Below are 57671 nucleotides of genomic sequence, written 5' to 3' on the forward strand. Positions count from 1 at the left end.
CGTCGTTTCGGTCATCCTTCTGTCCTTTCGATTCGACGAGATCGTGTGCGCGGTACACCCGTCAGCAGCGGATCCCAATGGAAAACGTGTCACTGTCAAACGACTGGATCACGTGACTATGATGGTGAGGCACAGATCACTACTTGTCAACGACTTGCGAGGTTTCCCATTGAACGACGACGCTCCCACCTGGTGGAATCTGCTCGACGACCAGGCTCAGACCGTGGCCCAGATGATCACCCGCGTGCTGCAGAAACCCATTCGTGAGCTGGGACCGGAACAGACCCGAGCGCTCTTGAACACGGCATCACCCGCCGAGCCGATCACGCCGCTGGACCATGTCGAACAACTGACCGTGCCGACCCGTGCGGGTTCGATCCGGGCTCGCCTGTACCGCGCGGACAGTGCCGGTGCGAAGGGCAACAGTCCTGCTCTGGTCTACCTGCATGGCGGAGGTTTCGTCCTGGGGACCCTGGACGGGGCCGACGAGCTGTGCCGCGCGATCGCCGCCGGATCCGGATGGACGGTCGTGTCACTGGACTACCGCCTGGCTCCCGAAAACCCCTACCCGGCCGCGTTGGAAGACTGCGTCGACGCGTACGCGTGGCTGAGCCGGACAGCATCGGAGATCGGTATCGATCCGGGCTACATCGCCGTCGGGGGCGACTCCGCGGGCGGCAATCTCGCAGCCGCCCTGTGCCTGTACCGACGCGACGAGCACAGCACCCTCCCTGTGACGCAAGTACTCGCCTACCCCGCCGTCGACGAGACATTCACCGCGTCGTCGTGGTCGGAATTCGCCGACGCACCGATGCTGAGCGCCGCGGACGCCCGCTGGTTCTGGGAGCAATACGTCGGCGAGCACCACTCGGGCGGCGACCATCTCGCCGCACCGATGCGCGCCGAGTCGCTGCGCGGTCTGCCGCCTGCCCTGATCCTGACCGCGGAGGTCGACCCGATCAGGGACGACGCCGAGGCCTACGCGGCACAGTTGGGGCGCGACGGCGTACCCGTCTCGCTGACCAGGTATGCCGGCGTCTTCCACGGCTTTGTCACCGAGATCGGCGCGTTCGCTCAGGCCAAGCAAGCGATCGACGAGGTGTGCCTGCACCTGCGCGCGGTCCGAGACGGGGGTTAGTCGTCGACGACTGGGGCCGCGGTCACCCGACCGACAGCCAGCGGCACAACGCCAAGCGCCGCCGACGGCTGATATTCAAGTCTCGCAGCGCGCCGAACACCACGCATGGACCCAGTCGCGACCTCTGGACCAGCCGGTTCGGTTTGTCGCGAGCTCGGGGGCCCGCCCCGCGACGACCATCCACTAACGGCCCGCGCGGCGGTCGCCGATCCGGTCCGCCAGCCACGCCGCCCGCAGCACCGGGTTGTGCAGGTACAGCGAACGGGGGAAGTGGTTCTCCGACTCCCACCACGGCATTATGTCCGGGTGGATTTCGTCGGTGGTGAGGCGATCGGCGAGGAGGCTACCGAGGTAGGGTGCCTGGCCGAGCCCGTGACCGTTGCAACCGATCGCGTAGTAGACGTTCTTCGACGCCTTACCGGCCACGGGCGCCCGCGAGGACGTCATGGCGATCCAGCCACCCCAGGTCTTGGTCACGGGCACATCACGCAGCGACGGGAACCGCGCACGGAAGGCATCGGTGAGGTCGGCCACCACTACGGGATCGGAGATGCGGTCGGAAATCGGGTTCTTCCCGATCTGCAGCCGACGTACCCCGACGGCGATCGTGTTGGTCGGGGTGACGTGATAGCTCTCCATTACGTTGTGCTTGGTCGCCAAGCCCGAACGGCTCGTCCAGCCCGTCGCCTCGATACGCTCGCGCTCGACCGGTGCGGTCTCGATCATGTTGACCCACACCGGCCGCGACAGCCGCTGCGGCGTGATCGCGAGTTCGGGCGCCCACGCATTGTTGGCCAGCACCACCTTCTTCGCGCGCACCCGGCCGAGCGGGGTAGTCACCGTTGCGCCGGAACCGATGTCGTCCACCGACTGTGCGGGCGATTGCTCGAATACCCGCACCCCCGATTCCAGCAGGGCCGCCCGGAGACCGAGGGTGAACATGCCGGGGTTCATCGTGCCGCCGGCGGGGGTCAGCAGGCCGCCGAGGAAGGTGTCGGGCAGGCCGAGTTCGTGCTGGTCCCCGAATTGCAGTGTCGCACCGGCGTCGGACAGCGCTTGCGCGTCGCGTAGCGCCTTGCGCATCTGCCCCTTGGTGACTGCCGCCCCGACATTGCCGACCGCTTCGTAGTCGCACTCGATACCGAGCTGTTTGATCAGGTCCTCCGCGAACTGCACCGACGACCCGGCGAATCGGACCAGGTCACGCAGCAGCTGCGGGTTTACCTTCGCCAGGATCTGGGGCTCACCGGTCGGTTTGGCCGAGATCTGTCCGGCATTGCGCGAACTCGCCCCATAGCCGCAAAAATCCGATTCGAGCAGGACGACATCGACGCCGCGCTCGGCCAGTCGCAGCGCGGTCGCCATGCCGCCGAGACCGCCGCCGATTACGGCGACGTCACAGCTGATCGTGGCGTCCAGTGGTGCGGTGAGGTCGGTGGGCCGGTCGACCCAGCCGGTGAAAGTGGTGTATCTGGTGTCGGCGTCTTCGGCCGGTAGCGAACTCCCGTTCATGATGCACTCCTTGTGTTTCGGATGGAACCTAGAGACCCATGCCTTTGGCGATGATCGAGCGCATGACTTCGCTGGTGCCGCCGCGATTGTCGGCGTAGAGCGGGCAATCGTGGTTTGTGCCGTCGGCCGGGCGTGTTCGGTGATGTACGGCAGGCACAGATGTGCACTGGCGATCCACCGAACGTGACTCCGGCCCTGGCCAACTCCTTGGCTACTCTGCGATAGAAGTCCCTCGGCACGATGCCTGCGACGAGCCACTCGCCGAAGACCGGCACGACCTCGGCGTCGATGAAGGCGCGGGCGGTCTTTCGAAGGCTTCGTGGTCGTCGTAGTTCGCGCGGCGCACAGCGCCCACGCCTTACCTTGTTGGTTCAGATACCGAGTTGCATGGGGGTGTGCTGGCCGCCCGGCAGCGCCCCGAGCGCGCCGACGGCGTGCACGATGCGTGCGGCGGTACCCGGGTAGGGATCGAGTGCCGGGGTGATGCTCAGGGTGCACTCGGAGCCGTCGCCGCCGATCGCGGTGACCGTCAACGAGCGCTCGTAGCCCTCGAAAGACCCCTTGGGCAGTCCCTTCCATGCGATGCGGACGCGTTCGCGACCGTCGTGGACCACCATCGCGGCCTCGTCGAAACCCACCCTGTCGCCCGGGCTGATCTGGATGCCCGCCACCTCGGTGGCGGCGTCGGCTGTGACGTATCCGCCGTACACCTTCGACTCGTACCCGGTGAGGCCGAGGACATCGTCGATCATCTCCGCGGATTCGTGCAGTACCCCGCCCACAGGACCGGGTTGACCGTCTGCGAGTGTGCCGAGGCCCATTTCGTCGGCAAGGACGCCTCGGCCCCACGCGGCGATGTCGGAGCAGGACTCGCCGATGATCGAGACCGGCGCGGGCAGCGCGCTGCTCAGCAGCGCAGGCAGCACGTCGAGCCAGAATCCAGGCAGCATGCCGGTGCCGACGATGCGCGCGCCGGTTCCCTCGGCGCGCGTCTGCAACCGCGAGTACATCTCGGGATCGAGCTTGACCCGGGGATGGACGAAGCAGGCGTGTACGAGGTCGACACCGGCATCGGCGCACAGTTCCATCGCCCGGTGCAGGACTTTGCCTTTCAGGCCGGCGTAGGCCAGGACGTCGAAGTCGCCGGAGCGGATCGCGCCCTCGAGGTCGGTGGTCGCCGTGATCCCGGTGGCTCGACCCCCGGTGAGTGTGCCGATGTCCTGGCCGGCCTGCTCGTCGAAGAAGACGATGGCGGTGGTCAGCGTGTGCGGGCTCGCCTCGATGGCGCCGACGAGCTGGGCGGCGGCGCGTCCGGTTCCGTAGAGTCCGACCCGGCGTGACTGCGTCGAATTCATTACCGCTCCTCAGTCGTTGGCATAGGCGACGACGCGGACTTCACACAGCAGCTCCGGGCGGGCGAGGTGTGTGACTCCGATGCCGGTCCAGCAGGGATACGGTTCCTTGATGTATTCGTCCTTGACCCGGCCGAAAGTTTCACCGTCACGGGCCATATCGGTGTGATAGGTGAGCAGTTCGAGAATGTTGTCCATCGAGGACCCGGCCGCTTCGAGGGCCTGCTTGACGCCGTCGAACGCGAACCGGGCCTGGGCCTCGATGCCGTCGGCGGGCGCCGAGGTGGCCGGGTCGATCCCGACCTGACCGGACACCCAGATCAGGTCACCGACGCGGGTGGCCGTCGAGAAATGCAGGTCATTGTGGTAACGCTCTGCACGCGGTCCGGGATTGAAGTTCTGACGCTTCGACATCGGGAAAGGTCTCCTGTTCTGGGATGGATTAGACGAGCTGCTGGAACACCGGCGAGCGGAACGCGTCGCCGGCGTTCAGCTTCGCCATCTCGTCGGTGAACAGCACGCCGTTGCGCGCGTAGCGCGGGTTCGACTTCGGCAGTTCGCGGAACGTCGCGTCGTCACCGAAGAATCGCAGCACCAGGGTGTGGCGATGGGGGCACTCGGCGTCGACGGCGGCGCCGCCGTGCAGCGAGCGGGGGTGCAGGAACACCACGTCGCCGGGGTTGACTTCGAACGAGACGAGATCCCAGGAGTTCGGGTCCTTTTCCAGGTCCTTGTCGATCCACGGCAGCCGCGGCAGCGATCCGTCGCCGTACAGCGGTTCGGTGGGATCGTCGGCGTTGGCGAAGCTGGCACCGTCGTACTCGATGCCCTTCCAGCTGCCACGCACGATTTCCAGCGAGTTCTTCTTGGGGACATGCTGGAACGAGATCCAGGCGTTGCCCCAGTCCGGGCCCGCCCACGGCAGGTTCGAGGTGTCCTGGTGAAATGGGCCGCGACCGCTCGCGCCGTTCTCCTTCACGAACACCTCTTCGGCGTAGTACCAGACGTGCTCGGAGTCCCACAGCTCGGCGAAGAATTCGCCGAACGGAAGCCTGGTCATCAGTTCGTCGAGCCGTTCCTTGGCGGCCGGGTTGGCGTTGTCGATGTGGGTTTGCAGGCTCGTGCCGTCGAGACGACGGAAGACGAACGGGCCCGGGTTGGCCACATTCCACTTGAAGACCTCGTACAGCTCCGCGAGCTGTTCCGGGTTGAGGAAGTTGCGGACAACGGTAGCGCCGTCTTCCCAGAAGGCCTTCTTGACGGATTCGTCGATCATGGGGGTCTCCTAATTTCCTAGTGGGTGACGCAGACCACGCTAACCGCTAGGCAATATTTGCACAACAGTCGTTTTGTAAATGGCCTACGGGGTAAAAATCGTCCCGGCCCGCCCACTGCCAAAGGCGCTGACATCTCGAGCGGATACAGCGCGTGCTCCACGCAGACGACCTCCGTGGGCGGGCGCGATCACCTCAACCAGATCGGCGCGGGGCCCGCCAGGCCATCTCGGCGTCGTCGGCCACCAGACACCTTGCAGCCCAGGGCGCGCCACGGCCGACATCGCGCACAATCTACGCAGCCGAGCCTGAACGAGTGATCGGCCGGGACCGAAGCGACGGCTCACAGCTGGCATCGGCTCCGGTGCCTGCGAGTTCGACCTCGCCCGAACCCGACACCCACACATTTACGGTGTTACGGCGCCGAACTGAGAGAAGGGCTGAGGTCGCCGATTCCTCGGTGAGTCGCACGATCACCGCCGAGCCCTCGGACAAGATTTCGGTGAACCCCCCCAGACAGCAGAAAGAACGGGTCGGCGATGGCAGTCATTGTTCGGCCCCACATCGTGGCGACCGAATCGGAATCCCTGGTGCGCAGATCACTGCGGTAAACCAGGACGGTTTGCACAACTATGTTGTCAGAAATTTCGGGGCCCCGTGAGCTGGCGCTATTTCGCGAGTGAGCGCCGCCCTCTCCTCACCGGTCAGTGGGCGGCCGACCGCCTGGTCCTGATCCCAGGCGACGATCACGCTGACAGCTTCGACCACCACCGTGCCCGAATTGGTCGTCAGTCGCTCGTGCAGCCGGATGCTCGACGAGCCGACATGCTCCACCGCGAACGAGCCGCAGAGCACCCGTTCGCCAAGTGAGGCGGGGGCCCGGAAGTCCAGCTCGAGCCGGGCGACGACATACCCCCAGTCTGGAACCAGGGAGCCGACGACGCTGTCGAGCCAGCGGCCGCGGCCATCGTCGAGGATTGCCACCAGGGCCATGTGCGAGACGTGCCGATAGGCATCGACGTCGTTCCAACGCAACGGAATTCCGATGGCCTGCGATGTGTCCATCCACCTCACCTGCTCACTTTCTCAGGGTCCGCCCGCCGACCAGCTCATGACGGGCCGGCCTCCGCGGCCGGCAACTCGGAGTTTACATAACCACTGTTGCGTTAATCATGGTGAGTCGATAATGTGGCGTGCGTCACCCTAAGAGCAGAGGGCCGGAGCCCCGGCGAGGGAGACCGTTCCGCTCGCAGGCGTCCCCCACGTGTCGACGCCTCCATCCCCATCACACCGCGACGGTGTGATCGACATCAGTGAGCACACCTTGACACAGCAGCCCACCACTTCCGACCGTGTCAGCCCACCCCTGTACGGGCCCGAAATCGTCGCCCGACTGGACCGGCTCCCGGTATTGAAACCACACATCCTGTGGATTGCCCTGATCGCGATCAATCTGATGATCGAGTATTACGACAACGGGCTTTTCATCTACATCGCACCGGCACTGCAATCCGACGCGGATCTCACCACCGGCCAGATCGGCACCATCGGCAGCGCTTTCTTCGTCGGCATGCTCGTCGGCGCGCTCATCGGCGGGCGACTGGCCGACCGGTTCGGACGCCGCACGGTGCTGGTGTGGGCGACAGTGGTCTACTCCCTCGCCTCACTGATGTCGGCGGCAATGCCCGAATACTCCTGGCTCCTGGTCTCCCGGATCATCACCGGCATAGGTGTGCAGGCGGCGACCTCGGTCTTGCTCGTGTACATCGCCGAGATGTTCCCGTCGAAATCGCGGGGACGCTTCGTCGCCATCGCCACGATCGCCTTCACTCTCACTGCCCCTATCCTCGGCGCCCTGTCGCTGTACATGCTGCCCAACAGCGCGCCGGGAACCTGGCGCTACCTGTTCCTCTTCGGCACAATCGGCTTGCTCATCGCCCCCGCCGTCCGTCTGTTGCTCCCGGAATCGGTGCGCTGGCAGGTCGAACAAGGAGATCTCGACGCCGCCGACAAGCAGGTCGCCGACCTCGAAGGCAGGGCCCGGCACGCCGGTAAACCGCTGCCGGAGCCCGTCGTACGCATCGAAACCGGCACCCAATACACCCTGCGCGAACTGGTGCGAAACAAGAAAATGCTCCGGCTGGTCGCCGTCGTCGGCTTCGGTTGGTTCGGCGCCACGCTCGGGCTCTACATGTATCAGAATTGGTCGGTCTATGTGCTAATCGATTCGCTGCAATACTCCGAGACCGACGCCTACACACTCCAATTCGTCTGGTCGCTCGTGTATGCGCTCACTCCACTAGTCACCGTATTGCTGATCGACCGGATGGAGCGTAAAACGCTCATTCTCTGGTCGTCGGCGGCTTCGGCGCTCCCGATCCTGGCGCTCGGCCTCGCTACCAGCAATGTCGTGGTCGCCATCGCGGGCGGCGCCGCGGGCATTCTCACCGGTGTCGTGTTTTCCGTCTATTACGCCTACATTCCCGAAACAATGCCCACCGAGGCCCGAGGTCTGGGCACCGGCGTCATTTTCAGTCTCGGCCGACTGGGTGGCGTTCTCTCGGGCGTGCTCGGCGCCGCCATCTACAGCGCAGACGAATGGGGTCTCGACCGGTCGGGCCTGATGATCAGCGCAGCCGCGGTGTACATCGTGTCCGCGATCACGGTGTTCGGGTTCGGCCCGAAGACGGCCAACAAGTCGTTGGAAGAAGTCTCGGCGTGCGAGTTGCGACCTGCCGACTGACCACAGTCGCGTACGAGCGGGCCGCCCGGTCTGGAAAGGCCCGGCGGCCCGTTGTCGCCAGGAACCGAAACCACGTTGGAAGGCTGCTCGGCACCGTGCAGATGCCTGCGGGTCGATCCAGGGCGGCGTCGATGTGATGATGGGACCATGCTGACGCAGACGAACGACCCGGATGGTGCCGAACACACGGCACGCCCGATGCGAGGACCCGGGCGCCCGGTAGGCGATCACGAGGAGAAGAGGGCGGAGCTGCTCAGAGCGGCAACCAGCGTCATCGCCGAGCAGGGGTTCGCCAGAGCGTCGCTTCGAAAAGTCGCCGAACGCGCTGGATATACGACGGGGGCGGTGACCTACTATTTCGCCAACAAGAGCGACCTCGTCCACGCGCTCGCGGAAAGCCGCTTCGACCGGTACGACACACTGCTCGACGCCGTCGCACCGGAGGCAGACATTCGTGGACTGCTGCAGCAATGGCTGGAAATGTCGGTCGGGGAACCGGAATTCTCCCATGTGATGTCGCAACTGCTGGCCAATACGCAATTCGACGCGAAATTGCGGGAGACCATCGCTCGGCGATACGCGAGTTATCGTGCGCGCTTCGCCGACGTTGTCCGGGAAGGCCAGCGGCGCGGCACGATCCGCGATGACGTATCCGCGGTGATCCTCGTCGATCAAATCGGGGCGATGGGTGACGGGTTGGCGATCATCGCCCCCCTCGAGCCCCACAACTTCGGCGCAGACAAGATCGAGCAGATACTCGATGGGGTGATCCGGCTCATCTCTCCGCCGTAGCGGCGATGAGCCGGATCGAATTCAGCCGCGGCGCAGTTCGTGCTCGAGGACCTTGCCGGTGGCGCCCCTCGGGAGCTCGGCAACCAGTGGAACGTACAGGGAGACTTGTAGCGGCCGGTACTGATTGGCGTACTCGGTCAGCGCCTGCCCGTCGGACGGCGCTGCCGGACTTCAGCATCACGAAGGGCTCGACCCTCCTCGCCGAGTATCCTGCGCCAACGAATCGTTGAAAGCCGAGGCTTGGACCTGGGGTGAGAATTTCAAGTGGCGCCCTGGTCTTGGTCAACTCTGCTCTGCCGGAATCGGAATGGCCCGAACCGCGGATTCTCACGGTCGGGTTATCAGAGGATCCCGCGATCTCGTCAATATTCTCGACCTCCAGGTCGACCGTGGCGTTTGTCGACAACCAGAGAAACGCTCGGACCTGAGCCAACTTGCAGGATTAGACATCCTTGCTGACACCAATTTGAGAAACTGCCACGCTGCTGACACGAAATCGAGACGACTGACATCGAACTCGAGAACCTACACCACCTCCAACAAACCTTCGTCCTGGTCTCGAGTGCTCCGTGTCACTCATGGTGTGCGCACTAGGCACGATAATTTCACGCCGTTCAGTGCCGAGAGCGGGACTGCTCGTCGGTCTGCATCGCCAGCACTACAGCGAACGCGGTGATCAGCAAACCCAGCAGAAGCAGCACATTCATTTTTGTCGCCCTTAATGTGTCAGCGTGGACCCGTCTGGTGGACCGGTCGTCGGTCGTCGGCATACATGGCCTCGATCCTCGCTTTGATCTCCGCGGTGCTCATGCCGCCGCTGCGCCGCACCGGCGGCGGCGAGGTGATCGAAGACGCCGGAATCATCGAGGCTGTGGTCATGCGCGCCCTGCCTTTCATCGTGTCTGCGGACTCGGCACACCCTGTTGGTGTGCACCTCCGTCACAGTGATGTGACTCGCTTCACATTTTCTGCTGTCAAGGTTGTACCTCACCGACCCTGTCGGCGCCAACCCTTCCCTGCCGCAGCACAGTTGACGCCTTCTGCGCCGCCGAGTCGCGACGCGGCCGGAGGCCGTCTCGGCCACGGGACCACGGCAACTCTCCGGCTACCGCGATGCGCTAGAAATAGGACGTGAACTCAGAGCAGGTATTCGGTGGGGAACCGCAGCGGGTGGGCAGTTTTCGATTCTTCCTGGACGGGCAGCGGTGGGAATGGTCCGATGCCGTCGCCCGGATGCACGGGTACCAGCCAGGTGAGATCGTCCCGACCACCGAACTGCTGCTCTCCCACAAACACCCCGAGGACCACCCGAATGTCGCGCGGCTACTGGACCGGATGATCAGCGCCGCCGAACCCTTCAGCAGCACACACCGCATCCTCGACACCACCGGCAACGTCCACCAGGTCGTCGTCGTCGGCGACCGGTTGCGCGACGACACCGGTGCCGTGGTCGGCACAACCGGGTTCTACATCGACCTCACCGACTCCTACCGCGACGAAGTGAAGGAGTCGGTCGACGAAGCTGTCGCCGAACTCGAACAGTCACGGGCGGTGATCGAGCAGGCCAAGGGAGCGCTGATGCTGGTCTACGGTATCTCCGCCGACCGGGCGTTCGACATCCTCATCTGGCGCTCCCAGCAGACTAACACCCGGCTACGCATCCTCGCCGAACAGATCGTCGCCGGATTCGGCCAGTGCGAATCCGGCGCGAGTCTGCGCACCCAGTTCGACCACCTATTGCTCACCGCCCACGAAGGAGCCCCGCGCCCGGTGTAGACGGCGGCCCCGGGGCGGGGGTCGTCACCCCGCAGAACCGGGACCGGAATGTCCGGATCAAGCACACGGACGTCAGGCGCCGTGTCGTATCAGCCGCCAGCCGCGGTGGGCGGCTGCGTAACCGGCGGCCGCGCCGAGGCACGCACTGATAATCAGGCCGGCCACCAGGAACGGGATGGGGTCCACCGATTCCATGCGCCCGGCGCCAGACCCGACGTACCCCGTGGTGAAGCGCACCGGGTACGACAACCACCAGGCGAACAAGCTGGTACACACCAGGCCCGCGCCGAGTCCGAGGGCCGTTCCGATCAGTATCAATGTCCGCACAAGATCAACTTCGCGATCACCAGCTGTGCTGTTACCGCGGCGCCGGCCCGAGTGCCGTGGTAACACCCTCGGCACGGCATATTCCGTCCCACCTGCCCGGAATCGCCGGTCGAGGTGCTCCGAAAGCGATCTGCAGAGCAAAAATTGTCCTCAGCTGGCGTTTTGCCGAGACGCTGCGGACACTGACGGTGAGGAACTCACTCCACTCCCCCGCCGGCACTGCGCCCACCAGAACGATCTGCAGCAACCACCCGTTCGCATGGAGTGCGCGTGCCCGCAGCAGCGGAATCAGGTGTGATTAGTAGCCCCTCTTACGCGTGATTACCGCCAAGTCAGTTCGTGGAGGTACCCAGGCCCGCACCGTTGCTCGCCATAGGTGAACACCCCTCCATTCCCTCCCTCCACTCCATCCCTCCCTCCCCGGTGGCTGACGCCGAGAAATCGCGTGCTGTCGCCGCGGGCGATGGACGGACGGGCCCGGCCCAGGATGGTCGTTGACCTCGACGATTCGTCTTGGAATAGCCTGCACTCATGGCCGCACGGAAGACCACCCAGCGACGCTCCAAGCCCAGACGAGCCAGCGCCGCGCCGCTCATACCCACCCCGGGGCACGGGGAGCGGATCTGGATCCTCGACGTCCCGTACCGGGCGCCCGCGCCCGGTGCCAAGTACTACAAAGCGCTCAAAGCACATGCCTACATCGGCACTCAATTGCCCGACGAACTCACCGTCTACGCGTCGAAACCGTACTCGTACGCTCGCTGGGTCGAAGAGGACCTCAACGGCGTGCGGCAACCGGGCGCTACTGGTTTCCACAAGATCCCGCGGCCCGAACAGGCGGACGCCGCGAAGGCGATCGCGACGGCCTTTCACCACGGCAAGCGCGGATTCCTGTTGGCCGACGAGCCCGGTGTAGGCAAGACCGGCAGCGCAATCCTCGGCGCGAAAGCTGCGCTGAAATTAGGGGGCGGCGACACCGTACTCATCACCGTGGACCGGCCGGCCCAGATCACCATCGCCGCATGGCGCGACGCCCTCGCTGCGTTCGGCGACGGAGGCTATCGGTGGCTGATCATCTCCCCGGACCAGCTCAAGAAGTTACTCGGACGCAACGGCCAACCGAAGTACTCCTTCTCCCTCATCATCAATGACGAGGCACAGCAATTCAGGCACCTCAACGCCCAGCGCACCCAATACCAGCGGCGCATCAACCGCCTCTCCGCATCACCAGAGAAGGCGCCGTTCGTGATCACCGTGACAGCGACGCCGGGTCATCACCCAGGCGAATACACCTACTTGTCTTCGCTTTTCGCGCAACTGCACGATGACCCGCCGGGCGAGTGGGCCGATCTCGGTAAGAAACTGGTCGAGCATGGACTTCCCCTGGCTCCCGGGTGGGACAAGGGCAAATGGGACTGGAACGACCACGCAAAAGGTTCTCAGCGGCTGCAGCATCAGGCCGTCACCCGCGTCCGGACGTGGATGACCGAATCCGACCCGCCCGTCATGATGCATCGCGATGCGCCCTGGGGGCCGCCACCTATCGACGGCCTGCCACTCGACTTCACCGCCACACAATGGGCTGCGTACCACCAGGACTGGAGTGAGTTCCGCAGCGCGATGAGGATCGCCCGCCAGGGGAACGACACCGCCCGCGGCCGTGCCGCTCTGATGCGGTTCCGGCAGAAGGCAGGCATGCTGCGAGCCCCGCAGACCGCCGAGCTGGTAGCCGCACACGTCGAACGCGGCTACCAGGTACTCGTCGCCGTCGAATTGGTCACCACGGCCGCCGACCCGGTAGCCAACCTCCTGGAGGAGCACGGCATTGGCGTCTCACGCATCTTCGGCGGCGGCGATCTCGAGACGGAGCGCATGAGATTTCAACGCGGCCACAACGAGGTCGTGGTGTTCAACACCGCATCTGCGATCAATCTGCAGGCTTCCGAGTTGATGGTCGACGGCTCCCGCGCCTCATCGGCACGTCGCATCGGGTTCTTCCACCAGCCTCGCTACTCCGGAATTGCCGCACGCCAAACGATGGGTCGTGCGCATCGCGACGGGCAGGTTTGCTCGTGGTCACTCCTGTTCGCCGCCGGAACGGTGGAGGAGCAGGCGGCTCGGATCATGATCAATCGGCTCATGGTGACATCAGCCAGTGTCGATGGCGATCTCGGGGCGTTCGGAAAGCTCGCGCGGCTGTTCGACGCAGACTGGCTTCCCGAAAGCATCTTCGAGTAGGAATGATGCCTGGACCAGGGACCTCTGCAATCGAGAGTGAGCGGATGTACATATCCCCCGCAAGTGTGCTCACAGTTGGGTGTCCACCTTGGTGTGGGCCGCCGAGTAACGACACAAGGATGGGTCGCTACCCGATGAGCGGGAGCGCAACCAGACCGAGGATCGGCAGAGAGTTCGCCGCCGTCGATCTTGATCAGTTCGAGGGGCGGAGAGACGGCGATGGTGAACGCGTGCGCGGCCCGCGGGTGGTCCTGGCCGGTCTACAGCCCAGATCCGCAATTTTCCATACGGGACAACGTCATTGCGCGGATCGCGCGGAGGGGATGGGTCAGTGCGGGGTGCCGCCCGCGGCCAGGTAGGTGTCGATGGCCTGTTGCAGGCGGTCCAGGGCCGCGCCGTAGGCGGTGAAGTCGCCGGTGCGTTGCGCCTCGCGCAGGTTGGCCAGGGCGTCGTTGAGTTCGAGGACCGCGGCGGTCAGCTGGTCCGATGCCGCCGGCGGCGGGGCGGGCGGGGCGCCCGGTGGGGGCGGCGCCGGCGGTTGCCCGCCGGTAGGTGGTGGTGTGGTGGCGTCGCCGCCGGGTGCGGTGGCAACGGCGCCGGTGCCGGTGCCGAAGACCTGGTCGAGGGCCTCGGCGAGGGTGGGGGCGTACCCGATCCGCACCCCGCCGGTGCCGGGTTCGCGGTAGCTGACCAGGACCCGGGCCAGCTGCGGGAAGGTGGAACTGTTGGGCGTGCTGGTCAAACGTTCGGTGAACACCGGTTCGACATAGAGGATGCCGCCGTCGGCGATCGGCAGGGTCAGCAGGTTGGCGTAGTAGATCCGGTTGGACCGCTCGAGCAGGGTGCGCTCGGAGGCGACGCGGGTGTCGGAGATCATCGAGTTCTGGGTCTGCCGCGGGCCCTGGGTCTGGGTGTCCGTCGGCAACCGCAGAATGTCGATCCTGCCGTAGTTTTCGGGGTCGGAGTGCACCGAGAGGTAGGCGGAGAGGAATTCGCGGTTGAAGCCGACCATGGCGCTGGTGAGTCGGAAGGATGGGGCCGCGGTGTCGGCGTCGCCGACCAGGACGTAGTACGGCGGCTGCTCCCCACCGGTGTCGGCGGTCGGATCGCTGGGCACCGACCAGAACGCGTTGGTGGTGAAGAATTCCCGCGGATCATCGACGTGGTACTTCGCCAGCAGGTCCCGCTGCAGGCGGAACAAATCCTCGGGGTAGCGGAAGTGCGCGCGCAGCTCGGTCGGGATTGCGTTCGGCGGCTGCACGGTGCCGGGGAACACGCTCATCCACGCCCGCAGGACCGGGTCGTTCTCGTCGATCTGGTAGAGGGTGACGGTGCCGTCGTAGGCGTCGACGGTGGCCTTCACCGAGTTCCGCACATAGGACACGTGCTCGGGGGGCGAGGTGCGGCCGGTGTCGGTGACGATCGGCGCGGTGAGTGAGCCGACCTGCGAGTACGGGTAGTGCGCGGCGGTGGTGTAGCCGTCGACGATCCACACGATCCGGCCGCCGACCACCGCCGGATACGGGTTGGAGTCGGTGGTCAGCCACGGGGCGACGTGTTCGACGCGGGTGGCCGGGTCCCGGTTGAAGATGATCTTCGACTCGGGCCCGATGGCGCCGGAGAACAGGATGTTGCGTTCGGCGTACCGGGCGGCGAACGCCAACCGGTTGACCCAACTGCCCACCGGCACCCCACCGGTGCCGGTGTAGGTGTACTGGGCGGTGTCGGTGTCGTACTCGCGCGGCGGCGCACCCTCCGGGCCTCCGACGATGGCGTAGTCCGGGTCCGCTTGCGCGATCACCTCACCGAAGTAGATGCGCGGTTGCTCGACCGGGATCACCTGGTCGCCGCCCGCCTGGGAGGCGATGTCGCTGACCGCGTAGATCGGGTACCCGCTGTCGCTGCTCGCGCTCTGCCCGGCGACATCGCGGACGGCGGCGTTGACCCTGTTGGCGGGGGCGGCGATGAACCCGTTGCCGTGGGTGTAGACGGTGTGCCGGTTGATCCACTGGGTCTGGTTGCCGCTGAGGCTGTTCGGGGAGAGCTCGCGGGCGGCGACGATGTAGTCGGTGAGTTGTCCGTCGATGGTGTAGCGGTCGATGTTGAGGTGCTCGGGGAAGCCGTAGAAGTTCTTCAGCTGTTGCTGCTGGGTGAAGGTGCGCGAGAGCACGGTCGGGTCCAGCAGGCGGGCGTTGGCGATCGTGGTGACGTCGGCGGGAATGTCCCGGGGCGGCCGGGTGCCCACCCCGGGGTAGTCGAGGTAGTCGACCCGGTCCGGGCCGATTCCGTAGGCCTGCCGGGTCGCGGCGATGTTGCGTTCGATGTAGGGGCTCTCCCGGTCGGCGGCATTCGGGCGGACCGAGAACTGCTCGATCAGCGCCGGATAGATTCCGCCGACCAGGATCGCCGAGAGCACCAGCAGTGCCGTGGCCATCGCCGGGATCCGCAGGTCCCGCACCGCGATCGCGGCGAAGAACGCCGCCGCGCACAGCACCGCGATCGCGACCATGATCAACCGGGCCGGCAGCACGGCGTTGATGTCGGTGTACCCGGCGCCGGTGAAAGTCGGTTCCTTCCGGCCGCTCCACAACAAGGAGTACCGGTCGAGCCAGTAGGACGCCGCCTTCAGCGCGATGAACGTGCCCGCGAACACCGCAAGCTGGATGCGCGCCGGCCGGGACACCTCGATGACGTGGTCCTTGCTCGGTGCCAGCCGGATGCCGCCGAACAGGTAGTGGGTTCCCAGGCCGATCAGCAACGCCAGGAACACCGCGATGAACAGCCACGCCAGGATCAGCCGGTAGAACGGCAGATCGAAGACGTAGAAGCCGATGTCGTACCCGAACTCTGCGTCCACGGTGCCAAACGCGCCGCCGTGCAAGAACAGGTGCACCGTCTCCCAACTCGCCTGCGCGTGCAGCCCGAACGGCAGCGCCAGCAGCAATGCGATCCCCACCGTGAACGACCGCGTACGGCGCGACACCACCTCCCGGTACCGCTCGACCGGATCCTTCGCCGTGCTCGCGCCCGAGGCCGCGAACAGTGGGCGGGACCGGTACGCCCACACCACGGCCGCGAAGATCACCGCACCCACCAGCAGCGTCACCGCCGTGAACAGGATCAGGCGGGTGACCAGGACCGTCCCCCACACGCGACGGTAACCAACCTCACCGAACCACAGCCAATCGGTATACCCCACGACCAGACGCGGCCCGATCACCAGCAACGCAATGAGCGCCATCGTCACCATGATCATGACCCGGGCCCGCCGCGGCAGCGCCCGCATCCGGTCGGACGGTTGCATGGCCACCTCCCACGGGTCGGCTCACGAGCAGCCCCGCCGCGGACCACCTCGCCCGATCCAGCGAAGGCGTTCGTATCACCCCATTCTATTTCTATGCGGCGCCGGGCTCATCCTGGCCGGCGAGCACTCGGCATCGGATTGGGCGAAGTGGACCCGCGAGTGGAGCGTCGCCGGGTTCGAGGGCGTGGCTCGTCGCCGGTTCCTCCTCGGCCGACGACACATTGCTCCTCCGGGGCGTCGCGGTGACCGTGATCGGCAGAATCGTGGAAACGACCGTCAAGGGCACCCTGCCCCTCGCCGGCCGAAACACGCCGTCCATGCGCATCAGCTGGCTGCAGCGAGAGCGTCGGTACGGGGAGGCCGTTTCGTCGGCTGAGGTGATGGCCCGTGCAGCGATTCGCGTGGTGCAGGATTCCCCGAAGGTCGTCGAAGCCGATCGTCAGCAGACGCTGCCGATCGGTTCTACCGGTCAGCAGGCCGCGGTCGGTCAGGGCGTCCAGCCCAGCCACCAAGACGTCCCCCAACTCGGCGGGTCGGCCACACCTCAACCACCAATCCTGCCTACTGCGAGCCCTCCCGACACGCGGACAGTCGGAGCGCCATGCCCAGCGGACTAGAACCATTCCGCAGTCGTTGTCGACAAGCCCAGCCGCCGTGGTGAGCGCGATCAGTGTCCGTAGCGGTAACGGCAGGCAGCAATGCGGATCTGATCATCGACAATTTTATAAACCAGCCGGTGCTCATCGGTGATACGCCGGGACCAGTAGCCCTGAAAACCGTGCTTGAGGGGCTCGGGCTTGCCGATTCCGTCGTTCCCGTTGCGTTCGACATCCTTGAGTAGTGTGTCGATCCGCTTGACGATCTTCCGATCCTGCGCCTGCCACCAGACGTAGTCCTCCCACGCAGACTCGTCCCAGACAAGTTTCATTCAGCCAGATCCCGGACAGTTCCCCCGCCGGACTCCAACCGATCGATCGACGCCAACAGCCGGCGGGCGTTCTCCGGACTCCTGAGCAAGTATGCCGTTTCCTTCAACGACTCATAGTCGTCGAGCGAAACCATCACCACCGGCTCGTGACCCGCCCGCGTGATGACGATTTCTTCCCGGTCATCGACGACGGCGTTGAGGACCTCGGCGTACCGCGCGCGAGACTCCGAGTAGGTCATGGTTCGCATGAGCACACCTCCGATATTACGTACAAAAAATTGTACGCAACCCGACATACTTCCGCAGTCCAAGGGGACGACCGGTGTTCGCCGACGACTTCGACGACACGGTTCAGCTTCGCGTCCTGCGCCGAGGCAAATGCAGCCGGTGCGGCGCCGATCTACCAAGGCGAGCCCGGCTACTCGACGAAACTCGACCGGGACAAGGACGGTATCGTCTGCGACAAGTGATGCGGGGTCAACATCGTCGACGTCGTGCCGTGTTCGACGGTGCGGGTCACAGGGGGCACAGGGTTTGCCGGGTCCGGTTCCAGAACGGAAACAGTTCGGGGCTGCCGGCGTCCGGGTGTTGCCGTTGCGCCTGTTCGATGAATTCGAGGACCGTCTTTCCGGTGGTGTGCGAGAGTGCGCAGGCGTCCAGACTCAGCTTCGCCGACGCCACGAACCCGATCCGCTCGGCGTACGGGCCCAGGACCCCGGAATCGACGAACGGAGCGAGGCCTGGCCCCCACCGGTTGAAGGCGGACTGCAACCCGAAATCACAGGGCTGCCCGAAGAGTTCACTGCACGTCGTCGGCCGGCCGTGGACCATGACCGCGGTATCGGGCAGCGGGCGCGGCGGCTCGGGCGGGTGCGGTCGCGACGCGACCGCCCACACCACCAGCACCGCGGCGCCGACCACCAGGCACACCAGCACCGCCTTCAGGACCTGCTTCATCGCTCACTCACCTCGTCACACACCTTCATTGCACCACTCCTGCCCTGCGGCCGACCCGAAAAACCGGTGGACGGCAACGAGAAGGCCGGAACGCGAGCGCTGTCGTGGGTCATCGGCGGGGTATATGCGTAGATCCACCTCATAGAGGCCGCTACAACCGTGCGCGGCCGGCCACCTCAGATGCGAGGCCCCGCCACCGGTCCGCACCGGCGGGGGTCAGTTCCGCTTCCGCGGCGCTCGTTCGAGACTGTTGAGCTCATCGAGAACCCGGTCTACGGCGGTGGTCGGGATCCGTAAGTCCGAGCCCTCCGAGACCCGGAGGCGGTCGCGGACGTAGGCGAGCATGGCGAGCTCACGCTCGACGCCGGCTACGTTTCGCTCGCTCACGGTCTTAGCATCCCACCCCAGCGGAGTGCGAGTAGAACTATGCCTCCCGTGTGGCGCCGAGAAGAACGCCGACAACGCGCGCGGACCACCACTCTGCCCTTGCGGGACATGGCGTCACTCCAGTCGACACCCATTGCATATCGAGCGAATGACACCAAGTATCGGGCGGGCGGCGCACACCCTTAGACGATCCGCCCAGGCCGGGTGCCAGCTCGACCAGTGTCGCAAGGGACGGGATCGCGGGGAGAGTGCCACCCTCTCACCGGGCGGTCAGTGACCCTCCCGCACCGCGCCAGTGGACGAGGCCACCGCTCATGTTCACCGCATCGAAGCCGTTCTCCACCAGCAGGTTCGCAGCCCCGGCCGAGCGAATTCCGCCGGTACAGAAGGTGATGAGCAGACGGTCGTCGGGGAACTCCAGGCAGCGGTCGAGCAGTTCCTCGAGTGGCGCGTGCACGGCGCCGGGGATGTGTACCCGGTTCCACTCGAACTGGCGGCGGACATCGACAACGAGGGCACCGTGTTCGACGAGGCGGACCGCCTCCGCGGCGCTGATCGCCGGCGGTCGGCGCAGATAATGTCTGAGACTCATGCGCTGCGCGCCTCCTGCCGCAGGTTGACCATCGTGAGAGGGCCGCTGAGCACGGGCACGAGCGCACCAATGCGGGTCCAGGTCGTCAGGCCGCGACCGAGCAGTGCCGTGACGGCGACGGACAGGTAGAGCGCACCGTGGATCGGGCCGAGGACACCGGCGACCGCGGCGTCGTGCACGGTGCCGAGGTTGGCCAGCAACGCCAGGACGCTGACGGTCTCGAGTGCCGAGAGCACGGCCAGCGTCCGCAGCAACCCGGTCATACGTAGCTCGATCCGGGTCGCACGATCATCAGCACGACGACGACCACCCACAGCAGGTTGAACAGGCCGGTCACCATGCCGAGGCGCCGGAGTTGGGTTCCGTCGTCGGGTGTGGTGAGCGCCTGTTGTTGGAGCGGGGCGATTTGCAGGGCGAGCAGTCCACCGACGATCGCGGTGAGCACCATCGCGACCACGACCCAGACCTCGCTCGTGCGGCCTTGCACGGTGGCGAGGAGAAGGCCGACGACCGGGACCGCGATCGCCAGGACGCCGTAGATACGGGTGATCCGGTGCAGCACCCGGGCGGTGTTGATGTTCCGCTCGATCTGCTGCGCACCGCCCACTGTGGCGGTCACCGGCGCGTGCCGGGGGAACAGGCTGGTGGCCACCGCGACCGGGCCCACGAAGAGGATGCCCGCCACGACGTGGAGGGAGAGCAACAACGATTCCATGACCTTCAGCCTAACTGAAGGTTGGCGGGTGAGGTGTCAGTCAGTCGCCGACATCACCCGCACCATGTGCGCCCGCAGCGCCTCGGTCAGCTCGGGATGCTGCGCGGCGAACTCGTCATCGAGACGGGCCACTACCTCGGCCGCGCGAGCCAGCAGTGATTCGCCCTCCGCCGTGATCCGCAGGGTCGAGGCGGCCCCGGCGTGCGCGGTCGAGTCGTCGACCAACCCGGACTCGACGAACGCCGCGACCGCCGTGTGAGCGCTCTGCACGGTGATGCGGGAACGCCGAGCGAGCTCACTGAACGAGATGCCCGGCGTCCCGCGGATGTGCCCCAACAGCCCGTACTTGCGGGTCGTCAACCCGAGCGGCTTCAAACCGTCGGTAAATGCCGCCTCCCACACCCGGCTCACCGTGAGCAGCGTGACCGTAGGACTGAAAGGCGGAGGCTGCGACATGGGAGCAGGCTACCCACACCGCACCACCACAGCTCAATTTGTGGGCGAACCGTCGATTCCCCCCTCAGAGTTCACGCCGAGAGAAGCCGAAGTCCACCCCGGCCCTGACCAGCCTCGCCGGTGCCGGCGAGGACCCGACGCCGGCACCGCTGACGCGGACAACCGCCACCGCACGGCGCCGAAGATCATCGTCCCGCAGGCTCATAGCCTCCGTGGCAGGATGGCCACACTTTGGAACAGGGCAATGTTGCGACTCACGCGACCGGCGTCGCTACCTGAGCATCACGGAAGGCTCGCTCGAGCTCGGCCGAAATCCGCCGCGGGACAACACCTCGTGACCCTCGCTGATCGCCCACTCACGAATCTCCTTCGGCGACGTCTTCACCGGAGCCTCACTCCCCACTTCCCTCGTCACCGAGACCCATTTGACCCAGTTGTGCAGGGTCGCCTCGGAGATCCCGAAGTCTTTCGCGATCCCGAAGCCGTTCCCCGAAGAGTTTCCGCCGCGACGTGGTCGCCGCAAGCGAGAAGACCCGCTGAGCCAGTGCAGCCCCCTTCGATCACTTGTCATCGTGCAATCTATCCGGTGGGGATTTCGCAAAGTTGCGACGTTAATTCGGAAAGTAGATGCTGACAATCTCAGCAATACAAACCGGCTTGTCGGCATTCTCGCGTTCGATCGTGACGGCCGTGACAACCTGGACGCCCGAGGGAACGGTTTCAACGTCTGCTATTTCAACCGCAGCCCGAATCGGTGAACCGACGGGGACGGGTGCCGGGAATCGAACCTTGTTCGACCCGTAGTTGATTCCCATTCGGACGCCGTCGACAACGTAGACCTCCCATACAAGCATCGGGATCATCGAAGTCAGCAGATGTCCGTGGGCGATGGTGGCACCGAACGGTCCGTCAGCAGCCCGTGAGGGATCGACGTGAATCCACTGGTGGTCACCCGTCGCGTCAGCGAACGCGTCGATTTTCTCCTGTGTGAGGGTGTGCCATGACGAGTAGCCGATCGGGGTGTTCGCCACCGCGTGCAATTCATCGATTCCGTGGAGTGTCTTCATACTTTGGGCCCTCCGGCGACGTAGAGAACCTGCCCGGAGACGAATCCGGCTCCCTCACTGGCAAGGAATGAGATCGCGTGTGCGATGTCGTCGGGGACCCCAACTCGGGCGACGGGGATGTCGGCGGCCGCCCTCTTCTTGAGATCGTCGAATTTCATTCCCATTCGCGCTGCCGTCGCGGCTGTCATCTCGGTCTCGATGAAACCGGGAGCAACGGCGTTGGCGGTAACGCCGAATTTGCCGAGTTCGAGGGCCAGGGTTTTGGTGAAACCTTGCAGCCCGGCTTTGGCTGCGGCGTAGTTCGCTTGACCGCGGTTTCCGAGCGCCGACACGCTCGAGAGGTTGATGATTCGTCCGAAACCGGCCTGAGTCATGTGTCCCTGAACCTCTCTCGTCATCAGGAACGAGCCACGCAAGTGGACGTTCAGGACGGTATCCCAGTCGGTGGCCGACATTTTGAACAGAAGATTGTCGCGGGTGACGCCGGCGTTGTTGACCAGAACGACCGGCGCTCCGAGCTCCGTTGTGATCTTATCCACTGCTTTCTCGACACCAGTTCCGTTGGAGACGTCTGCGCCGACAGCAAGTGCAGTGCCTCCGGCCTGAGTGATCGTGTCGACCACGTACTGGGCGGCGGCCTCCTCAAGGTCGAGGACGGCGACAGCGTGGCCGTCTGCGGCGAGCCGCCGTGCGACGGCGGCGCCGATTCCCCGTGCAGCACCGGTGACGATTGCGGTACGGCGGTGTTCGGGATGAGGTGATGCGTTCACGAGATGGGGTACCTCTCAAGGATTGGATCGATGTGACTTCGGGTCAGGAGAGCGTTCGGGGATCAGTACCATGCCCTGTCCTCCACCTACGCACATGGTTTCGAGGCCGAACTGCTTGTCATGCGTCTGCAGTGAGTTGATGAGGGTGCTGGTGATCCGCGCACCGGTCATGCCGAACGGGTGGCCGATGGCGATGGCCCACCGCTGACGTTCAGTCACTGTTCGCCGACACCGAGCATGATGTCGGCGATGGCGCTTGGATCGAGTGCAGGTACATTCGCCAACGCGGCCGTGACCATATGGACGGGGAGGTCATCGATCCGAATGTCCTTCAATGGAGCCCTTGATGGCTCTTCCGATCGGCGAACGTGCAGTGGCGACGATGACAACTTCAGGCATGGTTGTTCCTCGAATCGGTGATTGCTGTACGTGGAAGAAGGTGGAGGCGAAGGTTCAGCCGGCGCAGCCGGAGATCCCGCCGTCGAGCGGAATGATGGTGCCGGTCAGGTAAGAGCCGGCAGGGGAGGCCAGGAACCGGACCGTGCCGATCAGGTCGTCGGTTTGTCCGTAGCGGCCCAGCGGGACGCGCTCGAGCAGCTCTGCCTCGACCTCTGGATCCGCCGCGACGTGTCCGAGCATGTCCGTCAGGATCGGTCCGGGGGCGATCGCGTTGACGGTGATGCCGTCGGATGCCAGTTGCTTGGCTAAATGGCGGGTGACCATGTGCAGCCCGGCTTTGCTCGCACTGTAGGAGTAGTTCTCCCAGCTAGGTGTAGCCAAGGCATCCACGCTGCCGATGTTGATGACACGAGCGGGCCGGTCGGGGCGTGCCGCATTGCGAAGAAGCGGTAGCGTTCCCGTGATGAGGTAGAACGGAGCGACAAGGTTGGTGTTGAGCACCTTCGTCCAACCGATGAGGGGAAACTCTTCAAGTGGCGCACCCCAGGTGGCCCCGGCATTGTTCACTAGGACGTCGATGCTTGTCAGGTGCTCGCCGAGCCAGTCGACCAGACCGGTCACCCCTTCGGCCGACGACAGGTCACTGGCGACGGGGGTGCAGCGTCCTGCCGTTCCCGCAGCGTCTGCCTCGGCATTGATGGCTTCGGCCGTCGCGCGGCACTGTTCTTCCTTTCGGCTGGTGATGACAACGTGGGCACCACCCAGTACCAGGCCGCGGGCGATCGTGGCGCCGATCCCTCGTGAGCCACCGGTTACGACGGCGGTCCGCCCGGCGACAGAGAAGAGGGTGTATGGCGCCGGTCGCACTTCTGAGGTGGTTGCACTATTCATGCCATCTACGCTAGGTCCACATTGGCGTTATCTCTTGGGGGGCAGCGCACTTCGCTTGCATCGCGCGCAGCAGACACGCGCAGACCCGGTCGTCGAGCGGGCCCGCGGGCCGCTGATTCAGTCGTTTGCGGATGCCGCAGAACGTGTGTCGGAAGGGCGCTCACCGAAGGCCCGCCGGTACGCATTACTGAAGGTGCTGAGGTCGCCGAATCCTGAGGAGTATGCCACCTGAGTCACGCTCTGGTGGCTCCAGCCACGGTCCTGCAGACGCAACCGCGCCAACGCCAGACGCTCCTCTCGGATGAGATCCGACGGTGTTGTCCCAATCCGCTGCAACTGGGCCTGAACGTGCCGGAGCGACCAGCCGAGGCGCGCCGCTGCCACGGCTCCTGTGAGGTTCGGGTCGTGCGCATTCTCTCGAACAAAGCGCCGGATGGCGGTGACCAACCCTTCCTGAACATCGACGGAGGGGGTGGCCGTGTCTGCGTTGTAGGCGAGCGCCACGAGATCGACGATTCGGTCGGCTATCGCATCGAACTGACTCCCGGTGAGCGCGTGCCGCTCCCTGCGCAGACTACTGACCACGTCGACAACGATGCGTCCCAGTCCAGATGTCGCATCGAGGACGGTGCCAGCGTGCGGCAATGTCGGCACCCGCGCCTCGATCCGGTCACGTGGAATCACGAATGCAACAGAAGAGAAGCCATCACCATGGCGCAGAACAGTCGCGGTGTCCAGCGATGTGAGAGCCATGACCGCCGGTGTGATCGTGGCTTCACGACGATCCTGCTCGAGGATCACTTCGCCCCGGACCGGTAGGAGCAGTTCGTAGGCGCCATGTGGATGTCGACGGATGTCCGCTGCCGTGCGGGAGAGGACCTCCGCTTCGCCCCACCAACGAACTAGCTGGTACGTGTCCGAATGTTGATGCTGAAGGGTTCCCTGGTAGCTGTCCGCAAGGGAGAAGGCCATCGGACAGTGGATCGACGAGACCTGATCGCGCCACCAATCACCGCGCTCGCGCTGGTCGTGCTCGTTGCTGCGCAACGTATCGACGGAATACAACGTCAGAGCACCTTCTCACACCGCTATGCCGAAACTGCGACTCGTGCCACCGTCGACGCTAGCGCGCGCCGGCGCCCACGCCAACGGCGTGATCATCGCAGAGCCCGCTTGAGTAGCTTTCCTGTCGCGTTCATCGGCAAGGTATCCCTGAACTCCACCAGGCGCGGGTACTTGTAAGCCGCCAACCGTTCCCGTGACCAGCCGATCAGGTCTTCCTCCTTCAACTCCGATCCGGGCTCGCGGATGACGAAGGCTTTCACTTCCTCACCGATTCGCTCATCGGGGATTCCGACGACGGCCACGAGGCTGACCTCTGGATGGCCGATGATCACCTCCTCGAGCTCGCGCGGATAGACGTTGAAGCCTCCCCGCACGATCAAGTCCTTGGCGCGATCGACGATGGAGTAGTAGCCGTCCTCGTCTCGCGTTGCGATATCGCCCGTGCGGAACCAGCCGTCGCGGATCACTTCCTTTGTCGCCTCGGGCCGCCCCAGGTATCCCTTCATCACGTTGTTTCCACGTACGGCGAGTTCTCCTGGTTCACCGGCGGGGACCTCGTTCCAGTGATCGTCGATGAGCTTCACCTCTACTCCCCAGATCGGTTTGCCGATCGATCCCGACCGGTTTGGTTGGTCGAGCGGGTTGAACGTGACGGTGGGACTGGTTTCGGAGAGTCCGTAGCCTTCCCGGATCCCGACACCGAAGACATCCCTGAACCGCTCCAGCACATCGACGGGCATGGCAGCTGCGCCGGAAAGCGCGATTCGCAGGAGACCGGCGAGGTCAACGTCTATTCCGTCAGCGGCCTTGTTGAGCAGAGCCCAGTACATCGTCGGGACACCGGCGAAGACTGTCACCCGGTGCTGCGTGATCAACGCCAGGGCCTCGGCTGCGTCGAATCGTGGCAGCAGGACCAGGGTGGCCCCCATTGCGAAGCCGGCGTTCAGCTGTACGGTCTGTGCGAACGAGTGGAAGAGCGGAAGAGTGACCAGGTGTACGTCGTCGGCTCGGGCGTCGAGCAGTTGGTTATGCCCGATGGCGTTGAGGACCATGTTGGCGTGGGTGAGCTCCGCCCCCTTCGGCTTGCCGGTCGTCCCGCTCGTGTACAGGACCACCGCTGTGTCCGTTGCCTCGGTCACCTGCAGGACCTCTTCCGCGGGGTGTTCGGCCAATGCGTCAGCCAAGGTAGTTCCCACGCCTGGCTCATCGAGCACTGCGGAGCCAAGGGTGACCAGATGCTCACAGGACTCGACGTCCTGGAATCCGCGCCACGCCTCGTCGTCGAGCCCCAGCACGGTACAGAAGTACACCGTCGCGCCCGAGTCACGGAGGTGGTAGGCAACCTCCTCCCGCTTGAGCATCGTGTTGAGCGGCACGACGGCTCCACCGGCCTTGAGGATGCCGAAGTAGACAATCGGAAACTCGACAACATTCGCGATCGTCAGGGCAACGCGGTCGCCTGGGCGCAACCCCCGTGAGAGAAGAAAACGGGCAACACTGTTCGCAGCCGCATCGATCTCACCGAAGGTGAGGGTTCGGTCACCTTCGATGACAGCGGTTCTGCCGGGAGTGCGTCGAGCAGTGTCGGCAAGCATGGTGGCCAGGTTGAGCATGATCCTGCTTTCAGATAATGACGGTGTGACGTTGTGAATGTGGATTGCCGACTCAGGACCAATCCCAGTCGTACTCAGCTCCCACCCGCTTCGCCAACGGCTTGAACATGCGCTCTTCGTAAGTCGCCATCGTGTCGAGGCCGGGAATGGGCGCGAGGTTCAGGATCTCGGCAAGCCGCTCGACGTCGAGTTCAGGTTTCGGCAAGCCCGCAGCAAGCGCGAACCTCTGAAGCTGGTTGGTGAAGCTCTCATTACACGGCGGCTTCCCGAAGTTCACCGGATGCTTCATCGCCTCATCGAGGGCTACGAACTCCACGCCACGCTCGAGGAATGCCTCGAGGATCGGAGCGAGGGTGTCACGAGAGATCGTGGTGCCGTGTACGAGCCAGATGAGAGGCGCGTCGGCACCGAACAGGGTATGCGCGGTGTCCGCGTGCTGGTAGAGCATGTCAACAGCGGTCGACACGTGCAGGTCGCGTACCTGCTTCTGCACGTCCTTGTCGCCTAGGGTCATCGCGCGGAAGTACGGCATGATGAACGCGAAATCACTGAACCAACTGGTGATCGGGGCAGTGCGGTAGCCGAGATCAGCGAGGTAGTTCTCGACTTCCCCTCGACGTCGTTCGGATCCTGACGACATGTCCATGGGGTACCGGAAGTACTTCGACGGTGCGGCGTCGATCAGATGACCGATGTACTTCTCGGCCGTCTCAAAATCGCGTCGGAATGCCGCCTCGGGCATCCAGCGCAGCGGCGCATGCTGGTGAGTGTGGTTACCCAGGTGATGGCCTGCTTCGGCCCACGCCTCGAAGGCCTCGATTTGCTCTGGCTCGTTCTCGAGCCGGTATGTGTGAGAGAAGCCGTAGGTCCCCTTGAGTCCGTAGTCGTTCAACGTTTTCGCCACAGACCGCGTGATGTCGGTGGGAGTCGTGTCGTCCGGCATGGGAACGCCGTCCCACAGGACGAAGTCATCGATCGTGACCGCAATCTTAAGAGGTCGGTCGGCGCGTGTGTCATTCATTGCGTTGACTCCAGATCTACCAGGAGGGCTTTTCGGCACGAAGCCCATTTGTCACCGACCCTATGAAGTGATGGACATCACGTCTTGGCTGTTTGCGCGCACCTGCTTTCCTCAGGCGCATCGCATTCGGCTTCGAGATGCGCGCTGTGCGCGCTCTTCGACTCCCGTGCGCATAGGGCCAAGTTTCGCCTTGTCATGACTTCTACCGTCGTTGGTGACGAAGGAGTAGCACACCGTGAATTCATCACAACAGATCGTCCTCGCGCAGCGCCCCCACGGGCACGTGAGCTTGGAGGACTTCCGCGTGGAGGACGTCGCCCTGCCCGAACTCAAGGCTGGCGACGTCGCACTCGAGACCCTCTTCATCTCGATCGATCCGGCCATCAGGGGCTGGCTCGACGACCGACCGAGTTATCTTCCGCCAGTCGCAATCGGAGAGCCAGTTCGCGCTTTCGGACTGGCCCGCGTGACCGCCTCACGCAACAGCAACTTCACCGCGGGCGACATCGTTCGTGGCTTCGTCGGCTGGCAACGGCACCAGATCGTCAGCTCGCCCGGTACCGACTGGGACCGGATCGCATCACGCGAGGTCGTTCCCTTGGAGCACTACCTTGGCGTCCTCGGGATGACGGGCCTGACCGCGTGGGCCGGAGTGTGCGACATCTTGCGGCCGGAACCAGGGCACACCGTTCTGATCTCCGGCGCCTCTGGCGCAGTCGGAAGCGTGGCCGTCCAGCTCGCGAAGCAGGCGGGCGCACAGGTTGTCGGCATCGCAGGAGGCGCCGAGAAGTGCTCGATGGTGGCTCGACTGGGCGCCGACGCCGTCGTCGATCGCAAGGCCCCTGATTGGCAGGACCAGCTCGAGGCGGCAACACCGGACGGCATCGACCGCCTCTTCGAGAACTCGGGGGGCCCGATGTTCGAGGCGTCGATCGCCCGGCTGAACAACCACGCACACATCGCGTTGTGTGGCCTGATCGACGGCTACAACTTGACCGAACGACCATCCGGCCCAAAAAATTTCGGACAGCTTCTCACCAAGCGTATCCTCACACAGGGATTCGTCGTGCTCGACTACATGGACCGTGCGGCAGAGGTTGAAGCCACGCTCGCCGAACTCATCAGTTCCGGACAGTTGGAGGCCGTGCAATCGGTATTGCCCGGATTCGAGCAGCTGCCGGCTGCCTTCGTGGACTCGTTCTCCCACGGCCAACCAGGCAAGCTCATCATCGATCTGACTGCGTAGCCCGCCTCTGAAGCCACCTCAGTCGGAGGTTCGTATCCCGTCACCGCGCAGCCGGGATACAGCCTCCGACGCATGCAAGGGGTATCCGGCCGATTTTTGCCTGGGAGCTGGTGGAGTCCCTGGGAGCTGTATGCATTAAGGGCAGTCGAGTGCGCCAGACCTTGTATTTGAACGCGCTGCGGAGGGCGACGGCACCGGAAGTGGCGTTCAGCGATTGTGCATGTCCAACAAGTTGTGCGTCAACGAGCCAAATCAGGACATCGCGGCTAGCGCGGGTCGCGATGTGGTGTTGTGCAGGCAGGCCACCCCGGGAGCCAGCGGGCCCGAATCGTCGACCAGGTCCCGATCCGGGTCCGCCACCCGCAACAACCACCGAAATGAGTACCGCGGCCGCACGCTGCCCAGCGGCTGGCCGTACACCGGACCAGGCGCCCGCGCCCCGCAGCCGCGATACCGATGCCGTCCTGGGCGCGCGCTCCGCACCAGGACTAACGGCCGAGCGGCGTCTTCCTATTCGGAACCGCCACTCGACACCGAACGCTCACTCTGCCACAGCACGCCACTCGTCCGTGCGCTCAGGCGTTGCCTGCGCCAGTGCCTTCAACGTCGCCTCCCGATCAAAATCCTTGCCGTAAACCGGGGTTCCCGGCTGCTGACGCCAGGAATCTTCGACGGTGCCCGCGTCGACAGGGTCAAAGCCGAGCTGATTGATCAGATCGAATACCACCTGCTTCTGCAATGCGTCGTCGCCGGCCACGGGGATCGCGATCCGTCCGCTCGACCCTTCCGGTAGGCCCTTCTCGAGAAGGTGCTTCCACCAGATTCCATTGAATGCCTTGAACACCGGCACTCCGAGATGTTCTTGCACCCATTCACTTTCTACCTGACCGTCTTCGATGGCGGCGATCAATCCGTCTCGCTGCTGCGGGTAGTAGTTGTTGGTCTCGATCACCGGAGCACCATCGGCAGCGCCGGCGAGGATCCCGGCGGGAAGGTCCACGACGTTCTTCTGCGGGATGCTCACGATCACCAGGTCTGCACCCTCGGCGGCTTCGGTGTTCAGTACCGCCTTTGCGCCGGTCTCCGCCTCGAGGTCTGCGAGGGTGTCGGGTGTCCGAGAGTTCGACACGCGCACATCGTGACCGAGCGCAGTCAGCCTGCGTGTCAGCGTGCCACCGATCTGACCAGCTCCGATGATTCCGATGCGCATATCTCTTGTGCTCCTTCGTCGAGTGCCGCGACACTTCGCCACTGCTGTATGCGTCAACAACGGACACCGTCGGATAGTTCCGCGTGGGCGCATTCAGCTCGAACTGATTCAAATACTGGACAGTTCGACTCAGACGGCCGACGGTCCGCTTTCTCGGTCCTTCGTGGGTGAGTGGACTACCCCGATTGCGGCACGGATCGCGCTGTGCATCGTGAGCTGCTCTTGGAACTCGCGTTGTGGCGGTGGGAGCCCTACTCGCCGCGCCACGTGCGTGAGCATCGCGGACCCCGGCGCCGGGCGCCGTGTGCCGCGTGCCCAACCGGTTCGCCCACGTGCGTCGCAGCCTCAGGTGATGGTGTAGCCGAGCTGATAGGCCGCGCTGTCGATCGGCCCGGACAACCCGGGATGCGACAACGGCAGCGACAACGCCGGCAGCGCAGGAAACGCGTCGGCGGCGCGTTCGGTGATCGCGATGCAGACACCGCCGGCGAACCGGCCGCGGTAGACGATCCCATCGAGATCGTCATGGGCCCGGTGAATGGTGCAGGCCCAGTGCTGGGTTCGGCCGTGCGCGGCGGAGTCGAGGGCGTGGTTGCCGCCGACCCGGGTCACCCACGCCCCCTCCCCGATGCCGGACACATCGAGCAGTCTCAGCGGGCGGGTGAATCGCAGCCCGGTCAGATACGGGTCGCCGCGGTGCCGGTCGATCACCCGGGCGCTCTGAAACGCCTCGGCCAACCCGCCGCGAGGACTGACGGCGCCGTACCAGATGCCGTAACCGGGACGCGCCACCGACCGTGGAGATCCGACTACGAGCCGTCCCCGAGGTGCGTGACGGCGCACGCATCGTCGACGTACCCGAACGGTTCGAGGTCTCCTGACAAACTGTCACGACAGGCGCAAACAGTACGAAGCCGGAGGTCTGGACGGACTGTCCAAGATCGCGCGCCATCCCCATTCGTTCCCAAGACGCCCCTGTACCGCTCACCCCTGTTCGGGCTCCCGTCTCAACCGCAGCCTGCACCCCCACATCAAACTTGATTGAGCTCGAACGATCAGAGTTCTTCGCGTCGGGTCTGGTCAACGAACCAGGCCGCGATCTGTGCTCGTGAGGTGAATCCGAGCTTGGTCAGGATGTGTTCTACGTGGCCTTGGGCGGTACGGTCCGAGATGACGAGACTGGCGGCGATCGCCCTGTTGGTCAATCCCTTGGCTACAAGGTCGGCGACCTGCCATTCACGTTTGGTCAGGTTCGTCGCGGTACCAGCGGGCGGCGTCGTGCCCCTGGGCGGCTCGCTCAGGGCATAAACAATGGCACCTTGAATTCCGAGCGTCCGCCCTTCCCGGTGGGCGGCCTGAAAGGCGCGCTCACCGAGCGCATGGCGAATCCGGCGCTTGTTCTCTTCATGGTGGACGAGGAGGTGAGGGAACATCACCGTCGAGCTGCCCACGGTGTGCCCCAATTCCTCGGCGGCACCCATAAGGACCGCAGCACGCTTTGCACGGCGCTCGTCACAGAGCCACGCGAGGGATTCCAGACACACGGTGACGGTAATTTGATCGTCCGCCAGTCGGCCGAGCCGCAAACTCTGTTCAAACAAGCGGGCGGCACGATTTGAATCTCCCTGCTGCCACACCCCAACGCCCATGGACCACAACGAATACGAGCGATATATCGACTCGCCCAGGTTTTCCGTCATCGCGATTACCTTCTCATGACATGCCATCGCCCGCGGAATGTCCTCACGCAGTCCGTATGCCAAACCCAGCAGGTACAGAACTGCAACCTTCCGATGGTCATCGTTCAGTGTCGCGTAAATATTGCGGGCTTCTTCCAGAAGTCCGCTCGCGCGCTGAAGGTCGCTGTTATTGATCGCAAGTAGTCCTTCGGCTTGGGCGACGAGTGCATGCGTCATCGGATCGTCGATTTGCTCAGCCAAGGATCGCCCCTCCTCGACCAGGGCGGTCGCCGCGGGGATGTCGCCCTGCAGTTCGGACAGCACACTGCTGTAGTACAGGGCTTTTACGCGTGTAGCGGTGGACTTCCGGGGATGGCAGGCTAGGGCGCGGTCGAGCCAGTACCGTCCCTCGGTTAGCTTGCCGCGGGTAAGCCAGAAGGGATAGAGCGCGGCTGCGATCCCCAGCCCGGCCTCGGTGTCGGTATCGCCAGCCTCGGACAGGCACAGCGTCATCGCCTCACGCAGATTCGACTGCTCGCGCCCGAGACGTGCGATCCATTTCAACTGCTGGGAACTGACCCACTCCGCCTCCGCTGTCAGTGCCAGCTTCTCGTACCAATCCCGGTGCCGCCAGCGCAACGCCTGGTAGTCGCCGGACTGCTCTGCTTTGTGTCGGCCGTAGTCACGCACCGTCTCGAGAAGGCGGAAACGAACCACTCCGCCCGGAGCGTCCCTGATCAGGATCGACTTGTCGACTAACGCCGTCAGCATGTCGAGCAGATCCTCAGGAGCCACCTCTCCCTCGCAAATGCCCTCCGCCGCATCCAATTCGAAGGTTCCGGCGAATACCGACAAGCGTTCCCACAGCCGCTGTTCCGGGGAACTGCACAGGTCGTAACTCCAGTCCATTGACAACCGCAGCGTCTGTTGGCGCCTCGGCGCTCCACGACTTCCCAGGGTCAGCAGTTTGTACCGGTCATTCAGTCGTTCGGCGATTTGATCGGCGGACATCGCCCGCAACCGCGCGGCCGCCAACTCGATCGGCAGGGGTAGGCCTTCAAGTGCACGGCAGATGTGCGCTACCGTAATCCGGTTGTCCTCGGTCAACTCGAACCCGGACACCGCGGCGGCGGCACGCTCCATGAACAGCGTCACGGCGTCGTACTGGGGAAGCCCGCGCAGGGACGACTCATCGCCCGTGTCGGGAATCGTCAGCGGCGGTACGCGCAGCACAGCTTCCCCCTCGATACCGAGGGCCTCCCGGCTCGTGGCCAAAATCCGAAGCTCGGGACAGGTCCGAAGCAGTTTCCCGGCGAGCGTGGCGACTGCATCCACCAAACGCTCACAGTTGTCGAGAACGAGCAGAAGGTTGCGTGTGGCGAGGAACTCCGCAATTACGCGTTCAAGTGGTCGTGCCGACCGATCACGTATGCCGACCGCCGCAGCGACCGCATCCACGAGCAGTGACCGCTCGTTCAGTTCACCAAGCTCGACCAGTCTCACACCGCCGGTGAACCCGCGCCGCGCCTCCGCCGCAACGCGTAGCGCGAGGCGCGTTTTGCCGACCCCGCCGATCCCAGTCAACGTGACCAGACGGTAAGTAGACAATTTCGCCTTAGCGTCCGTCAGCTCGCGACGGCGGCCTACGAAGCTAGTGAGGTCCAAGGGAAGATCTCCCGCCGCTCCCCATGTTGACGGCGGGATCGCATTGTGGAGCAGGCCGGCAGTGGAGCGGCGACGGGCTCTTGGTAGGTCTTGTTCGGAGCGCTTCGCGCCTGGTTCGGCGAGCAGGTCCATCTCTTCGACCGGAAAATCGTGAGCGAGCTGACTCTGGCGTAATTCGTCACCGAACTGCGCCGCGCTGAGGGGACGCTCCCGAGGATCTTCTGACATCGCGTGTTCGATGGCCGCGCTGACATCATCCGGAATTCCCTGCTCACGGAGATCTGGTACAGGTTGGGTAGTGATGCGGAGGAACTGTGCGACTACTTGCTCGCCGCTGTGACGTTCAAAAGCTGCGTGCCCTGTCACGGCCGAGAACAAGGTCGCGCCGAGACTGTAGATGTCGGAGGCCGCGCTGGGCGGCTCCCCTCCCTTGAGGACCTCGGGGGCTGTGAAAGCCGGGGATCCGGTGAGAATGCCCGTCGAGGTCTCGAATCCCCCAGCAAAATGCGCGATGCCGAAGTCAGTCAGGGCCGGCTCGTCGTAGTCGGTGATCAGGATATTCCCCGGCTTTACGTCTCGATGGAGGATGCCGAGACGGTGGGCGGTCTCGAGCGCGCCGGCCAACTTCACTCCGAATCGCAGAGCCTCGTCTAATTCAAGTCGGCCCTGCCGGCGGATTCGGGTGTCCAACGATCCGTGCGAGTGGTATTGCATCACGATGTAGGGCCGACCACTGGTTGTGGTTCCAATGTGGAGCACGTTAGCAATGTTTGGGTGACCCGTAAGGCGGCCCATCGCCCGCTGTTCTCGAAAGAACCGTGCCCGGTTGTCTTCGTCCAGGTTGGCGGTGAGGACCTTCACCGCGACAGTGCGGTCCAGCGAGGGCTGCCCGCAACGGTAGACAAGACCGAAGCCGCCATGTCCGATTGCATGGACCTCCGCAAACCCTGCAGTGGTCAACTCCGCGACGACGGCGGACGCCACGTCACGCTGAGTCTCGAGCGGATCACCATTTGCCATGCGCAGCTGGCAATTCACTCGATCCGGCGGTCTCCCGAAGACACAGCATTTCCTTGTCCCTCAATGATGTGCATTCAGGGTAGCTCCACCTGGCATCGAGTCGGGCACTTATATTGATCGAATCATCGATACCGACCTGTCTGGTCCCGTTGCAGCCGCCCGGGAAGCCCTGTCACCACGATGCCCGAAACGGCCAGACCGGACTTGGCGTAGACCCCGGCCAGCGATGCGCGAGAGATGGCCTTGGCGCCTTGACCCGGGGACCGCGTCGGCCGCATGTCGCAGCCATCGTCAAGATCTGCCCCGACAGCGATCACGCGAGACGAACCGGCGGCCGAGAGGTCAGCGGGGCTGACAGTCACGGACACCATCCAGAACAACCCGAGTGGACCGAGCGATCGATCGCTCGGTCGGTCTGACGTGCAAGGCTCTGCACGAGCCTGTGCACGCAGTCAACCTGGGCTTTAACTCGCGGTGGGTGCGCACTATCTTGATCAGGACGTTTGATCGGAAGACCGCTTACCGCGAGACTCGCCGTGTCCGTCTCCACTGAGGTTCCTGTGTGTAGACCATGCAATCGTGCCGGATAAACGCTGTACAACAATCTATTTCGAGATGCAGACCGATATGCCTCCCTGCGTGAGCGACGCATCCGATACTTGGCGATCTGGCAGCAAAACTTCGCCGCCTCCACCGGGAGCGAGACGGGATGAGAAGATTATGCTGTGCAGTTCCGGCAGCTCGAGTATCTCGTCGTTCTCTCGCGCGAGAAGCACTTCACTCGCGCAGCGGATGCATGTGCTGTCTCTCAACCGGCCTTGTCGGAGGCGATCCGCAAACTGGAGATCGAACTCGATCTGCCGCTGATCGTTCGAGGCCACAAGTTCGAAGGCCTCACAGTGGAGGGTGAGCAGATCGTACGTTGGGCTCAAAGAATTCTTGCGAACCAGGAATCACTCCTGCACGAGGCAGCCAGCCTACGGTCGGGCGTCACCGGCACCCTCCGAATAGGGGTCATTCCCACCGCATCCGCGACAGTCGCCGACCTGTCGAGCCCGTTGTGTGTGCGGCACCCCCTCATCACGGTGCGTCTCGCCGAAGATCTGTCTTCGAGCGAAATCACAGCTCGGCTCGATCGCTTCGAGCTCGACGGCGGCATCACCTACCTCGACGACGACATCGCCCTGCGCTACCGCGCTTTCCCGCTCTATCGCGAGCGATACGCATTGTTGACCGCCGACGATCCGACCCGCCCGCGCCGCGCCGACATCTCCTGGCGCGAAGCGTCGACGTTGCCGATGTGCACTTTGCCGTCGATCATGCGAGGCAGGCGCATCCTCGACGACTATTTCGCCGACGACGGAGCAGTGCACACCGCACAAGTCGAAACCGATTCCATCGCTTCCCTCTATGCCCACGTCAAGACCGGGCAGTGGGCCGCAGTGGTCCCTCAGGTGTGGTTCAAGGTATTCGGTGAACCACCTGGCCTCCGGTCCACTCCGCTCATCGAAGGTCGCACAGCTCCAGTGGTCGGGTTGATCACCCGCGCAGAAGGCCCGTCGTCCCTCCTCGTTCAGGCTCTTGAAGCGACGGCTTCGGTCCTCGACCAGACATCATCGGCGACGCCTATCGACCAGTAGGACGGGCATCTTGGACACCACCCGTATCCGTGGTGCACCCTCGACCGACTGTCTGTAAACCTGGGGAAGGCTGCACCTGCTGATGGCTCGTCGAGACGACTACGAATACGACGAGCACAGCATCGTCGTGACGAAGAACAAGCAGTACGCCGCAGGCGTACCGGCGGTGCTCGTATCACTTCAACGCGGCATGTCACAGATGGGTGCGACGCGCACCGCTGCCTCTCTCGCCAAACTCAATCAGCGCAAAGGTTTCGACTGTCCCGGCTGCGCCTGGCCGGAAACACCCGGCCACCGCAAGCACGCCGAATTCTGCGAGAACGGCGCCAAGGCCGTCGCCGAAGAAGCCACCAAGCGGACCGTCGGCCCAGACTTCTTCGCCACGCACTCCGTTGACGATCTCCTCGGCCGCACCGAGTACTGGCTCGGGCAGCAGGGACGCCTCACCCACCCGATGGTGCTACGCCCAGGCACCACACACTACGAACCAATCGAATGGGATGACGCGAACCGCATCATCGCAGACGAACTGAACGCGCTGGGTAGCCCACATGAGGCGATCTTCTACACCTCCGGCCGAACGTCTAATGAAGCAGCGTTCCTCTACCAGTTACTGATTCGCTCGTTCGGCACCAACAACATGCCCGACTGTTCGAACATGTGTCACGAATCGTCCGGCAGCGCACTGACCGCCTCGATCGGCATCGGCAAAGGATCGGTATCCGTTCCGGATATCGAGAATGCCGACCTCATTCTCATCGCCGGCCAGAACCCGGGCACCAACCATCCACGCATGCTCTCTACACTCGAAAAGGCCAAATCCAACGGCGCCCGGGTTATCGCCATCAACCCGCTCCCCGAAGCCGGACTACTGCGGTTCAAAGACCCACAGAAGGTTCATGGTGTCATCGGCGACGGAGCCGCGATCTCCGACGACTTCCTGCAGATCCGCATCGGCGGCGACATGGCCCTCTTCCAGGGGTTGGCCAAACTGCTCGTCGCCGCCGAGGACGCCGCACCAGGAACCGTCCTCGACCGACCCTTCATCGACCGCCACACCGCGGGGTTCGACGCATGGCTCGATCACATCCGCAGAGTCGATCTTGACACGGTCGTCGACGCCACCGGCCTGACAATCGAACAACTCCACGACACAGCCCAGGCTCTGATCGAGTCGAACGCCACCATCATCTGCTGGGCGATGGGGCTGACCCAGCAAACACACGGTGTTGCCACGATCGAAGAAGCAGTGAACCTGCTGCTGATGCGCGGCATGATCGGCAAACCCGGAGCCGGGGTATGCCCCGTCCGCGGGCACTCCAACGTCCAAGGCGACCGCACCATGGGCATCTGGGAGAAGATGCCAGAATCGTTCCTCGCCGCCCTCGACACCGAATTTGACATCACCTCACCACGAGAACACGGCCTCGACGCCGTCGACTCCATCCGCGCCATGCGCCAACGGCGAGCCTCGGTGTTCATGGCAATGGGTGGCAATTTCGTGTCCGCCACGCCCGACACCGACGTCACAGAGGCCGCCCTCCGGAACTGTTCGCTGACCGTCCAGGTGTCCACAAAACTCAACCGGAGCCATCTCGTTCACGGCCGCACCGCACTCATTCTGCCGTCGCTCGGCCGCACCGACAAAGACGTCCAGGCGACTGGCAAGCAGTTCGTGACCGTCGAGGATTCGATGTCGATGGTCCACCGTTCCCGCGGAAGTCTCACCCCGTCGGGTATCCACATGCGCTCCGAAGTCGCCATCGTCTGCGGCATCGCCGAGACGCTGTTCGGACCCGGCCATCCCGTGCCGTGGACATCGTTCACCTCCGACTACGACCTCATCCGGGACTCGATCTCACGCGTCGTGCCCGGCTTTGAGGGCTTCAACACCAAGGTCCGACAGAAAGAAGGGTTCGGACTCCCCCACCCGCCGCGAGACTCACGCACGTTCCAGACGAAGACTGGGAAAGCGAACTTTGCCGTCAACGACCTCGTGTGGCTACCTGTTCCGCCTGGCCGACTCATGTTGCAGACCATGCGAAGTCACGACCAGTACAACACCACCATCTACGGTCTCGACGACCGCTACCGCGGCGTCAAAGGCGGCCGGCGAGTTCTGTTCGTCAACACCCGCGACATCGAGAAACTCGGATACCGAGACGGCGACCACGTCGACTTGATTTCCGAATGGAAGAACCGGAGCGGGTCCATCGAAGAACGACGAGCCGACAACTTCCGACTCGTCGCCTACCCCACGCCTGTCGGCAACGCCGCCGCCTACTACCCCGAAACCAACCCCCTCATTCCCCTCGACCACGTCGCAGACAAATCCAACACACCCGTCAGCAAAGCCGTCCTGATTCGGCTCGAGCACCGACCCTGATGGGACGCATCACCACCCGTCGCCCCATCGTGCGCGTGCGTGGACCGAACTCCACATCTCGGCCCGACACACTCGTTGTCGAGGAACCACTCGAAATCCGCGTCGGAGCCTCCCCGCTCGCGGTCACGATGCGCACCCCGGGCCACGATGTCGAACTCGCGCACGGCTTCCTCCTCACTGAAGGAGTCATAACCAGCGGTGACGACGTCGCTTCTGCCCGCTACTGCGACGGAGTGGACGACAACGGCCTCAACACCTACAACGTCCTCGACATCACCCTCACCGAGGGCATCCCCCCACCTCAACCCGGTGTCGAACGCAACTTCTACACAACCTCCTCATGCGGAGTATGTGGGAAAGCATCGCTCGACGCCGTTCGCCTCGCGACGGTCCATTCCCCAGCCGAGGACACCACCACGGTGCATGTCGATGTCCTGGCGACGCTGCCCGACCGGCTACGACAGTCGCAGAAAGTATTCGACAGCACCGGTGGCTTACATGCAGCCGCACTTTTCGATCAGTACGGGCAGTTACTCGCCCTCCGCGAAGATATCGGCCGACACAATGCCGTCGACAAGGTCGTCGGCTGGGCAATCGCTCAACACCGCATCCCCTGCAGGGGCAGCATCCTCATGGTCAGCGGTCGCGCCTCGTTCGAACTCGCCCAAAAAGCCGCAATGGCAGGCATACCCATACTTGCCGCTGTCTCCGCGCCGTCGTCACTCGCTGTCGACCTCGCAGACGAAACAGGACTAACACTCGTGGGGTTTCTTCGCGGCCAGAACATGAACCTCTACACCCACACCCATCGGGTAGTGCAGGGCTGACCACGTGAAATGCACGGGCCCGCGGGCTTCGGCCGCGAGTTCTGCGAGGAGAGGCGCGGCAAGGTCAACTGCGCCGATGTTGGACAGGTGTCGTGGGCCCCAGGAGACGAACCGGTCAAACGTGTACTCGACCCAGGGGGCCGTGCCGTCGTACACAACTGGCTTCGGCGAGCTCCGCGAGTATCCTGTGGACGCATGTCGTCATGCGAACGCGTCGAGGGTCGGCACTCTTGGGCATTCCGATCACTTCGGCGACGCTGACACCCGTCCACGCCTTCCACCAGCGTTTCGAGTACCGACAATCCTCTCGTGTTACTCCCTCGCGTTTTCAGACATAAGCGGTATGGGGCAAACAGCGCAGCCTCCGAAGGAGACGCGGAGTCTGTTCACCTTTGTTGCATAGCTACTCTGCGAATTGGCCGGTGCGCGCACAGCGCAGTACTGCAGATGCCCTCGGTCCGTAGCGCCGGTGTGGCGGCGAAATCTTATCGGGTTAGCGGACTGTAGAACACCAAGCCGTTGCCGTTACTGTCGTAGCCCACTGCACGGCGTTCATGTCCGTCGTCATACGGGCCTCCCACAATGCCACCACCGCTGGCTTCGATGGCCTTCGCCGCAGTGTCGACATCGGCTGTCCTAATGCCGACGACAACCTGCCCGGGTATGGGATGGTCCACCGCAGTCGCCAACGCGACAGTGACAGTCCCCCCATCGAGGGCCGCGAAGTGGTCCCCGTCGCGGAACTTCAACGGCATTCCCAGGGTCTCGCAGTAAAACCGGATCGATTCGTCCAAGTTGTCGGTCGACAGGACGATCATTCGCACTTCATGCTCGCTCAACGGTGCCTCCCATGTAATTCTCGGTCATTCCGGGCCTTGTGACGGAGTCAGGCGGGGTCGGGCCGGGCACGCACCCCGCCGTTACTGAGACAGATGGTCATCACCGTGTGCCCGGCTTCAACCGCAGCCGGTGCGACAAATCCTGCGCATGAGCGACGATTATTGCGCTCACCAACACCGAGTTCGACTCCCTTCCTTGATCTTCCGCCCCCGATGCCGTATCGGTGCCTTCCTAGCGTCGTCTCACCCCGAACAGCATGTGGTCCACAAGCGTGCCCGCAGCCTGGGCGGCCCGAGTGTGGTCGCCGGCGGCGATGTGCTCGATCAATGCAGTGTGGACGACTTCGTGCCCCGGGATGTCTGCGGTGGCCTCGACACTGGCCGCGACGGCTTCGATTAAGCCCTGGTATAACTCAATCAAGATCGTGTTATGCGAGCAGCGCACCACGGCCAAGTGAAACTCGGCGTCGGCGGCGGCAGCCTCATCGAGGGGTCCGCCTGCAACGTGATGGCTCTTCGCCAACAGTGCGCGCAGTTCGGCTAGTTCTTCGTCGGTGCGATTACTCGCGGCGAGCCTGGCGCCTTCGACCTCCAGTCCACGCCGAACCTGCAGAATCTCTTCCAGCTCGGTGCCGCACAGCCGCCCCAGCGCCCCGGACACCTCGCTGGTGGCGCGGACGTAGGTCCCGTCGCCCTGCCGAACCTCGAGGATTCCTGCATGAGCTAGACCGCGGACCGCCTCACGCACCGTATTGCGGCCGACACCAAGAGTCTGTACGAGTTCAGTTTCATTCGGGATGCGTTGCCCGACTGGCCAGTCCCCCTTTGTGATTCCCACTCTGATCTGCGCGATGACTTGGTCGACTAGACCGGTTCGTCGGACGGTGCTCAACGCCACACAAACAACCTTTCATCCAATGATGGGATGTATGCAACGATACCAAAAATGAGGCCGATGCAGCGAATAAAGCGACAAAATGACTACGCCGACAACGTGGCGCTGGAGATCGACGGTGCGATCGAGATGCGGGCGAGCCCCGTGCCCGCGCTGGCTGGCGGCACCTTGCTTGCCATAGCCGTCATCCTCACGGCGTTAAACCTGCGGTCCGCGGTGACGAGCGTGGCCCCACTACTGGGCGACATGCAACAGGACTTAGCCGTTTCGGCGGCCTGGGCAGGCGTGCTCACCACTTTGCCTGTCTTATGCTTCGCTGCCGCAGGCTTGGCAGCCCCGAGGCTGGCTACCCATCTCGGGTTGGGTCGCGCGATCTCGTGCTCTCTTGTCATGATTACAGTCGGTCTCGCCGTGAGGGCCCTCGACGGGCCGGCCTTGGTTCTTGGAGCGAGCCTCGTGGCCTGCGCCGGCATTGCGTTGGTGAATGTGCTGATCCCAGTCGTTATCAAGGGTTCGTTTCCGGCCAAGATCGGCCTGATGACAGGGATCTACACCGCAGCCCTTCAAGGCGGCGCAGCAATAGGCTCGGCGCTGACCCCGGGTCTGGAACAACCGCTGGGCGGATGGCGGCCTGCCCTGGCGATTTGGGCCGCACTTGCAGTCACCGCCCTAGTGGTGTGGGTACTGGCGGCGCGGCGACACGGTGCTACGTGGGTACAAGCTCAAGTGTCTGAGACGCGCCGATCGCTACTTCGCAACCGGTTAGCTTGGACCGTCACGCTGTTCTTCGGCAGTCAATCATTCATGGCATACATCGTAATGGGTTGGTTGCCACAGGTTTTTATTGATGCAGGCGTGCCAAAACTGCAGGCTGGGATAATCGTGGGGATGTCGGCATTGATCGGCGTTCCAATTGCATTAGTGATCGCCCCTCTAGCCGCGCGCAAACGCAGCCAGAGTGCGTGGATCGTCGGCCTCAGCACGGTCGGCGTGATTGGAGCGGTGGGGGCCATGGTCGCCCCGGCCTCCCATCCAGTGATCTGGAGCATTGCCATCGGTGTCGGACAGAGCGTCTTTGCACTGGCTCTCACTGTCATCGCCCTCCGGACGAAGACTACGGGAGAAACGGTTCAGCTATCAGGAATGGCTCAAGGATTCGGGTACTTGATCGCCAGCGCGGGCCCCCTGTTCTTCGGGCTTCTCCACGAGCTGACACATCGATGGACCGCTTCTTGGATCCTGTTTCTTGCGGTGTGCACCGTTCAAATCGTCACCGGCGCCTTGGCCGGACGTAACCGGTACGTCTGACCCGTGCCGCCCGCGCCGCTTGCCGTGTCGGATCTCGCTCAGGACTGCGTCGGGCGGTCAACGAGGGCGAGTTCGTAAAGCAAGCCGTCGCGGGCGGTCGTCAGTAGGTCCGCATGCACGTAGCCGTGCGCCCCGCCCGGAGTAGCTTCATCGAACGTTGGATAAGGCCCGGGCTCGATGCGCATTGGATTAAGCCAGAGTTGAATGGCGCCGGCGTGAACGCCAGGGGCGCCTCTCGCAGCGTGCGGGACACCGCAGTAACTCTCCGGTTTCGGCATGGGCATTCTCGGCGCGGGATGGTGTCCACAAAGCCGGTGATCGTCTCCGCGGCGACGTACGCGCGTGGAGCCGGACTGGCGCTCACTCACCAAGACTGACCATGGCAGCGGACTACCCATACCGGGTCCGCCCCCAGGCGGTCGCACCGTCCTCGTCGACGTCGTCCGGGGCCGAAGGTGTAATAGTTTGCCCTGAAGACGACGTCGCCTTCTGGCGCCGAACCACCGCGTTTACCGGTCCGGCCAGACACTTCCGCACGGAAGGGCGCGAATCCCGTCATTGCGCGACACCCGGGCGGGCCCTATGAAGTCGTTCCGTTGCAAATGCCGCATTGAGGATCAACCAGCTGCCTAGACTGATGGTGCAACAGCATATTTGAAACTTCGAGGTCGAGGCTGAAGCGGCCGACACAGGCGGAAGCCGCCTTCGCCCGATCGACGACGATCAAACGCCAAACCCCGTTCAATCAGGATATCTAATTGAACGGGGATCGACTCACAGCCCAGTACCCGCTGCTATCGCGACGTTTCGTAGGCACCTTATCAATCCGGGCGGGACCGACCTCACTCGGCTCGAGGCGAGATCAATGCCTGAACCGCCGCAGTCGACATTGTCTTGACGATCGACTCCTGGTCAAGCCCTTTGTTGAGGGTGGGTACGGTATTCAACATCGAGAACACCGCCTGCGTGAGCAGGCGCACCTCCGGATCCGACAGCTCGGGCCGCAGCGACGAGACTGTCGAAATCCACTCCTCGGCGTACATATTCATCGCTCGTCGGATGCGCCGACGATCCGTTTCGGGAAACGCGTGCTCGTTCTTGAGGAAAATTAGCGTTGTCGGAGCCGCAGACAGCACCGACCTGATGTGGAAGTCGACCATGGCGTCCAGCGCAGCACGCGGATCGGGCTCCGATTCCACCGTCGCCCGCGCGGACTGATGGAGAAACTCCAACGGATTTTCCACCACTGCGATGAGGAGGGCCTGCTTGTTCTGGAAGTGACGATAGAGCCCGGGAGCGGAGATTCCCGCCTTCGCGCAGATCATCTCGACCGTGACCGAGTCGTAGGGCTTGTGCAGGAACAGATCGGCGGCGACTCTTAGCAGTAGCTCCCGGCGTGACGGGCGAACCGTTGGCGCCGTTGCCGGCATCTGGTCAGTCTTCATGGTTCACACCAGCAACTGGAGAGCCCGAAAAATCAGGGACCGGCGCATGAAGAGTCGCACACCACCCGCAGGCGGCGCGCCCAACCATCTTGATCAGTTCCATGCAACCAATGGTAACACTCATTAACACAATCGGACAGCAGACGGACACCTGCCGTCGTTAGCTGCGGGCCGACACTCCCCCGCGGGTCCCCACGATTTCACGTCTGGTCAGGCATGTTGCTTGCCGGTCCCAATGAAGGCGCTGGATTGCCCGCCAAGTGTTGACAAGCTCACACTCTCGTTCTACGTTAATGCTCATTCACGTTAATGCGCATTCACACACGAAAGGTTGTGGCTATGCGATTCATCTTCATGAGCGAGGGCGAAACGCCCCCAGGGCATACCCATGAGCACCGTTACCGGGAGCTCGTCGACGAGGTCCTCCTCGCCGAAGAGGTGGGATTCGATGCGTTCGGCACTTCTGAGCAGCACGTGGCGATCGGCACAGCGACGACATCCGCCCCGGAGGTCCTCTATCCGTACCTGATGGCCCTCACCACACGCATTCGGTTCGTGCACCTGGTCACCCTGCTGCCCACACGCATCAACCACGCGCTTCGGGTCGCCGAGAGGCTGGCCACCGAAGACATTCTGTCCAACGGCCGCGTGGAACTCGGTGTCGGCCGAGGCAACACCACACTCGCACTGCGCGCCTTTGAGGTTTCGCCGACGGAAAACAAGGCGCAGCAGATTGAAGGGCTCGAAGTCATTCGCCGCGCACTGCACAACGATGTCTTCTCGTTCGTGGGCGAGCACTACAAGATCCCACCACGAAGTCTGGTACCCAAAGGAATTCAATCTCCGTATCCGCCGATTCATATGGCCACCGGAAGTCCCGAATCTGTTCGAACGGCCGCCGAACTCGGCGTCGGCGCGATTGTCGGAGGCTTCTACCTCGGCTTCGACTTCCTTGAGAACATGCTCCGCATCTACGACGACGCTCTCGCCGGCGCGGCGCACACATATCCACTGCAGGCACAAAAGCTGGTCGCGGTCGGCGGCGGTATGCATTGCGCCGAAACCCGGGACGAAGCCCTCAAGTGGGCAAGGGGCCTCACTGAATCAGTCGCACTATCGACGGACGCATACCAGCGCCTGTCGAAACTCTCCGATGACTACCAGTACATGGGAGCCGTCAAGCATCTCGACTTCAACGACGAACGTTACATGTTCGAAGAGTCGTCCGGCTTCATCGTGGGCGATCCCGAGGACTGCGTCGCCCAGGTCCAGCGATTCGCCGACTTGGGCGCCGACTCCCTCGTCATGCGCATCGACGGGCTCCCCCACAAGGAACTGATGAAGTCGATCGAACTGTTCGGCAAATACGTAATCCCCAAGTTCAAGAACCCCAAGGCTGTCGTGCGCACCCCTGAGGCGATTCTGGACGACATTCGCACCGCACGACCGGCCCACTACGCCGAGCTCGAAGCGTTCGAAAGTGCACAGAAGGAAACAACCGGCAACACCGTCGAGGTAGGAGAAGCACGATGAGCACATTGGCCGCGGATGACATCTTTAGCCGATACCCGAAGGAGATCTTGATCGAGCGCAAGCCGAACGGGGTCCTCCTCATCACCATCAACCGTCCCGAGCGACTGAACTCCCTGACGATGCCGATGTTCAAGCATCTGTCCGAAATCTGGGAGGACGTCGACCGAGACCCCCAGACGCGAGTCGCTGTCATCACCGGAGCCGGCCGCGGCTTCTGCACGGGCATGGACGTGCGCCAACCGGACCCCACTCTGGATGACGCGATCGAACTCATGGAGGACGAACGACGGCGGATCATGAGCCTCCTGAACATGGACAAGCCGCTCATCTCGGCGATCAATGGACCGGCGGTGGGCTGGGGGTTGTCGATGGCACTGCTCGCGGATATCAGCGTAGCCGCTGAGGACGCCTTGCTCCTGGACGGCCACACCCGCATCGGGGTGGTCGCCGGCGACCATTCTTCCCTGATCTGGCCGCTGCTGGCCGGCATGGCCAAAACGAAGTACTACCAACTAACTTCAGCAAGTCTGACTGGCGCGGAGGCTGAGCGTATCGGCCTGGTGAGCCTCACCGAACCGAAGGACGCCGTGCTCGGGCGTGCCCTGGCGATCGCCGATGATCTTGCGCAGGGCTCGCAGCAGGCAATCCGCTGGACGAAGCGATCGCTGAACTCAGGTTGGCTGACCAACGCCCTCCCTCAGCAGGAATTGTCTGCGGCGTTGGAGACCCTCAATTTCGCCGGCGCGGACTACGCAGAGGCCCGACAAGCCTTCCGCGAGGGCCGGCCGGCCCAATTTCCCTCCGCCCGCCGCGATAACCACTCCGTCTTTGATTCCCCGGCGACGCAAGAAGTTGCTAGGTGAAGCATGTCAGGACTTGAGACCCGACAGGCCGCTGGGTTCACCACTGTGGACCGTGCGGGCGTCCTGGTCGTCACCGTGGACCGGCCGCCGGCAAACGCACTGAACCGATCAGCCATTCGCAATCTCGCGGCGCTGTTTGCCGAACTCGGCGAGATGCGTGAAGCGCCGCCGGTCGTCCTCACAGGTCAGGGAGAACGATTCTTCTGTGCCGGAGGCGACATAAGAGAGCTCGAGGGAGCCGCCCAAGAAGAGCTGGACGCCCGGATGCGGGAGTTTCATGCGCTACTCGTGGCCATGGACCGTTACCCGCGACCGGTGATCGGCGCGATCAATGGTCACTGTGTGGGCGGTGGCATGGAGATTGCCCTGTTCGCCGACACTGTGTTGGCCGTCCAAGGTGCGCGATTCGGTTTCCCAGAGATCAATCATGGCCTCCTACCGGCCGATAAGGGCATTCAGCGCGCCACCCGACTACTCGGAGCACGCGCAGCGAGGAAACTGCTCTTGTCGGGGGACTTATTTGATGTCGAGCGCGCACTGGAGATCGGCCTCGTCGATGTTCTTGCGGACCCCGCAGAGCTTGTCGATGCGGCAGTCGCATCCGCGAGACTCGCCGGGGCAAAGGCGCCAGTGCTCTACGGCGCTTTGAAACGCAGCCTGAACGATCCAGACGACGCCCGCGACGAAACCTCCTTGCAGCGCACACTTGCGTCTGCCGCTGACTACTTCGACGACCCCGTTGCCCGTGGTTTGCGAGATAGCTGGAACGGCATCCGATCTCGAGGAGGAAAGGGATGAAGGTGGAATCGTGTTAGCCGTCGTTGTTGCAGGCTTTGTCAGCGGCGCGGTTCTGCTGCTCGCGACAGTGGGCTTTGAACTCGTGCGCCGGGTGGAGGGCTTCCTCAATATCGCGCTTCCCCAGCTCATTGTGCTCAGCGGGTTCAGTGCGTACGGATTCAACGTGCTGCTTGGGTTGCACTGGATAGTCTCCTGTCTCGCGGCGATCGCAGTCACGTCGGTGGCGGGCGTCGTATCGGCTCGGCTGATCTTTTGGCCGATGCGCGGACGTCCGCACTATATCCCGATGATCGCGTCCGTCGGTCTCGCATTCTTCATTCACGCAATGATCGAGGTATTCACGGGGTACGGCGTAAAGACGCTCAACGTCCCTCTGCAAGAGACCTTCCGCATCGGTGGGATTGCAGTGGCCGGAATTGATCAGGTCGCGGTAGTCATCATTGCCGCCCTGGTGGTTGTGGCATTGCATTTTTGGCTGTCGAAGTCCTACAGCGGACGGGCGTTGCGCGCGATGGCCAACAATCAGGCGCTGGCTCAAATTCGCGGCGTCAACACCTCCTATCTGCAATACCTCACCTGGGCGGTGGCGAGTGCGCTGGCTGCGCTGGCGGGAACGCTCATCGCCTTCACCGCACGCATTTACCCCGAGCTTGGCTGGGATCAGGTGCTGATCATTTCCGCCGCCGCAATCATCGGCGGACTCGGCAGTATCTACGGCGTGATGCTCGCGGCTGTCCTCGTTGGTCTCACGTCAAGTCTCGCGACCCTCGTCATCCCGTCCGAATACACCCAGATGGTTGTGTTCGCGGTCATCGCCTTGGTCGTGTTCATCCGGCCTGAGGGCCTCTTCAGCGGTCCGAAGGAGCGTGTCGCATGAGCACTCTGCTTATTCTTGGCGGACTGATCACCCTTATGGGGATCTACGCCGTCGCAGCCCTAGCGCTGAACCTTCAGTTCGGTGTCGGCGGGATGGTGAACTTCGGTGTGGCGGCGTTCTTCGGTGTCGGCGCCTACGCCTACGCACTCACTGTCATGCCGGCTTCATCCGGCTCCTACACATATATCCTCGGGCTTGGCTTGCCGTGGTGGGCGGGCGCAATCATCGGTGGTCTTGTATCAGCTCTACTCGCGTTCGTTGTTGGAAGCGGCCTACTGAGGGTCGGTGGTGAGTACCTCGCTGTTGTCTCGCTCGCGCTTGCGGAGATGATCCGCCAGCTGTTCATCAACCAGCCGGCGATCGCTAATGGGGCGCGCGGACTGCTGAACGCGCCGGTGCCCAGTCTCGACATCATCCCGGGCCGAGCGCAGGCGTTGTTCGTCGCCGCGGCCGTTGTGGTTGTTCTCGGAATCAGCTACCTGCTCTTCCGGCGTGTGACGCGATCGGCTTTCGGTCGAAGCCTGCACGCCATAAACCAGAACGAAGCAGTCGCTCGCTCGCTCGGTGTGAACGTCTACGCGGTCAAGCTCAAGGCTTTCGTCTTTGCCGCGTTCTTCATGGGTCTGGCCGGGGTCATGTACGTGTGGTATCTGTCGATCCTTACCCCGACATTCTTCAACGTGAATATCACCTTCACGGTCTTCATCGCTCTGATTATCGGCGGGACAGGCAGCAATGCCGGCGCGGTGCTTGGTGCGGTCGTCCTGTTGGGTCTGCGCGAAGGCCTCACATACATCCAGGTGGACTTCATCACGCCGGAGCTGTTGGCCAGCCTTCAGGACGCACTGCAGGGTTTGGTCCTCATCGTGATACTCCTGTTCTGGCCGGGTGGTCTCTTCCGGCCGCGGCTGGCCGTCTACCCGCCACCCCGCTCCGCCTCCGTGGCGCCTGCTGTGCTGGCCACTTCTGCGGCAGGTGGTCGCTGATGACTACACCGAATCCCTTGCTCGAAGTGAAGGGCGTTGTGAAGAGCTTTGGTCAGCTCCGGGCGCTCGACGGTGTCGACATGGTAGTGGGCCGAGGCAAGGTTACTGGTCTCATCGGGCCAAACGGCTCCGGCAAAACGACGCTGTTCAACGCGGTGTCCGGTTTTCTCGAGCCTGATGCGGGGACGGTCCTGTTCGACGGTCGCGTCGTGACAGGGGCTCCGACGCATCAACTTGCCCGGATGGGTCTCAAGCGCACATTTCAGAACACCGCCGACTTCACCGACATGTCGGTCGTGCAGAATCTGCTCACCTCTGTGCGCACAGTGCCAGGCGAGCGCCTGTCACGGCTCTTCACATCTTCGCGGAAGATTTCGGTGAGTGAGCGCAGCTTGCTCGACCGTGCATGGATATTGCTTGATCGCTTGGGATTGACGGAACTGGCGAATGCCCGCGCGGGAGATCTGTCGATCGGCCAGGGGCGCCTGCTCCAGATTGCCAGACTGCTCATGGAGCCGCCGTCGCTGTTGATGCTCGATGAGCCTTCCTCGGGGCTCAACCCCGACGATCAGCACCGCCTATCGACGACAGTGCGTCAGCTGCGCGACGTCGAGGGTGTAACGGTGCTCGTCATCGAGCACAACATGTCGTTCATGAACGCGATTTCCGATGCACTGTACGTAATGCACGACGGCCATGTCATCGCAAGCGGCCCACCGGCGGAAGTCATCCGCGACCCCCTAGTTATCGAAACCTATTTGGGAGTACGCCGTGCCACTGCTTGAAGTCGAGAACCTAACCAGCGGGTACGGTCGAAATAACATCATCCATGGCATATCTTTTGCTGCTGATGAAGGATCGATCACAGCCATCATTGGTCCTAATGGCGCCGGCAAGACAACCCTCGTGCAGACCATCGCCGGGGTCGTCGATGCGCGCGGCGGAAGCGTCAAGCTTGGTGGAGAGCCACTCGATGGGATGCCCGCCCGCGAGCGAGCTCGCCGCGGCCTCGGATATACGCCTCAGCTGCGCAACGTCTTTGGCGCACTATCCGTCGAGGACAATCTGGAAGTTGTCACGCGCGCGATGCGGCTGCCTCATGACCGCGTGGATGAGGTTTTCGAGCTGTTCCCGATCCTCGCCGAGCGCCGGAAGCAGCGATCTGGGACGCTTTCAGGCGGGCAACGCCAGCAGCTCGCCATCGCCTCCTCGTTGCTCATGCGGCCGAGGCTGTTGATCCTCGACGAACCCACCACCGGGCTAGCGCCACAGATTGTCGATTCACTCATCGAGCAGATCTGCGTTATCGAGCGCAGCGGGACCGGCGTCTTATGGGTGATCGAAGAGCATCCCAGCCAAATCCTGCCGCTGTGCGGACGCGTATTTCTCATGGAATCCGGCCAGATTCATCACGAGGCGAACGGGCCGCAACTGCTCGCGGATCCGGGCTTCGCCGAGATGTTTTTGGGTGCCCGAATCCCACAGGCGTGAGCGCCACGCATGGTTATACGCGATCGCAGATAGAGAATACCGGTTTGACCCTCCTTGCTTCCACCAAGAAGTGTCTACCGCCCTCCCCAAAGAAACAGTCCCACAGGAGATTTTGAGGATGAAAGTACTAAGAGCAACAGCAGGTAAGGTGTCAGTCGCGTGCGTCGTCATGGCGACCGGGGCAGTGCTCACAAGTTGTGGCGACGGTGGAGGGGCGTCCGGCGGAACCACGGTGATCGGTGTGGCCGCGCCGCTATCGGGTGAAGCGGCCATTTTCGGCGGGCCCGTCGATTCGATCACCCGAGCAGTAGTGAACCATGTCAACAAACGCGGCGGCATCAACGGGACTACACTCGAGGTCGTGAGCGAGGACGAGAAGTTCAACGCCGAGGATGGAGTCCGCGCCGTCACCAAGCTCATCAATAAAGATGACGCGCAATTCATCTTGGGTCCGACGTCATCGACATTCATGGCGACGCTCAGCCAGGCAGAACGCAGCGAGGTTGCCATCGCATCTCCGTATGCCGGCATCGTCGAGTACGACGACCAGGCCAACCCCTATACCTTCCGTACCATTGGCCCGGACACTTTCGATGGCCTGGCGGTTGCAAAAAACATCTGGGACAACGGTTTCAAGACTCTATCGATACTCTACGAAAACTCTGACTCAGCACGAAGCACATCGAGCTGGTTGGAGGACTACTACACACGGCTTGGCGGCAAGGTCGTGGCGAAAGTCGCATTCAACGGCGGACAGAGCTCCTATCTGCCGGAGGTTCGCAGTGCCTTTGAACCCCAACCCGATATGGTGTTTCTCGCCGGCTCCGTCGAGCCTGCTGTACCGATCGTGCGCGAGTGGGCGCGGTCAGGGATTCCTGGCAAATGGTCCTTTATCGCCGAGCTGACCTTCCCCGTGCTACTCGACGAGGTCGGTGCCCAATACCTCGAAGGCGCGTACGGGCAGTCCGCGTTCGCAGCAGACTCGCCGTCCGTCTCGGGGATGCGCGATGTGCTGATCGAGGAGTACGGCCAGGAGCAAGGCATGGCCATCGCTCAGCAGCCGACGGCGGCCATGGCATACGATGCGATCGTTTCGGGACTCTTGGCGATGGCGGCCGGTGGCGAGGCTACAGGCACGGCGATTGCCGAGAATCTTCACAACGTGACTGATTCCGGCGGCGCGCCGGTGTTCTCCCTGGATGAGGGCCTGGATCTCCTGGTCAGAGATGAGAAGATCGACTATCACGGTGCCAGCGGCCCCGTCGACTTCAACTCGACGAACACGGCCGCACCCGACTACGGCGTATATCAGGTGGTCGATGGGAAGTGGCAGGTAGTCAAGCGCTACACGGGCACCGAGATCAATGATCTGGCTGAGGAATTGCAGTGACAGTGGGGACGGAGATGGAGAACATGGTTTCAATGAGTTCGCCTGAAGGCGGCAGGAACGGGGTACCCGTGCTGCGCAGCGTGTCGGGATTCGAAGCCGTGGATCGTACCTTCGCTCAGATGCTGTGCGACCGCGCCGAGCGCGAACCGGATACGGTCGCATTCTGCAGTTGGGTGGACGGCGATGCCCGCCCGACCAGCTGGAGCGAGTACCTGGAGGAAGTGCGGGAGACGACACTGGGCCTCCATGATCTCGGGGTGGCGCCGGGCGACCGGGTGGCCATCATGTCTTCTACCCGCCGGGAGTGGGTCGTGGCGGCACTCGCCATCCTGAGTGTCGGTGGCGTTCCCGTCGGCGTGTATCCAACCAGCTCGGTCCCCGAGGTTGAGTACGCGCTCGAAAGCAGCGGCGCAACTGCTATTTTCGCCGAGGGCACATCTGATATCGCCAAGGTCCGCGCGGTCGCTGCCGGATTGCCACATTTGCGTGCAACTATCGGGTTCGATGCCGAGCCGGCGGACCTGCCGGAAACGGTCAAAACCGTACATTGGGACTACTTACGCGCCGTCGGAAGCGCACGGGCTGTGGCTGAGCCGGAACTGTTCACGCTTCTTGTCGAAGCGGGCGACATAGACCAGCTGGCCGCGCTGTTTTACACGTCTGGATCCACCGGCGCGCCAAAGGGCGTGAGACACACGCACCGCACTCTCCAGTACTCCGTACTTGGTTTCGCAATGTCTTACCCCGAGATCGGGACGACCCGGCACGATCTCGTTGGATTCCTCGGACTATCACACGTCGCGCCGGCTCTAGTCGGCGTCTTCGCGCCGATAATGACGCGACTCGTCATCACGTACTGCACAATGGATCAGCGAGTCGAAGCGCTCATCGGGGTGCGGCCAACTGCCGTCCTATGGCCGCCGAGGATGCACGAGAAGCTCGCCAGCGAAATGCTGCAGACGCTTGCCGAGTCCGGCAGAGCCTTCCGCCTCGGATACTCGATTGCCATGAAGGTCGCCCGCAAGGTCAGCGATCTACGCTGGCGTGGGCGTCAGGTGCCAAGGTACCTCGAAGCGCTCTACGAATTGTGCATGAAATGCGTCTTCCTACCACTGCGGGCGAAGGTCGGCATGGACCGCATCGAGGTCAGCTGGACAGCCTCCGGAAGCATGACCCCCGACGTCGCAGCGCTTTGGCATATGTGGGGTCTCGATCTTCGCGAGCTCTTCGGTACAACAGAAACGTGTGGCTCCGTGATCGCGCAATGGGACCGGGCCTTTCCGGCGCCAGGAACCATCGGAAAGGCCATGCCCGATCCCCGGTGGGTTGTCCGTGTATCCCACGAAGGCGAGCTGCAGGTGCGCAGCCCATGTCTCTTCGACGGCTACTGGCACAATCCGGAAGCCACAGCCGCGGCTCTGGAGGACGGGTGGTATCGCACAGGCGATCTTGTCGAGCTGAGCTCCGATGGCGAGGTGACGATCATCGGGCGAATGAAGGATGTCCTCAAGACCAGCGGCGGCAAGAGCGTCAGCCCGCAGCCGATAGAGGTACGGCTCAAAGCGAGTCCGCTCATCGACGAGGCGATCGTCGTAGGCGAAGGCCGGAAATACCTCACGGTACTGCTCAGCGTCAGCGACGAGACGCAGGCAATGACTCCACACGAACGCGATGCTGCTCTGACCCGATGGATCGACGAGGTCAACTCCGAACTCGCCCGTCCACTGCAATTGAAGAAGTTCCGGATTCTGCCGCGGGCGCTGTCAGCAGCAGCGGGCGAGCTGACGGCCAAAGCCACCATCCGGCGCTCCAACATCCTCGCCTCCTTCACCGATCTCGTCGACGACATGTACGACGTCGGCGAGCAGGACGAGATTGCCCGCCAGGCTCGATTTGCCAGGACGGATCGCAAGTAGGTGCCACTATGAACGAACTTCGGATCGAATACATGACGAGTGCCGAAATCGGTGACGCAATCGCAGACGGGGCACGCACAGCGATCCTGCCCCTCGGTGCAGTCGAACAACACGGCCGGCATCTACCTCTATCAATGGACGCCGACCACGCCGACGAGCTTGCCGTGCGGGTCGCGAACGACCTCGGCGGTGCGCTCGTCCTGCCGACCGTTCGTGTCGGATACTCGCCGCATCATCTCGGATTCCCCGGCACACTGTCCCTCCGGGCGTCGACTCTCGAGGCGATCTGCGAAGACTACGGCGCCCACCTGGCCGCGTCCGGTTTCGAGCGGATTGTCCTGTTCTCGGGCCACATCGGCAACTACCCGGTCATGCGCGACTTCGAGTTGCGTCTGGCGGACAAATTGGCACCACTGTCGGTCATCGTCTTCACCGACAGTGAAGCGATTCTGGACGCCTGGCGCTGGGCCGCCGAGGACATGGCCTCCCTGGGCGGCAACGTCGGTGGGCACGCCGACGTCGCGGAAACCTCTGTGATGCTCGCACTTCACCCGGACAAGGTTCGCGTCGAGCGCTTTGCCCGCGGATACTCGGGCATGGTTGACAAGGGACTCCTCGATCGCGCCTTCCGTGAGGGCATCAGTTCGATATCGCCAAACGGTGTCCTGGGAGACCCGGCGGGCGCGTCGCCATCCATCGGGGCGGCATGCCTCGATGCCGTCACCTCCCTCATCGTCCAGCATGCGCGTGCCCGGGGTGCCTGACATGCACGAAACGGGAGCAACCCTTACGCGATCGTCCGACGCCGATAAGTCCGCTCGATACAATCGTCCCCACACGACGAAGGGGACATTCAACCCGACTTCGTACCGGTCGTCGCCGGATCGCCTCCACCACTCGGAGGGCGACCTCCGTGAGCGATGCAGTGTGTTCAATGAGCAGATCAATTCACCACTCAGCCAAGGCGGTACGCCATGATGACTTTCGATCCAGTAAAGACAGGTGACTCGGAACGGGATACCACCAGGCTCCGCCGACTGTACGGGCAGTACCCGACTGGCGTCGCGGCAGTGTGCGCGCTCCAGGAGGGACGACCGGTGGGAATCGTAGCTACCTCGTTCACACCAGTGTCCATGGACCCGGCGTTGGTGTCGATCTGCGTGCAGCACACTTCGACGACGTGGCCGACTCTGTCGAAGGACGGCCATCTCGGTATCTCGGTCCTGGCATCGACGCACGAAGCAGCGAGTCGCCAGATCGCGGCCAAGAACACCGATCGGTTCGCCGGGATCTCCTGGTTTGCAGGCGAATCCACTGCAGTGTTCCTAGCCGACGCCGCAGCATGGTTCGATTGCAGGATCTCAACGTCGATCCCCGCCGGGGACCACGATGTTGTACTTCTGGAGGTCAACAGCACCGCGGTAAATGAGACAGCGAAACCCCTTGTCTTTCATGACAGCCGTTTTCGCACACTCGTGATCGGTGAGGAATCGTGATGACCGACGTCTGTGATCTGAAAAAAAGAATCCAATCCGCGACAAACGCGTTGACCACCGGAGCGCCGGTACTGATCGTCAGCGGAGCTGACGATCAGGAAGTCGCCGATGTGCTGATTCCCGCCGCCCTCGCCAGCCCACGGTGGACCGCATGGGCAGTTCGATACACCTCCGGACTGTTGTGTGCGGCGATGCGCTCGACCCGGGCAGACGAGCTGGAACTGCCCGCAATGGTGCGGGGCAACGGCTTCAGCGCAACAACTCCGGCCTTCGGTATAGGTGTGGACGCCGCTGCCGGCGTCGGAACCGGTATCAGTGCGACAGACCGGTCGCGGACCGCTCGGGTGCTCGCCAGCCCGCAGACCCGCCCAGTGGATCTGACGCGGCCGGGACACATCCTGCCGTTGAGAACAGCTCCACGCGGAGTGATCGAGCACCGAAACAGTGCGGAAGCGGCGGTCGACCTGTGCGAAATCGCCGGACTTCCGCCAGTAGCGCTGACGGCCACGTTGCTGAGTGACGATGGAACCCTGCTGCAGGGCACCGAACTCGCGGCATTCGCCCGGGTTCAGCGCGTTCCAGTGGTGCAGCTCCAGGATGTGGTGCACTACCGCCTACATCACGGCGACGGCCACGTTGGGCGGGTTCGCCATACTGCTACACGGATTGTGGACGTTCCAGACAGGTCCATGCGCGTAGTCGACTTCGACGACGAACTGACCGGCGCCCACCACACGGCCTTCATCGGTTCGACAACGCCTGCGGCAGCTCCGACGGTGTACATCGTCTTCGAATGTTCGCACCGCGATCCGCTCGTATCCGACTGCGGGTGCCGACATGAGTTCGAGACCCGTCGAGCCCAAATCGCCACAGAAGGCGGGATCATCGTCTACTTGCGGTCGAACCCGCGGCCCGCCGACCAGTACACGGTTCAGGGACACGAACTGGCACAGGGATCCATCACTTCCATCCTCACTCACCTTGGATTCACCACGGTCATGGTGTGCGGATGGCCGGGTGGTCAGGACCCGACATCGGCCTGCGCGCTCGACCTGACGCCGACTGTCCGCAATCCGGCCTACAAGACCGCCGCGTCGCTCTGACTGCCTCGAACCGCGGCTGGGGGACGAAAACAGTGGGCGCGAATTTAACGCCGGCGCAGGAACTCCACTTCCCCTCGAGGCATCGACGTAGTCGCCGCCGCAAACTCGCAACAAGCACCCGACCCGCCCAGCGCTTCGTATGAAGCGCTGCTTCACCTGGAGGATCCGTGACCGGTCTCGACATTCCATTGACACCCATTCGCTTCCTCGAACGTGCAGTCGAGGTCATGCCCGACAAAATCGCAATCATCGACGGCGAGCGCCGATGGACCTACCGTGAATTCGGCGCCGCAGTACAGGCCCTCGCAAAAGCACTTCGATCTTCCGGTATCACGGATGGCGAACGGGTCGCATATCTGGCCACCAACTCCGCCGAGCTGCTCATCGCCCATTACGCCGTCCCCCTCGCACGCGGTGTACTCGTCGCGATCAACACACGCTTGTCAGCGGCCGAGATCGAATACATCTGCGGGCATGCTGGTGTGCACCTGCTCTTCGGTGAAATCGAGCTACTGAAGCCGCTGCTCGACGCCGGACTAGATTTCGCCACCGTCAACGAGTGGATCGAAATACCCACGGTGGAAGGCCTTTTCACCGCACCTAACGAACTTCACAGCTATGACTCGCTGCTCACTCGCGGCCAGGACGACGATCTACGCTGGGAGATAGACGACGAGAACCGCACGATAGCAATCAACTACACCTCCGGCACCACGGGCCGTCCCAAAGGAGTCATGTACTCCCATCGCGGCGCCTACCTCAACTCGCTCGGCGGAATCCTACATTCAGGATTTGGTAAGACCACCAAGTATCTGTGGACCCTGCCGATGTTCCATTGCAACGGATGGTGCACGACCTGGGCGGTCACTGCCGCGCTCGGTACACACGTCTGCTACCGGGCGGTGCGCGCCGACAGCATGTGGTCGCTGATCGACGAGCACCAGATTTCACACCTCAACGGAGCACCGACAGTTCTGACCCTCCTGGCCCACGCTGAGCAGGCCCATCTCCTCACAACACCGTTGACCATCAGCAATGGAGGTGCGCCACCCAGCCCCACCATCATCGCCAGGATCCGCGCTCTGGGCGCATCGATAGTGCACATCTACGGCCTCACTGAAACCTACGGACCCTACTCCGTCTGTGAACCCAAGCCCGAGTGGGACGAGCTGGATGTCGAGGACCACGCGAAACTCACGGCGCGCCAGGGTGTCGGCACGATCACTGCCGAGCGGCTGCGGGTTGTGCGTCCCGGGCTTTCACCGGCGGGCGAGTTGACCGACGTGGCCGCAGACGGCACAGAGATGGGCGAGATCGTCATGCGCGGCAATACTGTGATGAAAGGCTATTACGACGACGAGGAGGGCACGCGGAAGGCAACCGAGGGTGGCTGGTTCCACTCAGGTGACCTGGGCGTCATGCATCCCGACGGATACGTGCAACTTCTCGACCGTGCGAAGGACGTGGTGATCTCCGGGGGAGAGAATATTTCGACGATCGAGGTAGAGCAAGCTATTCTGTCGCATCCGGCGATACTCGAAGCCGCCGTCGTGGGGGCACCTGACGACAAGTGGGGCGAACGGCCAAAAGCGTTCGTGATGACTGCCAGTGGAGCGCACATCGACGAGGCCGAGGTCATCGCACACGTGAAATCACGTATCGCGTCATACAAGGCACCACGATCGGTCGAGTTCGTCGACGATCTTCCCAGAACTTCAACCGGAAAGATCCGCAAGAACGA

At 63.4% G+C, this 57671-nt stretch carries 52 protein-coding genes and 1 pseudogene (1 of these 53 running past the window's edge); 24 read left to right on the top strand and 29 right to left on the bottom strand.

Annotated elements, in window-relative coordinates; all coding sequences use genetic code 11:
- Positions 1-169: 169 nt before the first annotated feature.
- On the top strand, positions 170-1138 hold the full coding sequence (locus CJ177_RS32965) for an alpha/beta hydrolase (RefSeq protein WP_095869549.1): 969 nt from the start codon (positions 170-172) through the stop codon (positions 1136-1138).
- 183 nt (positions 1139-1321) lie between these two features.
- On the opposite strand, the gene CJ177_RS32970 is transcribed toward CJ177_RS32965, so the two are convergent.
- The 5 genes from CJ177_RS32970 to CJ177_RS32990 form a co-directional block, all read right to left on the bottom strand.
- Positions 1322-2650, bottom strand: a complete 1329-nt coding sequence (locus CJ177_RS32970) for an FAD-binding oxidoreductase (protein ID WP_095869550.1) — start codon at positions 2648-2650, stop codon at positions 1322-1324.
- A 371-nt stretch (positions 2651-3021) separates the two neighbouring features.
- Positions 3022-4005, bottom strand: a complete 984-nt coding sequence (locus CJ177_RS32975; RefSeq protein WP_095869551.1) for a hypothetical protein — start codon at positions 4003-4005, stop codon at positions 3022-3024.
- Positions 4006-4014: 9 nt separating this feature from the next.
- Positions 4015-4416, bottom strand: coding sequence for a RidA family protein (locus CJ177_RS32980; protein WP_005570157.1), 402 nt, complete (start codon positions 4414-4416; stop codon positions 4015-4017).
- Between the two features lie 28 nt (positions 4417-4444).
- Positions 4445-5278, bottom strand: a complete 834-nt coding sequence (locus tag CJ177_RS32985; RefSeq protein WP_095869552.1) for a phytanoyl-CoA dioxygenase family protein — start codon at positions 5276-5278, stop codon at positions 4445-4447.
- 628 nt (positions 5279-5906) lie between these two features.
- A complete protein-coding gene (locus CJ177_RS32990; protein ID WP_095869553.1) occupies positions 5907-6341 on the bottom strand; it encodes an acyl-CoA thioesterase in 435 nt (144 codons plus the stop codon).
- 259 nt (positions 6342-6600) lie between these two features.
- Between CJ177_RS32990 and CJ177_RS32995 the strand changes: the two genes are divergently transcribed.
- Both CJ177_RS32995 and CJ177_RS33000 read left to right on the top strand, forming a co-directional pair.
- A complete protein-coding gene (locus CJ177_RS32995; RefSeq protein WP_257014791.1) occupies positions 6601-8019 on the top strand; it encodes an MFS transporter in 1419 nt (472 codons plus the stop codon).
- A 147-nt stretch (positions 8020-8166) separates the two neighbouring features.
- Positions 8167-8811: a TetR/AcrR family transcriptional regulator gene (locus CJ177_RS33000; RefSeq protein WP_095869555.1), complete on the top strand. Its 645-nt coding sequence runs from the start codon at positions 8167-8169 to the stop codon at positions 8809-8811.
- Positions 8812-9537: 726 nt separating this feature from the next.
- On the opposite strand, the gene CJ177_RS47580 is transcribed toward CJ177_RS33000, so the two are convergent.
- Positions 9538-9690, bottom strand: coding sequence for a hypothetical protein (locus CJ177_RS47580; protein WP_005570150.1), 153 nt, complete (start codon positions 9688-9690; stop codon positions 9538-9540).
- Positions 9691-9942: 252 nt separating this feature from the next.
- Here CJ177_RS47580 and CJ177_RS33005 point away from each other — a divergent pair, with 252 nt between their 5' ends.
- The gene (locus CJ177_RS33005) at positions 9943-10587 is read left to right on the top strand and encodes a PAS and ANTAR domain-containing protein (protein ID WP_095869556.1); all 645 of its coding nucleotides are present in this window, start codon (positions 9943-9945) and stop codon (positions 10585-10587) included.
- Positions 10588-10659: 72 nt separating this feature from the next.
- Here CJ177_RS33005 and CJ177_RS33010 read toward each other — a convergent pair whose 3' ends face one another.
- Positions 10660-10914 (bottom strand): hypothetical protein, encoded by a 255-nt coding sequence (locus CJ177_RS33010; protein ID WP_095869557.1) that lies wholly within the window; start codon positions 10912-10914, stop codon positions 10660-10662.
- A gap of 531 nt (positions 10915-11445) precedes the next feature.
- Here CJ177_RS33010 and CJ177_RS33015 point away from each other — a divergent pair.
- Positions 11446-13152 (top strand): DEAD/DEAH box helicase family protein, encoded by a 1707-nt coding sequence (locus tag CJ177_RS33015; protein ID WP_095869558.1) that lies wholly within the window; start codon positions 11446-11448, stop codon positions 13150-13152.
- 328 nt (positions 13153-13480) lie between these two features.
- Here CJ177_RS33015 and CJ177_RS33020 read toward each other — a convergent pair whose 3' ends face one another.
- From CJ177_RS33020 to CJ177_RS33035, 3 genes are all read right to left on the bottom strand, one after another.
- Positions 13481-16456 (bottom strand): UPF0182 family protein, encoded by a 2976-nt coding sequence (locus CJ177_RS33020; protein ID WP_179443338.1) that lies wholly within the window; start codon positions 16454-16456, stop codon positions 13481-13483.
- Between the two features lie 667 nt (positions 16457-17123).
- On the bottom strand, positions 17124-17384 hold the full coding sequence (locus CJ177_RS33030) for a Txe/YoeB family addiction module toxin (protein ID WP_009472328.1): 261 nt from the start codon (positions 17382-17384) through the stop codon (positions 17124-17126).
- Positions 17381-17632: a type II toxin-antitoxin system Phd/YefM family antitoxin gene (locus CJ177_RS33035; protein ID WP_005569061.1), complete on the bottom strand. Its 252-nt coding sequence runs from the start codon at positions 17630-17632 to the stop codon at positions 17381-17383. The genes CJ177_RS33030 and CJ177_RS33035 overlap by 4 nt, the downstream gene beginning before the upstream one ends.
- Here CJ177_RS33035 and CJ177_RS48605 point away from each other — a divergent pair.
- A complete protein-coding gene (locus CJ177_RS48605) occupies positions 17531-17854 on the top strand; it encodes an excalibur calcium-binding domain-containing protein (RefSeq protein ID WP_257014793.1) in 324 nt (107 codons plus the stop codon). The two genes, CJ177_RS33035 and CJ177_RS48605, sit on opposite strands and share 102 nt — an antisense overlap.
- A gap of 46 nt (positions 17855-17900) precedes the next feature.
- Here CJ177_RS48605 and CJ177_RS33045 read toward each other — a convergent pair whose 3' ends face one another.
- From CJ177_RS33045 to CJ177_RS33105, 13 genes and pseudogenes are all read right to left on the bottom strand, one after another.
- A complete protein-coding gene (locus CJ177_RS33045; protein WP_095869561.1) occupies positions 17901-18341 on the bottom strand; it encodes a hypothetical protein in 441 nt (146 codons plus the stop codon).
- 216 nt (positions 18342-18557) lie between these two features.
- Positions 18558-18728, bottom strand: a complete 171-nt coding sequence (locus tag CJ177_RS47585) for a hypothetical protein (protein ID WP_179443339.1) — start codon at positions 18726-18728, stop codon at positions 18558-18560.
- Positions 18729-18987: 259 nt separating this feature from the next.
- Positions 18988-19320: a rhodanese-like domain-containing protein gene (locus CJ177_RS33050; RefSeq protein ID WP_095869562.1), complete on the bottom strand. Its 333-nt coding sequence runs from the start codon at positions 19318-19320 to the stop codon at positions 18988-18990.
- Positions 19317-19583 (bottom strand): hypothetical protein, encoded by a 267-nt coding sequence (locus CJ177_RS33055; RefSeq protein ID WP_061696958.1) that lies wholly within the window; start codon positions 19581-19583, stop codon positions 19317-19319. The genes CJ177_RS33050 and CJ177_RS33055 overlap by 4 nt, the downstream gene beginning before the upstream one ends.
- Positions 19580-20035 (bottom strand): hypothetical protein, encoded by a 456-nt coding sequence (locus tag CJ177_RS33060; RefSeq protein ID WP_061696957.1) that lies wholly within the window; start codon positions 20033-20035, stop codon positions 19580-19582. The genes CJ177_RS33055 and CJ177_RS33060 overlap by 4 nt, the downstream gene beginning before the upstream one ends.
- A 36-nt stretch (positions 20036-20071) precedes the next feature.
- Positions 20072-20491 (bottom strand): MarR family winged helix-turn-helix transcriptional regulator, encoded by a 420-nt coding sequence (locus CJ177_RS33065; protein WP_061696956.1) that lies wholly within the window; start codon positions 20489-20491, stop codon positions 20072-20074.
- A 611-nt stretch (positions 20492-21102) separates the two neighbouring features.
- Entirely contained in the window at positions 21103-21558 is a 456-nt protein-coding gene (locus CJ177_RS33075; RefSeq protein WP_095869564.1) for a MaoC family dehydratase, read from the bottom strand.
- Positions 21555-22328 (bottom strand): 3-oxoacyl-ACP reductase FabG, encoded by a 774-nt coding sequence (gene fabG / locus CJ177_RS33080; RefSeq protein WP_005563657.1) that lies wholly within the window; start codon positions 22326-22328, stop codon positions 21555-21557. Before fabG ends, CJ177_RS33075 begins: the two co-directional genes overlap by 4 nt.
- Positions 22329-22343: 15 nt before the next feature.
- Positions 22344-22543, bottom strand: a pseudogene (locus tag CJ177_RS33085) (hypothetical protein); the annotation flags it as partial.
- A 238-nt stretch (positions 22544-22781) separates the two neighbouring features.
- The gene (locus tag CJ177_RS33090; RefSeq protein WP_095869565.1) at positions 22782-23618 is read right to left on the bottom strand and encodes an SDR family oxidoreductase; all 837 of its coding nucleotides are present in this window, start codon (positions 23616-23618) and stop codon (positions 22782-22784) included.
- Positions 23619-23735: 117 nt separating this feature from the next.
- A complete protein-coding gene (locus CJ177_RS33095; RefSeq protein ID WP_095869566.1) occupies positions 23736-24683 on the bottom strand; it encodes an AraC family transcriptional regulator in 948 nt (315 codons plus the stop codon).
- A gap of 92 nt (positions 24684-24775) precedes the next feature.
- Positions 24776-26296: a long-chain fatty acid--CoA ligase gene (locus tag CJ177_RS33100; RefSeq protein WP_095869567.1), complete on the bottom strand. Its 1521-nt coding sequence runs from the start codon at positions 26294-26296 to the stop codon at positions 24776-24778.
- Positions 26297-26348: 52 nt separating this feature from the next.
- The gene (locus tag CJ177_RS33105) at positions 26349-27365 is read right to left on the bottom strand and encodes a polysaccharide deacetylase family protein (protein WP_231913793.1); all 1017 of its coding nucleotides are present in this window, start codon (positions 27363-27365) and stop codon (positions 26349-26351) included.
- Between the two features lie 187 nt (positions 27366-27552).
- On the opposite strand from CJ177_RS33105, the gene CJ177_RS33110 reads away from it, so the two are divergent.
- Positions 27553-28563: an NADP-dependent oxidoreductase gene (locus CJ177_RS33110; RefSeq protein WP_095869568.1), complete on the top strand. Its 1011-nt coding sequence runs from the start codon at positions 27553-27555 to the stop codon at positions 28561-28563.
- Between the two features lie 541 nt (positions 28564-29104).
- Here the strand turns inward: CJ177_RS33110 and CJ177_RS33115 are convergent.
- From CJ177_RS33115 to CJ177_RS33125, 3 genes are all read right to left on the bottom strand, one after another.
- A complete protein-coding gene (locus CJ177_RS33115) occupies positions 29105-29866 on the bottom strand; it encodes an NAD(P)-binding domain-containing protein (protein ID WP_317571288.1) in 762 nt (253 codons plus the stop codon).
- 252 nt (positions 29867-30118) lie between these two features.
- A complete protein-coding gene (locus CJ177_RS33120) occupies positions 30119-30565 on the bottom strand; it encodes an RES family NAD+ phosphorylase (RefSeq protein WP_095869570.1) in 447 nt (148 codons plus the stop codon).
- A 263-nt stretch (positions 30566-30828) separates the two neighbouring features.
- On the bottom strand, positions 30829-34137 hold the full coding sequence (locus tag CJ177_RS33125) for a protein kinase (protein ID WP_095869571.1): 3309 nt from the start codon (positions 34135-34137) through the stop codon (positions 30829-30831).
- Positions 34138-34862: 725 nt separating this feature from the next.
- Between CJ177_RS33125 and CJ177_RS33135 the strand changes: the two genes are divergently transcribed.
- The 3 genes from CJ177_RS33135 to fdhD all read left to right on the top strand — a co-directional run bounded on the left by CJ177_RS33135 (position 34863) and on the right by fdhD (position 38990).
- Positions 34863-35777: a LysR family transcriptional regulator gene (locus CJ177_RS33135; RefSeq protein ID WP_095869573.1), complete on the top strand. Its 915-nt coding sequence runs from the start codon at positions 34863-34865 to the stop codon at positions 35775-35777.
- A gap of 82 nt (positions 35778-35859) precedes the next feature.
- Positions 35860-38163 (top strand): FdhF/YdeP family oxidoreductase, encoded by a 2304-nt coding sequence (locus CJ177_RS33140; RefSeq protein WP_095869574.1) that lies wholly within the window; start codon positions 35860-35862, stop codon positions 38161-38163.
- Positions 38163-38990, top strand: coding sequence for a formate dehydrogenase accessory sulfurtransferase FdhD (gene fdhD, locus CJ177_RS33145; RefSeq protein WP_095869575.1), 828 nt, complete (start codon positions 38163-38165; stop codon positions 38988-38990). Before CJ177_RS33140 ends, fdhD begins: the two co-directional genes overlap by 1 nt.
- Before the next feature lie 485 nt (positions 38991-39475).
- On the opposite strand, the gene CJ177_RS33150 is transcribed toward fdhD, so the two are convergent.
- Both CJ177_RS33150 and CJ177_RS33155 read right to left on the bottom strand, forming a co-directional pair.
- Positions 39476-39829, bottom strand: a complete 354-nt coding sequence (locus tag CJ177_RS33150; protein WP_095869576.1) for a VOC family protein — start codon at positions 39827-39829, stop codon at positions 39476-39478.
- Positions 39830-40061: 232 nt separating this feature from the next.
- Positions 40062-40727 (bottom strand): FadR/GntR family transcriptional regulator, encoded by a 666-nt coding sequence (locus CJ177_RS33155; protein ID WP_095869577.1) that lies wholly within the window; start codon positions 40725-40727, stop codon positions 40062-40064.
- A gap of 48 nt (positions 40728-40775) precedes the next feature.
- Between CJ177_RS33155 and CJ177_RS33160 the strand changes: the two genes are divergently transcribed.
- Entirely contained in the window at positions 40776-42032 is a 1257-nt protein-coding gene (locus CJ177_RS33160; RefSeq protein ID WP_373560069.1) for a CynX/NimT family MFS transporter, read from the top strand.
- Positions 42033-42874: 842 nt separating this feature from the next.
- Here CJ177_RS33160 and CJ177_RS33165 read toward each other — a convergent pair.
- A complete protein-coding gene (locus CJ177_RS33165) occupies positions 42875-43477 on the bottom strand; it encodes a TetR/AcrR family transcriptional regulator (protein ID WP_065491471.1) in 603 nt (200 codons plus the stop codon).
- A gap of 339 nt (positions 43478-43816) precedes the next feature.
- On the opposite strand from CJ177_RS33165, the gene CJ177_RS33170 reads away from it, so the two are divergent.
- From CJ177_RS33170 to CJ177_RS33230, 13 genes are all read left to right on the top strand, one after another.
- Entirely contained in the window at positions 43817-45010 is a 1194-nt protein-coding gene (locus tag CJ177_RS33170) for an LLM class flavin-dependent oxidoreductase (protein ID WP_095869578.1), read from the top strand.
- Positions 45007-45873 (top strand): enoyl-CoA hydratase/isomerase family protein, encoded by an 867-nt coding sequence (locus tag CJ177_RS33175; protein ID WP_095869579.1) that lies wholly within the window; start codon positions 45007-45009, stop codon positions 45871-45873. The genes CJ177_RS33170 and CJ177_RS33175 overlap by 4 nt, the downstream gene beginning before the upstream one ends.
- Positions 45874-45876: 3 nt before the next feature.
- Positions 45877-46671, top strand: coding sequence for an enoyl-CoA hydratase/isomerase family protein (locus CJ177_RS33180; protein WP_095869580.1), 795 nt, complete (start codon positions 45877-45879; stop codon positions 46669-46671).
- 10 nt (positions 46672-46681) lie between these two features.
- A complete protein-coding gene (locus CJ177_RS33185; RefSeq protein WP_065491475.1) occupies positions 46682-47548 on the top strand; it encodes a branched-chain amino acid ABC transporter permease in 867 nt (288 codons plus the stop codon).
- On the top strand, positions 47545-48534 hold the full coding sequence (locus tag CJ177_RS33190) for a branched-chain amino acid ABC transporter permease (protein WP_095869582.1): 990 nt from the start codon (positions 47545-47547) through the stop codon (positions 48532-48534). The genes CJ177_RS33185 and CJ177_RS33190 overlap by 4 nt, the downstream gene beginning before the upstream one ends.
- Positions 48534-49319: an ABC transporter ATP-binding protein gene (locus tag CJ177_RS33195; RefSeq protein WP_095869583.1), complete on the top strand. Its 786-nt coding sequence runs from the start codon at positions 48534-48536 to the stop codon at positions 49317-49319. The genes CJ177_RS33190 and CJ177_RS33195 overlap by 1 nt, the downstream gene beginning before the upstream one ends.
- Entirely contained in the window at positions 49306-50025 is a 720-nt protein-coding gene (locus CJ177_RS33200) for an ABC transporter ATP-binding protein (RefSeq protein ID WP_179443340.1), read from the top strand. The genes CJ177_RS33195 and CJ177_RS33200 overlap by 14 nt, the downstream gene beginning before the upstream one ends.
- A 232-nt stretch (positions 50026-50257) precedes the next feature.
- Complete coding sequence (locus CJ177_RS33205) at positions 50258-51415, top strand: ABC transporter substrate-binding protein (RefSeq protein WP_218835147.1); 1158 nt, start codon at positions 50258-50260, stop codon at positions 51413-51415.
- Positions 51412-53331 carry a long-chain fatty acid--CoA ligase gene (locus tag CJ177_RS33210; protein WP_257014794.1) on the top strand — a complete coding sequence of 640 codons (1920 nt, stop codon included), beginning with the start codon at positions 51412-51414 and terminating at the stop codon, positions 53329-53331. The genes CJ177_RS33205 and CJ177_RS33210 overlap by 4 nt, the downstream gene beginning before the upstream one ends.
- Before the next feature lie 8 nt (positions 53332-53339).
- On the top strand, positions 53340-54095 hold the full coding sequence (locus tag CJ177_RS33215; protein WP_095869586.1) for a creatininase family protein: 756 nt from the start codon (positions 53340-53342) through the stop codon (positions 54093-54095).
- Positions 54096-54305: 210 nt separating this feature from the next.
- The gene (locus CJ177_RS33220; RefSeq protein ID WP_095869587.1) at positions 54306-54827 is read left to right on the top strand and encodes a flavin reductase family protein; all 522 of its coding nucleotides are present in this window, start codon (positions 54306-54308) and stop codon (positions 54825-54827) included.
- Positions 54827-55930, top strand: coding sequence for a 3,4-dihydroxy-2-butanone-4-phosphate synthase (locus tag CJ177_RS33225; RefSeq protein WP_095869588.1), 1104 nt, complete (start codon positions 54827-54829; stop codon positions 55928-55930). The genes CJ177_RS33220 and CJ177_RS33225 overlap by 1 nt, the downstream gene beginning before the upstream one ends.
- A 167-nt stretch (positions 55931-56097) precedes the next feature.
- Positions 56098-57671, top strand: the 5' portion of a protein-coding gene (locus CJ177_RS33230; protein ID WP_095869589.1) for an AMP-binding protein. The gene runs 49 nt beyond the window's last position; the window shows 1574 of its 1623 coding nt (coding positions 1-1574); the start codon lies at positions 56098-56100; its stop codon lies beyond the right edge, outside the window.

The sequence above is a fragment of the Rhodococcus sp. ACPA1 genome (genome assembly GCF_002300195.1).
GTDB classification, from domain to species: domain Bacteria; phylum Actinomycetota; class Actinomycetes; order Mycobacteriales; family Mycobacteriaceae; genus Rhodococcus_F; species Rhodococcus_F opacus.

Coding starts and splice junctions, on each gene's coding strand:
- CJ177_RS32970 (WP_095869550.1), bottom strand. CDS start 2,650: ATGAACGGGAGTTCGCTACCGGCCGAAGACGCCGACACCAGATACACC.
- CJ177_RS32975 (WP_095869551.1), bottom strand. CDS start 4,005: ATGAATTCGACGCAGTCACGCCGGGTCGGACTCTACGGAACCGGACGC.
- CJ177_RS32980 (WP_005570157.1), bottom strand. CDS start 4,416: ATGTCGAAGCGTCAGAACTTCAATCCCGGACCGCGTGCAGAGCGTTAC.
- CJ177_RS32985 (WP_095869552.1), bottom strand. CDS start 5,278: ATGATCGACGAATCCGTCAAGAAGGCCTTCTGGGAAGACGGCGCTACC.
- CJ177_RS32990 (WP_095869553.1), bottom strand. CDS start 6,341: ATGGACACATCGCAGGCCATCGGAATTCCGTTGCGTTGGAACGACGTC.
- CJ177_RS33000 (WP_095869555.1), top strand. CDS start 8,167: ATGCTGACGCAGACGAACGACCCGGATGGTGCCGAACACACGGCACGC.
- CJ177_RS47580 (WP_005570150.1), bottom strand. CDS start 9,690: ATGACCACAGCCTCGATGATTCCGGCGTCTTCGATCACCTCGCCGCCG.
- CJ177_RS33015 (WP_095869558.1), top strand. CDS start 11,446: ATGGCCGCACGGAAGACCACCCAGCGACGCTCCAAGCCCAGACGAGCC.
- CJ177_RS33020 (WP_179443338.1), bottom strand. CDS start 16,456: ATGCAACCGTCCGACCGGATGCGGGCGCTGCCGCGGCGGGCCCGGGTC.
- CJ177_RS33030 (WP_009472328.1), bottom strand. CDS start 17,384: ATGAAACTTGTCTGGGACGAGTCTGCGTGGGAGGACTACGTCTGGTGG.
- CJ177_RS33035 (WP_005569061.1), bottom strand. CDS start 17,632: ATGCGAACCATGACCTACTCGGAGTCTCGCGCGCGGTACGCCGAGGTC.
- CJ177_RS33045 (WP_095869561.1), bottom strand. CDS start 18,341: ATGAAGCAGGTCCTGAAGGCGGTGCTGGTGTGCCTGGTGGTCGGCGCC.
- CJ177_RS33050 (WP_095869562.1), bottom strand. CDS start 19,320: ATGAGTCTCAGACATTATCTGCGCCGACCGCCGGCGATCAGCGCCGCG.
- CJ177_RS33055 (WP_061696958.1), bottom strand. CDS start 19,583: ATGACCGGGTTGCTGCGGACGCTGGCCGTGCTCTCGGCACTCGAGACC.
- CJ177_RS33060 (WP_061696957.1), bottom strand. CDS start 20,035: ATGGAATCGTTGTTGCTCTCCCTCCACGTCGTGGCGGGCATCCTCTTC.
- CJ177_RS33065 (WP_061696956.1), bottom strand. CDS start 20,491: ATGTCGCAGCCTCCGCCTTTCAGTCCTACGGTCACGCTGCTCACGGTG.
- CJ177_RS33075 (WP_095869564.1), bottom strand. CDS start 21,558: ATGAAGACACTCCACGGAATCGATGAATTGCACGCGGTGGCGAACACC.
- CJ177_RS33090 (WP_095869565.1), bottom strand. CDS start 23,618: ATGAATAGTGCAACCACCTCAGAAGTGCGACCGGCGCCATACACCCTC.
- CJ177_RS33100 (WP_095869567.1), bottom strand. CDS start 26,296: ATGCTCAACCTGGCCACCATGCTTGCCGACACTGCTCGACGCACTCCC.
- CJ177_RS33105 (WP_231913793.1), bottom strand. CDS start 27,365: ATGGGCTTCGTGCCGAAAAGCCCTCCTGGTAGATCTGGAGTCAACGCA.
- CJ177_RS33115 (WP_317571288.1), bottom strand. CDS start 29,866: ATGCGCCCACGCGGAACTATCCGACGGTGTCCGTTGTTGACGCATACA.
- CJ177_RS33125 (WP_095869571.1), bottom strand. CDS start 34,137: ATGGCAAATGGTGATCCGCTCGAGACTCAGCGTGACGTGGCGTCCGCC.
- CJ177_RS33140 (WP_095869574.1), top strand. CDS start 35,860: ATGGCTCGTCGAGACGACTACGAATACGACGAGCACAGCATCGTCGTG.
- fdhD (WP_095869575.1), top strand. CDS start 38,163: ATGGGACGCATCACCACCCGTCGCCCCATCGTGCGCGTGCGTGGACCG.
- CJ177_RS33160 (WP_373560069.1), top strand. CDS start 40,776: ATGAGGCCGATGCAGCGAATAAAGCGACAAAATGACTACGCCGACAAC.
- CJ177_RS33165 (WP_065491471.1), bottom strand. CDS start 43,477: ATGAAGACTGACCAGATGCCGGCAACGGCGCCAACGGTTCGCCCGTCA.
- CJ177_RS33170 (WP_095869578.1), top strand. CDS start 43,817: ATGCGATTCATCTTCATGAGCGAGGGCGAAACGCCCCCAGGGCATACC.
- CJ177_RS33175 (WP_095869579.1), top strand. CDS start 45,007: ATGAGCACATTGGCCGCGGATGACATCTTTAGCCGATACCCGAAGGAG.
- CJ177_RS33180 (WP_095869580.1), top strand. CDS start 45,877: ATGTCAGGACTTGAGACCCGACAGGCCGCTGGGTTCACCACTGTGGAC.
- CJ177_RS33190 (WP_095869582.1), top strand. CDS start 47,545: ATGAGCACTCTGCTTATTCTTGGCGGACTGATCACCCTTATGGGGATC.
- CJ177_RS33195 (WP_095869583.1), top strand. CDS start 48,534: ATGACTACACCGAATCCCTTGCTCGAAGTGAAGGGCGTTGTGAAGAGC.
- CJ177_RS33215 (WP_095869586.1), top strand. CDS start 53,340: ATGAACGAACTTCGGATCGAATACATGACGAGTGCCGAAATCGGTGAC.
- CJ177_RS33220 (WP_095869587.1), top strand. CDS start 54,306: ATGATGACTTTCGATCCAGTAAAGACAGGTGACTCGGAACGGGATACC.
- CJ177_RS33225 (WP_095869588.1), top strand. CDS start 54,827: ATGACCGACGTCTGTGATCTGAAAAAAAGAATCCAATCCGCGACAAAC.